At 49.2% G+C, this 57,671-nt stretch carries 54 protein-coding genes and 1 riboswitch (1 of these 55 running past the window's edge); of the genes, 25 read left to right on the top strand and 29 right to left on the bottom strand.

Annotation, left to right across the window (positions count from 1 at the left end; translation table 11 throughout):
* Positions 1-335: 335 nt before the first annotated feature.
* Both murI and btuB read right to left on the bottom strand, forming a co-directional pair.
* Positions 336-1,202, bottom strand: a complete 867-nt coding sequence (gene murI / locus A9B99_RS07085) for a glutamate racemase (RefSeq protein ID WP_064596100.1) — start codon at positions 1,200-1,202, stop codon at positions 336-338.
* Entirely contained in the window at positions 1,147-3,015 is a 1,869-nt protein-coding gene (btuB, locus tag A9B99_RS07090; protein WP_082917839.1) for a TonB-dependent vitamin B12 receptor BtuB, read from the bottom strand. The genes murI and btuB overlap by 56 nt, the downstream gene beginning before the upstream one ends.
* A 69-nt stretch (positions 3,016-3,084) precedes the next feature.
* A riboswitch (cobalamin riboswitch) is annotated at positions 3,085-3,288 on the bottom strand.
* A 115-nt stretch (positions 3,289-3,403) separates the two neighbouring features.
* Between btuB and trmA the strand changes: the two genes are divergently transcribed.
* On the top strand, positions 3,404-4,504 hold the full coding sequence (gene trmA, locus A9B99_RS07095; protein ID WP_064596103.1) for a tRNA (uridine(54)-C5)-methyltransferase TrmA: 1,101 nt from the start codon (positions 3,404-3,406) through the stop codon (positions 4,502-4,504).
* 63 nt (positions 4,505-4,567) lie between these two features.
* Here the strand turns inward: trmA and A9B99_RS07100 are convergent, their stop codons facing one another.
* Together A9B99_RS07100 and fabR are read right to left on the bottom strand one after the other, a co-directional pair.
* Positions 4,568-4,921: a YijD family membrane protein gene (locus tag A9B99_RS07100; RefSeq protein WP_064596105.1), complete on the bottom strand. Its 354-nt coding sequence runs from the start codon at positions 4,919-4,921 to the stop codon at positions 4,568-4,570.
* A 10-nt stretch (positions 4,922-4,931) separates the two neighbouring features.
* Entirely contained in the window at positions 4,932-5,570 is a 639-nt protein-coding gene (gene fabR / locus A9B99_RS07105) for an HTH-type transcriptional repressor FabR (RefSeq protein ID WP_064596107.1), read from the bottom strand.
* Positions 5,571-5,764: 194 nt separating this feature from the next.
* On the opposite strand from fabR, the gene sthA reads away from it, so the two are divergent.
* Positions 5,765-7,165 (top strand): Si-specific NAD(P)(+) transhydrogenase, encoded by a 1,401-nt coding sequence (gene sthA / locus A9B99_RS07110; protein ID WP_064596109.1) that lies wholly within the window; start codon positions 5,765-5,767, stop codon positions 7,163-7,165.
* On the opposite strand, the gene oxyR is transcribed toward sthA, so the two are convergent.
* The 5 genes from oxyR to argC form a co-directional block, all read right to left on the bottom strand.
* Positions 7,148-8,065 (bottom strand): DNA-binding transcriptional regulator OxyR, encoded by a 918-nt coding sequence (oxyR, locus tag A9B99_RS07115; RefSeq protein WP_064596111.1) that lies wholly within the window; start codon positions 8,063-8,065, stop codon positions 7,148-7,150. The two genes, sthA and oxyR, sit on opposite strands and share 18 nt — an antisense overlap.
* Positions 8,066-8,355: 290 nt before the next feature.
* The gene (gene argH / locus A9B99_RS07120; protein ID WP_064596113.1) at positions 8,356-9,729 is read right to left on the bottom strand and encodes an argininosuccinate lyase; all 1,374 of its coding nucleotides are present in this window, start codon (positions 9,727-9,729) and stop codon (positions 8,356-8,358) included.
* Positions 9,730-9,815: 86 nt separating this feature from the next.
* Entirely contained in the window at positions 9,816-11,033 is a 1,218-nt protein-coding gene (locus tag A9B99_RS07125; RefSeq protein WP_036115872.1) for an argininosuccinate synthase, read from the bottom strand.
* Between the two features lie 70 nt (positions 11,034-11,103).
* Positions 11,104-11,880 (bottom strand): acetylglutamate kinase, encoded by a 777-nt coding sequence (gene argB / locus A9B99_RS07130; RefSeq protein ID WP_074388776.1) that lies wholly within the window; start codon positions 11,878-11,880, stop codon positions 11,104-11,106.
* 14 nt (positions 11,881-11,894) lie between these two features.
* Entirely contained in the window at positions 11,895-12,899 is a 1,005-nt protein-coding gene (argC, locus tag A9B99_RS07135; RefSeq protein ID WP_064596116.1) for an N-acetyl-gamma-glutamyl-phosphate reductase, read from the bottom strand.
* Positions 12,900-13,090: 191 nt separating this feature from the next.
* On the opposite strand from argC, the gene argE reads away from it, so the two are divergent.
* From argE to A9B99_RS07150, 3 genes are all read left to right on the top strand, one after another.
* Positions 13,091-14,242 (top strand): acetylornithine deacetylase, encoded by a 1,152-nt coding sequence (argE, locus tag A9B99_RS07140; RefSeq protein WP_064596282.1) that lies wholly within the window; start codon positions 13,091-13,093, stop codon positions 14,240-14,242.
* Between the two features lie 302 nt (positions 14,243-14,544).
* Positions 14,545-17,196, top strand: a complete 2,652-nt coding sequence (gene ppc, locus A9B99_RS07145) for a phosphoenolpyruvate carboxylase (protein WP_064596117.1) — start codon at positions 14,545-14,547, stop codon at positions 17,194-17,196.
* Between the two features lie 176 nt (positions 17,197-17,372).
* A complete protein-coding gene (locus A9B99_RS07150; RefSeq protein WP_064596118.1) occupies positions 17,373-18,467 on the top strand; it encodes a glycerol dehydrogenase in 1,095 nt (364 codons plus the stop codon).
* Between the two features lie 56 nt (positions 18,468-18,523).
* On the opposite strand, the gene metF is transcribed toward A9B99_RS07150, so the two are convergent.
* The 3 genes from metF to metB form a co-directional block, all read right to left on the bottom strand.
* Positions 18,524-19,414 carry a methylenetetrahydrofolate reductase gene (gene metF / locus A9B99_RS07155; protein ID WP_064596120.1) on the bottom strand — a complete coding sequence of 297 codons (891 nt, stop codon included), beginning with the start codon at positions 19,412-19,414 and terminating at the stop codon, positions 18,524-18,526.
* A gap of 239 nt (positions 19,415-19,653) precedes the next feature.
* Positions 19,654-22,086, bottom strand: coding sequence for a bifunctional aspartate kinase/homoserine dehydrogenase II (locus A9B99_RS07160; protein WP_064596122.1), 2,433 nt, complete (start codon positions 22,084-22,086; stop codon positions 19,654-19,656).
* A gap of 2 nt (positions 22,087-22,088) precedes the next feature.
* Positions 22,089-23,249: a cystathionine gamma-synthase gene (gene metB / locus A9B99_RS07165; RefSeq protein WP_064596124.1), complete on the bottom strand. Its 1,161-nt coding sequence runs from the start codon at positions 23,247-23,249 to the stop codon at positions 22,089-22,091.
* 294 nt (positions 23,250-23,543) lie between these two features.
* Between metB and metJ the strand changes: the two genes are divergently transcribed.
* A complete protein-coding gene (gene metJ / locus A9B99_RS07170; protein ID WP_064596126.1) occupies positions 23,544-23,861 on the top strand; it encodes a met regulon transcriptional regulator MetJ in 318 nt (105 codons plus the stop codon).
* A 76-nt stretch (positions 23,862-23,937) separates the two neighbouring features.
* On the opposite strand, the gene rpmE is transcribed toward metJ, so the two are convergent.
* Entirely contained in the window at positions 23,938-24,150 is a 213-nt protein-coding gene (gene rpmE, locus A9B99_RS07175; RefSeq protein ID WP_036115851.1) for a 50S ribosomal protein L31, read from the bottom strand.
* A gap of 204 nt (positions 24,151-24,354) precedes the next feature.
* Here rpmE and priA point away from each other — a divergent pair, with 204 nt between their 5' ends.
* The 7 genes from priA (at position 24,355) to rraA (ending at position 32,502) form a co-directional block, all read left to right on the top strand.
* Positions 24,355-26,550, top strand: coding sequence for a primosomal protein N' (gene priA / locus A9B99_RS07180; RefSeq protein WP_064596284.1), 2,196 nt, complete (start codon positions 24,355-24,357; stop codon positions 26,548-26,550).
* Between the two features lie 150 nt (positions 26,551-26,700).
* A complete protein-coding gene (gene cytR / locus A9B99_RS07185; RefSeq protein ID WP_064596128.1) occupies positions 26,701-27,735 on the top strand; it encodes a DNA-binding transcriptional regulator CytR in 1,035 nt (344 codons plus the stop codon).
* 87 nt (positions 27,736-27,822) lie between these two features.
* A complete protein-coding gene (gene ftsN / locus A9B99_RS07190; RefSeq protein WP_064596129.1) occupies positions 27,823-28,800 on the top strand; it encodes a cell division protein FtsN in 978 nt (325 codons plus the stop codon).
* A 136-nt stretch (positions 28,801-28,936) separates the two neighbouring features.
* The gene (hslV, locus tag A9B99_RS07195; RefSeq protein ID WP_036115842.1) at positions 28,937-29,467 is read left to right on the top strand and encodes an ATP-dependent protease subunit HslV; all 531 of its coding nucleotides are present in this window, start codon (positions 28,937-28,939) and stop codon (positions 29,465-29,467) included.
* 9 nt (positions 29,468-29,476) lie between these two features.
* A complete protein-coding gene (gene hslU, locus A9B99_RS07200) occupies positions 29,477-30,808 on the top strand; it encodes an HslU--HslV peptidase ATPase subunit (protein ID WP_064596130.1) in 1,332 nt (443 codons plus the stop codon).
* 143 nt (positions 30,809-30,951) lie between these two features.
* The gene (menA, locus tag A9B99_RS07205; RefSeq protein ID WP_064596131.1) at positions 30,952-31,881 is read left to right on the top strand and encodes a 1,4-dihydroxy-2-naphthoate polyprenyltransferase; all 930 of its coding nucleotides are present in this window, start codon (positions 30,952-30,954) and stop codon (positions 31,879-31,881) included.
* 135 nt (positions 31,882-32,016) lie between these two features.
* A complete protein-coding gene (gene rraA, locus A9B99_RS07210; RefSeq protein WP_036115835.1) occupies positions 32,017-32,502 on the top strand; it encodes a ribonuclease E activity regulator RraA in 486 nt (161 codons plus the stop codon).
* A 56-nt stretch (positions 32,503-32,558) separates the two neighbouring features.
* Here the strand turns inward: rraA and zapB are convergent, their stop codons facing one another.
* Together zapB and A9B99_RS23800 are read right to left on the bottom strand one after the other, a co-directional pair.
* Positions 32,559-32,804, bottom strand: a complete 246-nt coding sequence (zapB, locus tag A9B99_RS07215; RefSeq protein ID WP_156519015.1) for a septal ring assembly protein ZapB — start codon at positions 32,802-32,804, stop codon at positions 32,559-32,561.
* Positions 32,805-32,877: 73 nt separating this feature from the next.
* The gene (locus A9B99_RS23800) at positions 32,878-33,114 is read right to left on the bottom strand and encodes a hypothetical protein (RefSeq protein WP_156519016.1); all 237 of its coding nucleotides are present in this window, start codon (positions 33,112-33,114) and stop codon (positions 32,878-32,880) included.
* Between the two features lie 130 nt (positions 33,115-33,244).
* On the opposite strand from A9B99_RS23800, the gene A9B99_RS07220 reads away from it, so the two are divergent.
* From A9B99_RS07220 to fpr, 4 genes are all read left to right on the top strand, one after another.
* Entirely contained in the window at positions 33,245-34,096 is an 852-nt protein-coding gene (locus A9B99_RS07220) for an MIP/aquaporin family protein (protein ID WP_064596132.1), read from the top strand.
* Between the two features lie 22 nt (positions 34,097-34,118).
* A complete protein-coding gene (glpK, locus tag A9B99_RS07225) occupies positions 34,119-35,633 on the top strand; it encodes a glycerol kinase GlpK (RefSeq protein ID WP_064596135.1) in 1,515 nt (504 codons plus the stop codon).
* Between the two features lie 138 nt (positions 35,634-35,771).
* Positions 35,772-36,782, top strand: coding sequence for a class II fructose-bisphosphatase (gene glpX / locus A9B99_RS07230; RefSeq protein ID WP_064596137.1), 1,011 nt, complete (start codon positions 35,772-35,774; stop codon positions 36,780-36,782).
* A gap of 93 nt (positions 36,783-36,875) precedes the next feature.
* Positions 36,876-37,622: a ferredoxin--NADP(+) reductase gene (fpr, locus tag A9B99_RS07235; RefSeq protein ID WP_064596139.1), complete on the top strand. Its 747-nt coding sequence runs from the start codon at positions 36,876-36,878 to the stop codon at positions 37,620-37,622.
* On the opposite strand, the gene A9B99_RS07240 is transcribed toward fpr, so the two are convergent.
* Positions 37,623-38,042: a DUF805 domain-containing protein gene (locus tag A9B99_RS07240; RefSeq protein WP_064596141.1), complete on the bottom strand. Its 420-nt coding sequence runs from the start codon at positions 38,040-38,042 to the stop codon at positions 37,623-37,625.
* A 114-nt stretch (positions 38,043-38,156) separates the two neighbouring features.
* On the opposite strand from A9B99_RS07240, the gene A9B99_RS07245 reads away from it, so the two are divergent.
* A complete protein-coding gene (locus A9B99_RS07245) occupies positions 38,157-38,756 on the top strand; it encodes a DUF1454 family protein (RefSeq protein WP_064596142.1) in 600 nt (199 codons plus the stop codon).
* Between the two features lie 102 nt (positions 38,757-38,858).
* Positions 38,859-39,626, top strand: coding sequence for a triose-phosphate isomerase (tpiA, locus tag A9B99_RS07250; RefSeq protein ID WP_064596143.1), 768 nt, complete (start codon positions 38,859-38,861; stop codon positions 39,624-39,626).
* A 63-nt stretch (positions 39,627-39,689) separates the two neighbouring features.
* Here the strand turns inward: tpiA and A9B99_RS07255 are convergent, their stop codons facing one another.
* From A9B99_RS07255 to cpxP, 5 genes are all read right to left on the bottom strand, one after another.
* Positions 39,690-40,475 (bottom strand): CDP-diacylglycerol diphosphatase, encoded by a 786-nt coding sequence (locus tag A9B99_RS07255; protein WP_064596287.1) that lies wholly within the window; start codon positions 40,473-40,475, stop codon positions 39,690-39,692.
* Between the two features lie 88 nt (positions 40,476-40,563).
* On the bottom strand, positions 40,564-41,553 hold the full coding sequence (locus A9B99_RS07260) for a sulfate ABC transporter substrate-binding protein (RefSeq protein WP_064596145.1): 990 nt from the start codon (positions 41,551-41,553) through the stop codon (positions 40,564-40,566).
* A gap of 149 nt (positions 41,554-41,702) precedes the next feature.
* Positions 41,703-42,665, bottom strand: coding sequence for a 6-phosphofructokinase (pfkA, locus tag A9B99_RS07265; protein ID WP_064596147.1), 963 nt, complete (start codon positions 42,663-42,665; stop codon positions 41,703-41,705).
* 186 nt (positions 42,666-42,851) lie between these two features.
* Complete coding sequence (gene fieF, locus A9B99_RS07270; protein WP_064596149.1) at positions 42,852-43,754, bottom strand: CDF family cation-efflux transporter FieF; 903 nt, start codon at positions 43,752-43,754, stop codon at positions 42,852-42,854.
* Positions 43,755-43,877: 123 nt separating this feature from the next.
* The gene (gene cpxP / locus A9B99_RS07275; RefSeq protein ID WP_064596151.1) at positions 43,878-44,381 is read right to left on the bottom strand and encodes a cell-envelope stress modulator CpxP; all 504 of its coding nucleotides are present in this window, start codon (positions 44,379-44,381) and stop codon (positions 43,878-43,880) included.
* Between the two features lie 150 nt (positions 44,382-44,531).
* Between cpxP and cpxR the strand changes: the two genes are divergently transcribed.
* From cpxR to trmL, 3 genes are all read left to right on the top strand, one after another.
* On the top strand, positions 44,532-45,230 hold the full coding sequence (cpxR, locus tag A9B99_RS07280; protein WP_036115795.1) for an envelope stress response regulator transcription factor CpxR: 699 nt from the start codon (positions 44,532-44,534) through the stop codon (positions 45,228-45,230).
* On the top strand, positions 45,227-46,603 hold the full coding sequence (cpxA, locus tag A9B99_RS07285; RefSeq protein ID WP_064596153.1) for an envelope stress sensor histidine kinase CpxA: 1,377 nt from the start codon (positions 45,227-45,229) through the stop codon (positions 46,601-46,603). Before cpxR ends, cpxA begins: the two co-directional genes overlap by 4 nt.
* A 73-nt stretch (positions 46,604-46,676) precedes the next feature.
* Positions 46,677-47,150, top strand: coding sequence for a tRNA (uridine(34)/cytosine(34)/5-carboxymethylaminomethyluridine(34)-2'-O)-methyltransferase TrmL (gene trmL, locus A9B99_RS07290; protein WP_064596155.1), 474 nt, complete (start codon positions 46,677-46,679; stop codon positions 47,148-47,150).
* On the opposite strand, the gene cysE is transcribed toward trmL, so the two are convergent.
* The 5 genes from cysE to A9B99_RS07315 form a co-directional block, all read right to left on the bottom strand.
* On the bottom strand, positions 47,147-47,968 hold the full coding sequence (gene cysE / locus A9B99_RS07295; protein ID WP_064596157.1) for a serine O-acetyltransferase: 822 nt from the start codon (positions 47,966-47,968) through the stop codon (positions 47,147-47,149). The genes trmL and cysE overlap by 4 nt on opposite strands.
* Positions 47,969-48,046: 78 nt before the next feature.
* A complete protein-coding gene (gene gpsA, locus A9B99_RS07300) occupies positions 48,047-49,063 on the bottom strand; it encodes an NAD(P)H-dependent glycerol-3-phosphate dehydrogenase (protein WP_156519017.1) in 1,017 nt (338 codons plus the stop codon).
* Positions 49,060-49,527: a protein-export chaperone SecB gene (gene secB / locus A9B99_RS07305; protein ID WP_036115781.1), complete on the bottom strand. Its 468-nt coding sequence runs from the start codon at positions 49,525-49,527 to the stop codon at positions 49,060-49,062. The genes gpsA and secB overlap by 4 nt, the downstream gene beginning before the upstream one ends.
* A gap of 52 nt (positions 49,528-49,579) precedes the next feature.
* Positions 49,580-49,831, bottom strand: a complete 252-nt coding sequence (gene grxC, locus A9B99_RS07310) for a glutaredoxin 3 (protein ID WP_064596160.1) — start codon at positions 49,829-49,831, stop codon at positions 49,580-49,582.
* A 20-nt stretch (positions 49,832-49,851) separates the two neighbouring features.
* Entirely contained in the window at positions 49,852-50,283 is a 432-nt protein-coding gene (locus tag A9B99_RS07315; protein WP_064596162.1) for a rhodanese-like domain-containing protein, read from the bottom strand.
* A gap of 246 nt (positions 50,284-50,529) precedes the next feature.
* On the opposite strand from A9B99_RS07315, the gene gpmM reads away from it, so the two are divergent.
* The 3 genes from gpmM to A9B99_RS07330 are packed head-to-tail and all read left to right on the top strand — an operon-like array spanning position 50,530 to position 54,327.
* On the top strand, positions 50,530-52,077 hold the full coding sequence (gene gpmM / locus A9B99_RS07320) for a 2,3-bisphosphoglycerate-independent phosphoglycerate mutase (RefSeq protein ID WP_064596163.1): 1,548 nt from the start codon (positions 50,530-50,532) through the stop codon (positions 52,075-52,077).
* A 9-nt stretch (positions 52,078-52,086) separates the two neighbouring features.
* On the top strand, positions 52,087-53,373 hold the full coding sequence (gene envC / locus A9B99_RS07325; RefSeq protein WP_064596164.1) for a murein hydrolase activator EnvC: 1,287 nt from the start codon (positions 52,087-52,089) through the stop codon (positions 53,371-53,373).
* Between the two features lie 3 nt (positions 53,374-53,376).
* Complete coding sequence (locus A9B99_RS07330; RefSeq protein ID WP_064596165.1) at positions 53,377-54,327, top strand: divergent polysaccharide deacetylase family protein; 951 nt, start codon at positions 53,377-53,379, stop codon at positions 54,325-54,327.
* 91 nt (positions 54,328-54,418) lie between these two features.
* On the opposite strand, the gene A9B99_RS07335 is transcribed toward A9B99_RS07330, so the two are convergent.
* The 3 genes from A9B99_RS07335 to kbl form a co-directional block, all read right to left on the bottom strand.
* The gene (locus A9B99_RS07335; protein WP_064596166.1) at positions 54,419-55,516 is read right to left on the bottom strand and encodes a glycosyltransferase family 9 protein; all 1,098 of its coding nucleotides are present in this window, start codon (positions 55,514-55,516) and stop codon (positions 54,419-54,421) included.
* 400 nt (positions 55,517-55,916) lie between these two features.
* A complete protein-coding gene (tdh, locus tag A9B99_RS07340) occupies positions 55,917-56,942 on the bottom strand; it encodes an L-threonine 3-dehydrogenase (RefSeq protein ID WP_064596167.1) in 1,026 nt (341 codons plus the stop codon).
* A 10-nt stretch (positions 56,943-56,952) separates the two neighbouring features.
* On the bottom strand, positions 56,953-57,671 hold the 3' portion of the coding sequence (kbl, locus tag A9B99_RS07345; RefSeq protein ID WP_064596169.1) for a glycine C-acetyltransferase. 478 nt of this gene lie beyond the right edge of the window; 719 of the gene's 1,197 nt are visible here — the last part of the coding sequence; its start codon lies beyond the right edge, outside the window; it ends in the stop codon at positions 56,953-56,955.

Genomic DNA, 57,671 nt, shown 5'->3' on the forward strand with positions numbered 1-57,671 from the left:
AAGAATTAAACTGTTTATTCGTAATGAATTAACTGTTAGTCACTCTTTAAGACTTGATAATTTTTAGCGTCTTGCGACGTTAAGATATCAGTGCTTATGAGTGCCCACACAGATTGTCTGATAAATTGTTAAAGAGCAGTGCCACCGTATTTCCGGGTGGCGCGGGCTGCGTATATTACGCTTTCCCGCTACAGAGTCAAGCATTTATTTTTACTTAACTTTGCCTGACAGGCCGGTTTGTTTGCCGTTGTGCCGTGTCAGTGGTGGCGCATTATAGGGACTAATCTCTCGCTGGCAAGCTCTGTTTTGCAAAAACTTTATCAACCGTTGTTTTTTTACTCAATTGGAGGCAAAAGCGGCAAAACCTCAAGCTTTTGGAACCCATAACGAGATAAAACGGGCATTAAACAGGCAGTTTCAGGCGTGAGTGCCATACAGTAGGCAATATTCTCATCCGTTGATTTTGCATCTGGCGCTTCATGCTCTAATAGCCAGGCGGTTCTTCTTGCTATTGCCGCACCAGAATCAATCAAACGCGTGCCTTCCGGTAATACCTGGGCCAGTTCTTCTTGTAATAAAGGGAAATGTGTACACCCGAGCACAACAGTGTCTGGCGGCTCAGCCATTTTTAACCACGGGCGCAAGATATGGCGCAGTTCATCAAGGGATACCGGTTGTCCATGTAATTTATGTTCAGCCAGTTCAACCAGTTCGGCAGACCCCAGCATTTCAATACGGCATTCATGAGCGAAACGGTCAATCAGTTCACGCGTATACGCCCGGCGGACTGTGCCACGAGTTGCCAGTAACCCCACAACCCCGTTTGCGGTCAGGCGCGCGGCTGGCTTAATAGCAGGAACCACCCCCACTACAGGGAAAGCGAATTTTTCACGTAATGCGGGCAGAGAAACAGTACTTGCGGTATTGCACGCAATAACAGTCAGGGCAAGCGGAGTGCGTTTCTGGACGGCAGTAACAATGCTGACGACACGCTCAACGACAAACTCTTCACTTTTTTCACCATAAGGAAAAGCAACGTTATCGAAAGCGTAGATGTAATGGAGATCCGGAAGAAGATGCCGGATCTCATCATAAACCGATAACCCACCGACTCCGGAATCAAAAACCAAAACGGAGGGTCTTGCATCAGAAGGTGTAGCTGCCAGACAAGTAGTACTCTCGTCCTGCAGTTTGGTAGCCATAAGCTGTCTCGTAATTTTTATCGAACAGGTTTGCTATTTTACCACGAACTGTCAGATGAGAGGTCACTGGATACGATGCAGCAATATCAACCGTGCTATAACTCGGCAAAATTTGTTGTGACGGATTGTAGTCGGACGAATTATTGTCATAACGTTTTCCATAGTACTGCCAGGACACATCCATACCGACATCAAACATCGTCCAGTCCAACTGGTATTTAGCCTGCCGTTTAGCACGACGAGCAAGAACCTCACCATTCTGGTCATTACGAGGGTCCATATACTGTAGCGTTACACGGTGGGTAAAAATGCCGGTATCAACACTGCCAGTCCATTCAATGCCTTTTATTGTTGCCGAATCAATATTGGCATAGGCACCGTCATAGGTTACCGGGTCAGTGTAATAGGTAATGAGGTTACGAATTTCTTCGCGATATGCTGACAAACGCCAGTCAACAGGCCCGCTTAACCCTTCCAGGCCAAACTCCCACTGGCGAGATTCTTCAGGCTTGAGGTCAGGGTTTGCAGCAATGCCAAAACGAGTGGAACCAAACTCTTGACCAAGCGAAGGCGCCAGGAACGCAGTACCATAAGAAACAGATGCACGATACCCATCAACGAATTCCCACCCTAATGCACTTTGCCAGGTGCTATGCCAGCCAAGCTGCTCATCATGATCGCTACGCCCGGATGCTTCAAGAGTAAAATCTCCAACTTGCTGCTGCCCGGTCAGGTAGATACCGGTGTTATCTCGCTTATAAGTGTCAGAAACTGTGGTATCTGAAGAACGCAGGCGCTGTTGTTGCCAGTCAACACCAGCACTCACTGAACCGTGCCCAACGACAATATTATTTCCCCATTGAATATTGCGTTGCTCAATTTGGTCCAAAGAGGTGCCATCGTTATAACGCCCATAAATACTGCTGTAATTGTAATCTTTTTCTTTCTGGTAGCTGGCAATAAGTTGCGAAGAGTATATCCCTGAGTTGAAGTGTATCCCTGCATCAAAAGAGCGGCTATAAAGCTGTTCTTCATCCGCACTGTATGCCGCACTATATGGCGCACTACCTAAATCGTAATCTGTGTTATTGCTATAGCCATAACCACGAATAAAACCATCAAGATTCTCGTTGAACTGGTGCTGTAAGCCGCCCCAGAAAGACTTACTACGCCAACCATCACGGTCATTATCATGAGACCAGGTTGAGCCAGGCTGCACATTAAAGCCTTTAGTACTCTGATATGAGCCGGCAAGTGTAGCAACTGTATTATCAAAACGTTGGCGCCAGGCACCATCATACTGCTGAAAGCCTTTTGACCCCGTCCCTACATTAATTTGAGATTTTGCATTGTCATCCTGGGTAATAATATTAATTACCCCGCCAATTGCACCAGAACCATAAACCGATGACCGTGGCCCACGTATATATTCAATACGTTGAACCAGAGATAGTGGAATTTGGTTGAAATCAACAGTATTGGAAATTCCTGGGCGAACTACCGGAACACCATCAATCAAGACCAGAACATGGCTGGCACTGGTTCCCCGAATAAACATAGAAGAAGTTTGCCCCATACCACCGTATTGAGCGATATCCACACCGGGTAAGCGACGCATCACATCATTTAGTGTTTTCGCCTGCCATTTATTAATTTCTTCTCTTGTAATGACTTCAGTCGGTGCCAGCACACTACTCACAGGTTGCTGAAAACGGCTGGCCGTTACAACCATAGTATTTGATTGATTGTCTTGCGACCAGGCAGAAAAAGCCGTGACAGAAGCGGCTGTCAGCAGCGAGAGTTTTTTTATCATCATTAAAATAAGCATCCGGAGATTCTTAAGGATGCCGCAGGCTCACTCTATAGCACGCGATGAGTGATCAATTGCGACGTGTATCCGGCAGGTCTTCGGGCTTAATGGTTTTTCCAGGATGAAAACTTCCCACCTGAATTCTGTTTAATGCAGAAAATAAGCAGTGTTTGCGATAAACGCTATCATCCAACCAACTATTACCGCTGCGCGTCAGCTCCAGATTTACACTGGATTCCCTTTTAACTCATGGAGGCCGGAAAATGCATGCTACATTCGCCCTATATAGATGTCCAGACTTCCGAAAATTGAATTTGATAATAACGAGGCTGGACAATACGCCACCATTCCCTACAATCCCCCGCGTAATTTCTTATTCAGGACAGCAGGTATGACCCCCGAACATCTCCCGACAGAACAGTATGACGCTCAACTGGCTGAAAAAGTGTCTCGCCTTAAAGCGATGATGGCCGCTTTTGCAGCGCCTGATGTAGAGGTGTTTCGTTCACCGGCCAGCCACTACCGCATGCGGGCCGAATTCCGGGTCTGGCATGAAGGTGATGATCTTTACCATATTATTTTCGACCAACAAACCCGCCAGCGCATTCGGGTAGACAGTTTTCCGGCAGCCAGCGAACTGATTAATGCACTGATGGTTGCCGTTCTGGATGCCGTGCGCGCTCAACCTGTGCTGCGCAAAAAGTTATTTCAACTGGACTACTTATCCACATTGAGTGGTCAGGCAGTTGTCTCTTTACTGTATCACCGTGCACTGGATGACGACTGGCGCGCGGCAGCAGCGCAACTGCGCGATACCCTGCGAGCACAAGGTTTCAATGTGCATCTGATTGGGCGCGCAACAAAAACAAAAATCACGCTCGACCAGGACTTTGTGGATGAAACGCTGCCTGTGGCCGGGCAACCAATGGTTTACCGCCAGGTGGAAAATAGTTTCACCCAGCCAAATGCCGCCATGAACATTCAAATGCTGGAATGGGCACTGAACGTGACTAAAGGCGCTACAGGGGATTTACTGGAGCTTTATTGCGGTAACGGGAATTTTTCACTGGCACTGGCACGTAACTTCGACCAGGTACTCGCAACCGAAATCGCTAAGCCGTCCGTAGCAGCGGCGCAATACAACATTGCGGCAAACCATATCGATAATGTACAAATTATCCGGATGTCTGCAGAAGAATTTACCCAGGCAATGCAAGGTATCCGGAAATTTAACCGACTGGAAGGCATTGATTTACAAAGCTATCACTGTAATACCATTTTTGTCGATCCGCCGCGTAGCGGATTAGATAATGAAACACTTAATATGGTGCAGGCTTACCCGCAGATTTTATATATTTCCTGCAACCCGGAAACCTTATGTAATAACCTGCAAACTCTTTCCAGAACACACCACCTTTCACGCCTGGCACTGTTTGATCAGTTCCCTTATACCCATCATATGGAATGTGGTGTATTGCTTAGCAAAAAATAAACGCTATCAGCACACCAATAAAAAAGGCGCATCTGCGCCTTTTTTATTATCTGTAACAACACATTAGTTGTCTTCGCGGCGAGCGCGGAGTTTGTAGAAAATCCAAAACAGCAGCACCACAGACAGCACTGATGGCAGGAAATTGGAACCAATTGATGGGTATTCAGCACGCACCACAGCACTGTATACCAGCACGCCCAGGATAAAACAGGCAGCGGCAATCCCCGGCAACCCTTCAGGCATTGTTCGGTTTTGGTAACGCTGATGCAGGCAATACACAGCCAGTACCAGAGATATTATGGGAAACAGGGAAAATGGTACAATTGAACTAAACAGCGCTGAACATGCGCCATTAATGGACAAACCGGCGATGAGCGCCAGTAGCAGAGTCGCTTTTTCTTGACCAGATTGTTTCATTGCTCGTCCTTCACTCTTCAGAATGTTGTGCCATCTTTTCTTGTTCGCGGCGATACCAGTAGTAGGCCCCTTTAGAAATCATACGCAACTGTAACACCAGCCGCTCTTCAAGTTGCCGCCGTTGTTCTATATCGACATCCAGAGCTTCAGCACCCGCACTGAACACAATCGTGACCATTGCTTCTGCCTGTGCCTCCGTAAATGACCGCGGCATACGATTTTCGAGTTCTAAATAATCCGCAAGTTCCGCAATAAAATGTTGGATCTCGCGTGCAACGGCTGCCCTGAACGCAGCCGAAGTTCCCGAACGTTCCCGGAGAAGAAGACGGAATGCATTGGGGTTGTTGCCGATAAACTCCATAAAGGTGGATACCGATGTCCGAATAACACTCCCACCACGTGCAATACGTTGCCTGGCCTGCCGCATCAACTGACGCAGCATAAGGCCACTCTCGTCAACCATCGTAAGGCCCAGTTCATCAACATCACGAAAATGCCGATAAAACGACGTAGGCGCAATACCAGCTTCACGCGCGACTTCACGTAAACTCAGGCTGGCAAAACTACGCTCAGCACTCAACTGGCTAAATGCAGCCTCGATTAACGAACGGCGAGTACGTTCTTTTTGTTGCGCTCTTACACCCATCATGGTCGCCTGAATCCTTCCACTCCTGTTGGCACTATACCAGAGAATCGAACCTGCTGACTTGCCCAGGATTGTGACTGATTGTTTATCTGGGCAATATTACGTCAGAATAAAATTCACCCAATCTATATTGGGTTATCTCCTCACAAATGTTACTATCATGTTGCTCTAACGTATAAAAACAGGTAAGCCTTACCATGCCACATTCCTACGATTATGACGTAATAGTAATTGGGTCCGGCCCCGGCGGCGAAGGCGCTGCAATGGGTCTGGTGAAACAAGGAGCCAGAGTCGCCGTCGTTGAGCGATATCATAATGTCGGCGGTGGATGTACCCACTGGGGAACTATTCCGTCGAAAGCGCTCCGTCACGCAGTCAGCCGTATTATCGAATTCAACCAAAACCCACTTTATAGCGACCACTCCCGACTTCTGCGCTCTTCCTTCGCCGATATTCTGAACCACACCGAGAGTGTTATTAGCCAACAAACCAGCATGCGCCAGGGCTTCTATGAACGTAACCACTGCGAGATTCACCAGGGCAATGCATCGTTTGTCGATGAGCATACACTTGAGCTCGAATATCATGACGGTACCATCGAGCAGATAACAGCAGAAAAATTTGTTATTGCCTGTGGTTCGCGGCCTTATCGCCCTCAGGATGTCGATTTTTCCCATCCACGAATCTACGACAGCGACTCCATCCTCAATCTTCACCATGAACCGAAGCATGTCATTATTTATGGTGCGGGTGTAATTGGTTGCGAGTATGCCTCAATTTTCCGGGGAATGAATGTCAAAGTTGACCTGATCAACACCCGTGACAGGTTGCTGGCGTTTCTCGATCAAGAGATGTCAGATTCGCTTTCTTATCACTTCTGGAATAGCGGCGTTGTTATTCGCCACAACGAAGAGTACGAACGAATTGAAGGTGTTGATGATGGTGTGATTGTCCACCTTAAATCCGGTAAGAAAGTCAAAGCCGATTGCCTGCTGTATGCCAACGGGCGCACGGGTAACACTGATTCACTGGCGATTGAAAATGTCGGGTTAGAAGCGGACAGCAGAGGATTGCTGAAGGTAAACAGTATGTACCAAACCGCACAGCCCCATATTTACGCAGTAGGGGATGTTATTGGCTACCCAAGCCTTGCATCCGCGGCCTATGATCAAGGACGTATTGCGGCTCAGGCCATTATTAAAGGCGAAGCATCCGCGCACCTGGTTGAAGATATTCCAACAGGCATTTATACCATTCCGGAAATCAGTTCGGTGGGTAAAACAGAACAACAGTTAACTGCAATGAAAGTGCCCTATGAAGTGGGCCGTGCACAGTTTAAACACCTGGCCCGGGCACAAATTGTCGGTATGAATGTTGGTACGCTGAAGATTCTCTTCCACCGCGAAACAAAAGAAATCCTGGGGATTCACTGTTTTGGAGAACGTGCTGCAGAGATTATTCATATCGGCCAGGCAATCATGGAACAGAAAGGTGGTGGTAACACGATTGAGTATTTCGTTAACACCACCTTTAACTACCCGACCATGGCAGAAGCCTACCGGGTAGCTGCGCTGAACGGCCTAAACCGCTTGTTTTAGCGCACTGTCGAAGTGACCAGCCATCTGTTTACGGATGGCTTCTGCCAGTTGCTCATAACGGCTGCGAAGCGGTGACCCGGGACGATATACCAGGCCAATGGTTCTGCGGGGTTCAGGTTTATAGCACGGCAGATAAACCACACCATCACGGCGTTTTTCGTGAGGTACCGCGAGGGCTGGCAGTAATGTAATACCGCTGCCAGCCGCAACCATATTACGCAGGGTTTCAAGGCTGGTAGCCCGGAAATGCGTGTCTTCATCGGCACCAGCTTCAAAACAGAACCCCATTGCCTGGTCACGCAGGCAATGCCCGTCCTCCAGCATCAGTAACTTCTCACCAGACAAATCGGACATGGGCACACGGTCACGATCCGCCCATGAATGCCCTTCATAAATGGCCAGCAACATCGGCTCATCAAACAATGGAACTTCAATAAAGGCTTCACTTTCCTTTACTAAAGCAAGGATAGCGCAATCCAGTTTTCCACTATCAAGCTGCGCAAGCAATTGATGGGTTTGGGCTTCATGCAGGTACATTTCCAGCTTTGGAAAAGCCTGGTGAAGCGCCGGAATAATGTGGGGCAGGAGATAAGGCCCTACTGTAGGAATCAGGCCGATATGCAATGGCCCTGACATTGTCTCTCCTTGCTGACTTGCCATTTCCTTGAGTACTTTCACTTCACGCAATACCGTACGTGCCTGGTCCACCAGCAATAAGCCTGCCTGAGTGAATAAGACTTTACGACTGGTACGCTCCAGCAACATCACACCCAGTTCATCTTCCAGCTTACGGATTTGTCCACTTAACGTAGGCTGGCTGACATGACAGGCATCGGCAGCACGACGAAAATGGCGGTGTTCGGCTAACGCGACTAGATATTCAAGATCACGAATATTCATTCATCTCCCTCCGGGGCCACGATAGCCCTTGGCGATAGATAGAATAGCAATCAGCGATTATCCCTATCAAGCATCTTTTGACATAATGCATCTCACAGCAGCAAAGCTCGTGAAATGACCCTCACTTATTGCTGCGACCAGAGATTCTCTCTGACATGAAAAAGCCAACGTGAACGTTTAGCGGACAGTAATGTCCGCTTTTTTTTGCCTGTTTAACACACCAGAGCTTTCCCTGGGCTGAGGTATAAAAAAGCCCGACCAAAGCCGGGCGCTAAAGGAGCAAACAAAGATTAAACTAAACGCTGCTTCGCTTCTGCTATTGCCTGCGTGACCTGTGCGGGAGAAACACCGCCTTTAGCAGCACGTTTATCCAGGCAAGATTGCAAAGATAAAATGGGGTAGACATCCTCACCAATACTGGTACTGAATTTTTGTAATTCCACCAGAGGTAAGGCTTCCAGCGCTTTGCCCTGACGAATGGCTTCAACCACCGCTTCACCTACAATGTGATGAGCTTCACGGAATGGCACACCTTTCGCAACCAGGTAATCAGCCAACTCAGTCGCATTCGCATAACCCTGCTCTGCTGCTTCCTGGCAACGCGGGCGTTTCACCTGAATGCCGTCCAGTACCAGCGCCGCCATATGCAGGCAATCCAGCCAGGTATCCAGTGCGTCAAACAGCCCTTCTTTATCTTCCTGCATGTCTTTGTTGTAGGCCAGCGGTAACCCCTTCAGGGTCATCATCATGCCGGTCAATGCACCCTGAACACGGCCACACTTGCCACGAATCAGCTCCAGTGCATCCGGGTTCTTTTTTTGCGGCATCAACGAAGAACCGGAAGTAACACGGTCAGACAGTTCAACAAAACCGGCTTCGCCAGTATTAAAGAAGATAAGGTCTTCCGCGAAGCGCGACAAATGCACCATCCCAATAGATGCGTCAGACAGCAACTCCAGCACATGGTCACGGTCGGAGACACTGTCGAGACTATTGCGTGTCGCACTGGCAAAGCCGAGCCACCCGGCCAGTTGTTCGCGGTCAATCTCATAAGCAGTACCAGCCAGAGCACCACATCCCAGCGGGCTGACGTCAAGGCGCTTTAATGCATCCTGCAGGCGGCTTTCATCACGCGCCAGCATTTCGACATAAGCCAGGCACCAGTGAGCGAACGTAACAGGTTGTGCACGTTGCAAATGGGTATAGCCCGGCATAACGGCATCCTGATTAGCTTCAGCTGTTGCTACCAGCGCTTTTTGCAGCTCACGGCTGGCACTGAGCAGATAAGTAATCTGGGATTTACACCAGAGTTTTAAATCAGTTGCGACCTGGTCATTACGGCTACGCCCAGTGTGAAGTTTTTTACCCAGCTGGCCCACTTTCTCGATAAGTTTGCCTTCCACCCAGCTGTGAATATCTTCAGCGTCACTGGTCAAAATGGCTTCCGGCGATGCCTGAACTTCTTCCAGCAGAACATTGAGTGCGGCTTCCAGTTGCAGTTGTTCATCTGCAGTCAGTACACCAACAGTGACCAACGCTTTAGACCAGGCGACAGAACCCACAATATCCTGCTCAGCCAGCCGATAATCAAAGCGTAATGAGTCGTTAAACTGCTTAAACCGTTGATCCGCTGCCTGAGTAAAACGCCCGCCCCAAAGTGCCATAATCCGCTCCGTAATACATGAATCCTGTTTAAAAAAGGCCCCCATATTGCCCGTGTCTACGCAACATGGGGGATAAAACTAAAAACTTATTTCTTCTGTTCGTTCAGCGCACGAATACGTGAAGACAGGGAGAACAACCGAATGAAGCCGCCAGCATGGCTGTGGTCGTAAACTTCATCTTCACCGAAAGTCGCGAACTCTTCGCTGTACAGGCTGTTAGGTGATTTTTTCTGAATAGCAGTGACCCGGCCTTTATACAGCTCCAGTACCACTTCACCATTCACTTCACCTGCCAGGGATTCTGCAGCTGCCTGCAAAGACTGGCGCAGCGGTGCAAACCAACGGCCGTCATAAACCACGTAGGACATTTCCAGGCCAACCTGTTCACGCCATTTGAAGCTGTCACGGTCCAGTACCAGCTGCTCAACAGCACGCAATGCAGCCATCATAATGGTGCCCCCTGGGGTTTCGTAGCAACCACGAGATTTAATACCCACCAGGCGGTTTTCCACGATATCAACACGGCCAACGCCATGTTTGGAACCCAGAACATTCAGTGCTTCCAGGCATTTGAACGGGCTCATTGCTTCACCGTTCACAGCAACCACTTTACCGTGCTCAACAGTAATGGTGACTTGCTCAGCGGCATCCGGCGCTTCTTTCGGGTCAACAGTCCATACCCAGCAATCTTTATTCGGTGCATTCCACGGGCTTTCCAGCACACCGCCTTCAGTAGAGATATGCCAGGCGTTTTCATCACGGCTGTAAATTTTTTCCAGAGAAGCGGTTGTCGGGATGTCGCGCTCTTTCAGGTATGCCAGCAATGCTTCACGGGAACGCAGATCCCATTCACGCCATGGAGCAATGACCTTGAGACCAGGAGCCAAGGCAGCCCATGCAGACTCAAAACGAACCTGGTCATTACCTTTACCAGTTGCGCCGTGAGCCAGTGCATCCGCACCCACTTTTTTCGCCACATCAACCAGCGCCTTAGCGATCAGCGGACGAGCCATGGAAGTACCCAGCAAGTAGCTGCCTTCGTACAGTGCACCGGTTTGCAGTACCGGATAAACATAATCACGAATAAATTCTTCACGCAGATCCACAACGTGGCATTCAATCGCTCCGGAACGCAGCGCTTTTTGTTCAACCCCTTTCAGATCATCACGATCCTGCCCAATATCCACTACGCAGGCGACAACTTCGCAGCCCTGATAGTTTTCTTTCAGCCAGGGAATGATAGCGGAGGTATCCAGACCACCGGAGTAGGCGAGAACAACTTTTTTGATGCCGTGATTTTGCATTTTCTTTTCCTTCAAGAGCGCATTAGGCCTGACCCTGCAGACCATATGGAGTCGTTAAACGTGTAGTGCGTTACGCAATGATACGGGTACCAATCGCAACACCATTGAATAGCGAGGGCAATTGCTCCGCATGGCGCCATGAGGCGATATCTACCGGGCGTCCAAGTGTACGCGCAGCATCCAGTGCAGCATTAACTTTCACAATCATCCCATCGGTAATGATGCCCTGAGCAATCAGTTGCTCCGCTTTTTCAGCTGTCATTTCAGCAATACGCTGGCCTTTACCATCCAGGATACCACTCACATCTGACAACAGGATTAAATCAGCACCCAGAGTTGCAGCCAGAGCCGTGGCAGCCTGGTCTGCGTTCACATTCATCAGCAGGCCATCTTCTGTTATGCCAATAGAACTGACCACCGGGAGGAACCCACCGGCTAATAGTGAGTTCAGCAAACGGTCAGAGCCCGGTTTTGCCAGGCCAACATGGCCCAGGGATGCGTCCAACTGAGTGACGGTCACACTACCACCATCCGCAAGGCACAGCCCTACAGCATCAATATGGTGTTTCTGAGCCCAGGCGAGCAATGTTTTATTTGCCGTACCGGCCAGTGCCCCAGTGATAATGTCTATCTGATCTGCCGGGGTAACCCGCAAGCCATTTTTTTTCTGCACGGGCAGAGCCAGTTTCTTCATTAATTCATCAACCAGGCAGCCACCACCATGGACGATAACCAGAGGGCGCTGGTGGGACTCGCGGTACGTAACCAGTGCAGCAAACAGGCGTTCCAGTGCTTCTTCACTATCCAGCAGAACACCGCCTAACTTAATAATTAATGGATTCATCATCTCACCTGATTGCTTTAAATAAGAGCCTGAGTCTCTGTAAAACCAAACCGAATATTTGCGCACTGCATCGCCTGAGCAGCTGCGCCTTTGAGCAGGTTATCTTCCGTGGCGACAACAATCAGATGCTGCCCCTGTACGGCAAAACCGATATCACAGAATGGTAAACCAACAACATTTTTCAGTGCAGGCACACCTTTCTCATAAAGCCGAACCAACGGCTTATCACCATAAGCCTGTTGGTACACCGCCGCAATTTGCTGCTGAGTAACCCCATCCTGCAAACGGCAGGTGATGGTTTCCAGGATACCGCGTGGGAAGTTCCCCAGATGCGGGGTGAAAATAATATCCGCGCCAAGATGCGATGCGATTTCAGGCTGGTGCCGGTGGGTGAACACACCGTACGGCTGCAGGCTGACTTCGCAGAAACTGTTAGACAGTGACGCTTTACGCCCTGCACCACTCACTCCACTGGTGGCATTGATAACCGGCCACTGAGTGAGATCCAGCAGACCATTATCAATCAACGGTTTCAGCGCCAGTTGTGCGGCTGTTGGGTAACATCCCGGAACAGCAATTAAATCAGCCTGCTTAATTTTGTCTGCCTGCCACTCAGCAAGGCCATAAACAGCGCTGTCGAGCAAATCTGGATGCTGGTGAGTAAAACCGTAATACTGGGTATAGAACTCAGCATTATTAACCCGGTATGCCCCGGATAAATCAAACACCACACAACCCGCAGCAAGAAACTGCGGAGCCAGGTCATGGCTGACTTCATGGGCCGTGGCGAGGAAAACGACATCAACACCTTGCGTAAATTCGCTAATATCAGACATAGGCTGAAGCGGCAAATCCACAATCCCTTTCAGTTGAGGGTGAAGACTTGAAAGTAACTTTCCTGCATCTGAACTTTGCGCAGACACTGTCAATGCGGTTATGTTCATATGAGGATGGCGATTCACATAGGAAGCAAGCTCTGCGCCGGTATAACCGCTGGCACCTACAATCAGCGTATTCAACATTGGGGTTGTATACCTTCTTTCCGTCATTTTTAACCTGGCTTCGGCCTCTGCCGGAACCGCGTATTACTGGTTTACTCTTTGCCCTGTAACAGCAGAGCAAGAAAAGATTCATTTCTGAGCAATGTTAATGTATTTTTATTCATTAATTTTGCATGATTATCTATACTATTGTGACCCAGGACATGTCAACAGTGAAGATGAAATTACCGCCTTTTATCGAGATATATCGAGCGTTGATAGCAACGCCATCTATCAGTGCAACCGAAAGTTCACTGGATCAAAGTAATGCTTCTTTAATCAATTTGCTTGCAGGCTGGTTTGGCGACCTGGGGTTTCAGGTTGAAGTCCAGCCAGTCCCTGGTACACGTAATAAGTTTAATATGCTTGCCCGTATCGGCCAGGGTGCTGGCGGGTTGTTGCTTGCCGGGCATACCGACACCGTGCCATTTGACGACGGCCGCTGGACTCGCGACCCGTTTTCATTAACTGAACACGACAATAAACTTTACGGGCTGGGCACGGCAGATATGAAAGGTTTCTTTGCCTTCATTCTTGATGCACTGCGTGATATCGACGTCACCCGCCTGACCAAACCGCTCTACATTTTGGCAACCGCCGATGAAGAGACCTCCATGGCCGGTGCTCGCTATTTTGCAGAAAATACACAAATCCGCCCGGACTGCGCCATCATTGGCGAGCCTACCTCATTGCAACCGGTGCGCGCGCACAAAGGGCATATGTCCAGCGCCATCCGGATCACCGGGCAATCAGGGCATTCCAGCGATCCCGCCAGGGGCATTAACGCCATCGAGCTGATGCACGATGCAATTGGTCATATCATGGCGTTGCGCGACGACCTGAAATCCCGTTTCCACCATGGTGCGTTCACCATTCCATATCCAACACTCAACCTGGGCCATATTCACGGCGGTGATGCATCCAACCGCATTTGTGCCTGCTGTGAATTACATATGGATATTCGCCCATTACCCGGCATGACACTGGATGATTTAAATGGCTTGCTGCAAGAGGCCTTATCGCCTGTAAGCAACCAGTGGCCTGGCCGCCTGGATATTTCCGAGTTACATCCACCAATTCCCGGTTATGAATGCCCGGTGAACCATGAACTTGTCGCAGTGGTGGAAAAACTGCTCAATACACCAACAGAAGTCGTTAACTACTGTACAGAAGCACCGTTTATCCAAACCTTGTGTCCAACGCTGGTACTTGGCCCTGGCTCTATTAACCAGGCGCACCAACCTGACGAATACCTGGAAACCCGGTTTATCAAACCCACACAAGAACTGATAACCCAGGTTATCCATCATTTTTGTTGGCATTAAATCAGTGGTAAGACCAATTCACTCTTTTGTATCAGGCAAAAGAGTGAATTAGTAATATTTAACATTTTCGCGCGAAAATAATCGGTATTTCCGCGTGAAAGTGCTGGAAATCAGTGTAATTCCATAAGAATTACTTATCGGGGGCCAGCAATATTAAATTTCATAAATTCACCAAATTTACGTGTTTGCTGAAGCGATTTCGCAGCAATTGACGAATGGAAACTAACGTGGCTTTATAAAAGGCGGTGTTTAACCCGCCAGGGTGAAAATCAATTGCATTTAGATGGGGTGTCTGGGGTCATATGAACGAACAATATTCCGCTTTGCGAAGTAATGTCAGTATGCTCGGCAAATTGCTCGGGGATACCATTAAGGATGTTTTGGGAGAACACATTCTTGATCGTGTAGAAACAATCCGTAAATTGTCGAAGTCTTCCCGCGCTGGCAACGACGCAAATCGGCAGGAGTTACTGAATACTTTACAGAACCTGTCTAAAGATGAACTACTTCCTGTAGCACGCGCCTTTAGTCAGTTTCTGAATCTTGCCAACACAGCAGAGCAATTTCACAGCATTTCAGCCAATGGTGAATCAGCGAATAGCCCTGAAATTATTGCAAAAACAATTAAAAAGTTAAAAGCACAACCCAATTTAACTGAAGCTGCGATAAAAGAATCATTAGAATCTCTGTCACTGGAATTAGTGTTAACCGCGCACCCGACAGAAATTACTCGCCGGACACTTATTCATAAAATGGTGGAAGTGAATAATTGTCTTAAACAACTGGATCACAGTGATATTCCGGAATATGAACGTAATCAGATAATGCGCCGTCTGCGCCAGCTGATTGCCCAGTCATGGCATACCGATGAAATTCGTAAACACCGCCCGTCCCCGGTTGATGAAGCTAAATGGGGCTTTGCTGTTGTTGAAAACAGCCTGTGGGATGGTGTACCTGGCTATTTGCGTGAACTGAATGAACAGTTGGAAGAGCATCTTAACTACAAGTTACCTGTTGATTTCGTTCCGGTACGCTTCACTTCGTGGATGGGTGGCGACCGCGATGGCAACCCAAACGTTACCGCCGATATTACTCGCCATGTTTTATTACTCAGCCGCTGGAAAGCCACTGACCTGTTTCTGAAAGACATACAGGTGCTTATCTCTGAACTTTCAATGGCAGATGCCACACCTGAACTGCTTAAACTGGCCGGTGATGAACATAGTGAAGAACCTTATCGCCATATCCTTAAAGGGTTACGCAGCCAGTTAATGGCTACCCAGACCTGGCTGGAAGCCCGGCTGAAAGGGCAGAAATTGCCACGCCCACAAGGTTTGCTCACGCAAAACGAACAATTGTGGGATCCATTATATGCCTGCTACCAGTCACTGCACGCTTGTGGCATGGGTATTATTGCTAATGGTGAGTTGCTGGATACACTGCGCCGCATCAAATGCTTCGGTGTTCCACTGGTTCGTATCGACATTCGCCAGGAAAGTACCCGCCATTCAGATGCCATGGGTGAAATCACTCGCTATCTGGGTCTTGGCGACTATGAAAGCTGGTCTGAAGCCGACAAACAGGCATTCTTAATTCGCGAACTGAATTCCAAACGCCCGTTACTGCCTCGCCAGTGGCAACCAAGCGACGACACGCGCGAAGTGCTGGAAACCTGCAAAGTCATTGCCGAAGCGCCGCGTGGTTCTATCGCCGCTTATGTTATTTCCATGGCGAAAACGCCGTCTGATGTCCTGGCCGTACACTTACTGTTGAAAGAAGCGGGTATCGAATTTGCTCTGCCAGTCGCACCGCTGTTTGAAACACTGGATGACCTGAATAATGCCAACGATGTGATGACTCAGTTACTGAACATTGACTGGTATCGCGGGTTTATTCAGGGCAAACAAATGGTAATGATCGGCTATTCCGATTCTGCCAAAGATGCCGGTGTAATGGCCGCTTCGTGGGCACAATATCAGGCACAGGATGCCCTGATTAAAACTTGTGAAAAAGCAGGCATTGCATTGACACTGTTCCATGGACGTGGTGGTTCCATTGGCCGTGGTGGCGCACCAGCCCATGCGGCTTTGCTGTCTCAACCGCCAGGCAGCCTGAAAGGTGGTCTGCGTGTTACCGAACAGGGCGAAATGATTCGCTTCAAATATGGTGTGCCTGAAGTCACTATCAGTAGCCTGTCGCTCTATACCGGGGCAATTCTGGAAGCCAACCTGTTGCCGCCGCCAGAACCGAAAGCCAGCTGGCGCAACATTATGGACGAATTGTCCGTACTTTCCTGCAATATGTACCGGGGTTATGTGCGCGAGAACAAAGACTTTGTTCCGTATTTCCGCTCCGCAACACCTGAGCTTGAACTGGGTAAATTGCCGCTGGGTTCCCGCCCGGCAAAACGTCGCCCTAATGGTGGTGTGGAATCCCTGCGCGCCATTCCGTGGATTTTTGCCTGGACACAAAACCGTTTAATGCTACCAGCATGGTTAGGAGCAGGTGCTGCACTACAGAAAATTGTGGATGATGGTAAACAGGACCAGTTAGAAAGCATGTGCCGCGACTGGCCATTCTTCTCCACACGCCTTGGCATGCTGGAGATGGTCTTTGCAAAAACCGATTTATGGCTGGCCGAATACTATGACCAGCGTCTGGTGAAACCAGAGCTCTGGCCTCTGGGCCAGGAACTGCGCAAACAACTGGAAGCTGACATCAAACTGGTGCTGGCTATTGCCAATGATTCCCATCTGATGGCCGACTTGCCATGGATTGCGGAGTCTATCACTCTGCGTAATATCTACACCGACCCACTGAATGTTCTGCAGGCTGAGTTGCTGCACCGCTCACGCCAGGCCGAGGCCGAGGGCAGTGAACCTGACCCGCGAATCGAACAGGCACTGATGGTGACAATTGCCGGGGTTGCGGCCGGGATGCGTAATACAGGTTAACCGGTTTAATACATAACTGTTCAGACTCGCGCTGGCGGGTAACACAGAAACCCGGAAGCATGCTTCCGGGTTTATTATTCCGCAATTTACCGCCTTCAGCGCAATATTTTCCTGTTTCTGCCGCAGTAAACTGCCCATTAGCGCACTCCCATTGCACTTACCGTTGGAGGATTATCATGGACAGTATTACGGCATCACCCGGTAAATATATTCAGGGCCAGCATATTCTCAGCCGTGCCGGGCAATACCTGAAACCACTTGGGCAGCACTTTTTAGTGCTCGCAGACAGCTTTGTCGCCGATCTGGTGGAAGAGATGCTGCGCCGTACCTGTGAAGAGCATCAAATTGATGTGGAGTTCGCACTCTTTGGTGGCGAGTGTTCACAACCCGAAATTGACCAACTTTGTATACTGGCGCAACGAGCGGAATGCGATGCAATACTGGGGATTGGTGGCGGGAAAACGCTTGATACAGCAAAAGCCGTAGCTTGCCTGATGAAAAGCCCAATGGTCATTGCGCCAACAGTAGCATCCAGTGATGCCCCATGCAGTGCGCTGTCTGTTATTTACTGTGAGGATGGTTCTCTCGACCGTTACCTGCCATTACCTCATAACCCGGACCTGGTATTGGTAGATAGTGCAATTATTGCCGGAGCGCCACCACGGTTACTGGCCGCAGGTATTGGTGATGCCTTATCCACCTGGTTTGAAGCCCGTGCCTGTGCAAAAAGTGGCGCAGTGACCAGTGCAGGAGGCTTACCTGGCAGAGCTGCGCTGGCACTGGCTGAACTCTGCTACCGCACGCTCCTTGAATCAGGTGTCACTGCTGTCTCAGACGCACAACAACATAACGTCACCGCAGCGCTGGAACGTGTTATTGAAGCCAATATTTACCTGAGTGGTATTGGGTTTGAGAGTGGCGGTCTGGCAGCAGCACATGCTGTCCATAACGGGCTAACAACCCTGCCGGATACGCAAAAAACACTGCATGGCGAAAAAGTCGCGTTTGGTACACGGGTGCAGTTAATACTCGAAGATGCCCCACAGGAAGAACAGGTAGCAGTACTGAATCTGTGTCACAAATCAGGTTTACCCGTCACGCTGAGTGAATTAGGTATTACACAAGGGGTTGAGGAAAAAGTCCGCCAGGTAGCACAGGCCAGTTGCCAGCCAGAAAGCCCAATGCACAACATGCCGGGCAAAATAACACCACAACAGGTGTTCGACGCCATCTTGCTGGCAGATGAACTTGGCCGCATGGCATCATCATAACCCGGCGTTTTCTCCAGCCAGGGAGTTACACACCACCTGGCTGATACAAGAGCAAATTAACCCGCCGGGCGCACACCCAGTGTATGACAAATGGCATAACTCATTTCAGCCCGGTTAAGGGTGTAGAAATGGAAATCTTTCACCCCTTCCCGGCTTAAAATTTTCACCATATCCATCGCAATGCTGGCACCCACCAGCTTACGGGTTTCTGGATCATCATCCAGCCCGTCAAACATCGTCGCCATCCATTGAGGTACGCGTACATTAGTCATTGTGGCGAATTTCTGCAGTTGCTTGTAGTTACTGACGGGTAAAATGCCCGGCACAATTTCAACATCAATGCCAGCAGCGGCACAGCGGTCGCGAAAACGCAGGTAATTTTCCACATCAAAGAAAAATTGGGTAATTGCCCGATTAGCGCCCGCGTCAATTTTCCGTTTCAGGTTAATTAAATCAGCCTGAGCACTCTTTGCTTCCGGATGCACTTCCGGATATGCGGCAACAGAAATATCAAAATCCGCGACATCTTTCAGTAACGCGACCAGGTCAGCTGCGTACATATCCGGTTTCCCGCTACCTGGCGGCAGATCACCACGCAGCGCGACAATATGGCGAATCCCGTTATCCCAGTAATCCTGAGCAATGGATTTGAGTTCGTCGCGGGTGGCATCAATACAGGTTAAATGCGGCGCAGCCACCAGCCCGGTACGTTCTTTAATATCTTTAATGATGCTGTGAGTACGGTCACGCTCACCAGAGTTAGCACCGTAAGTAACAGAAACAAATTTAGGGCGCAGGCTGCTCAGCCGATCGATAGAGTTCCAGAGCGTTTGCTCCATTTCACTGGTTCGCGGCGGGAAAAACTCAAACGAGACATTAATATGCCCCTGAACCTCAGCCAGGCTCTGATTCAAAGCATCTCGCTGGTTGGCGTGAAAGAAACTCATACCTTACCTCATCACTCTTATCGCTGTTCTGTTATTTTTTACATCTATACGTTTAGACGTCCAGATGTAAAAATGAAGGAAAAGCCTCGCCCCGTCAACTGAAAAATTCTTGAGTAACAGGAATAATTATCAGCCAACGTGAAAAAATTTCATGGATAAGTGATGATTTTTATACGCAGAAGGTGATGGCATACCGCCTTCAGGCCATCAGGCCCGAATAGCGGTATGAATAGCAGGATTTAAAGCAATTTTGCCAGGCGATTGATATCCGACTGAATGGCGCCAGCGGTAACATCCCTCCCGGCACCGGGCCCGCGAATCACCAGGGGATTATCCCGATACCAGCGGCTTTCAATAGCAAATACATTGTCACAGGGCAACAGAGAAGCTAACGGATGTTCCTGTCGTACCGCTTCCACACCAACCCGGGCTTTACCATTGGCATCAAAACGGGCTACATAACGCAATACCAGCCCCATCTCCTGCGCAGCTTCCAGGCGTTGCAACATTTGCTCATTCAGTGCATCACCATTTTCGAAGAAATAGTCGACAGAACCAGACTCACAACCAACCGGAACCAGTGATTCGACCCGCACCTGTTCAGGTTCGATGTCGTACCCGGCTTCACGCGCCAAAATCACCAATTTGCGCATGACATCCTGCCCCGACAGATCTACCCGCGGATCAGGCTCAGTCAGCCCCTGCTGCCAGGCCTGATCCACCAGATCGGTGAAAGGCACTGTGCCGTCAAATTGCAAAAACAACCAGGAGAGTGTGCCGGAGAAAATTCCACTGATCGCAAGGATCGAGTCACCACTGTCTCGCAAGTCCCGAACCGTATGGTTTACGGGTAAACCCGCACCCACAGTTGCGTTGTATAACCAGTGACGCCCTGTTTTCGCAAACGCATCGCGAATCAGGCGAAATTTATCGCTGGAACTGGCTCCTGCCAGTTTATTCGCACTAATGACGTGGAAACCGTGGCTGGCAAAATCCAGATACTGATCAGCCAGTTGTTCACTGGCTGTTACATCCAGCACCACCAGGTCATCGTACGGGTGTGCCCGCATCCATAAGAAAAGCGCTTCTTCATCCAGCTCTACAGCTTCATCATTGAAGAAAGCCAGTGCCCGGCTGGCATCAAGCCCATCATAGCTTAACAAGCTGCGGCGGCTGTCCACCACGCCAGCCAGAATAAATTCAAACCCTGTCCGGGCAGATAATGATTCCTGCTCACGGGCAAATAACTCAAGCCAGCGAGAACCAATGTTGCCTTTTCCGAACAGCACCAGACCAATGCGCTTCTCGGCGCGGAACAAAGACTGGTGCAGCCCCTGAATCAGGTGTTCAGTTGGCCCGCTGCGGAGTACAGCAACCAGGCTGATGCCTTCATCCGATTGCCAGATAAACTCGACTGGCTGGTCTTTTAACTGCTGCCAGAAGCGGTGGCTGTGCAGAGGATTACGGCACACCCCAGCCCCTACCATCGCAACCAAAGCCAGCCCTTCACGCAGTACCAGCTCGCCTTGCGGCGCAATATCCTGTAATTGCTGCCAGGCACTGTTCACCACTTCCGAGGTATAGCACAGTTGCAACAGATGGCGGTCAGGATGCACACCAATAGCAAGAGGGCGAAGTTGAGCGCGTTTCAGCACCGTATCCACCTCTTTTTGCGCCTGGCGGAAATCTTGTTCCGGCGCCAACTGGAGTTCAATCAAACACACATCGTCGTGACTGGTCACAATACGTGCCCCAGTCCCCGAGGCTAATACTCGTTCAATACGCGTTGAGCCTTGCTCCGGGTTATAGCTACAACGCAACTGCAGGTCGATATCGCTGCCGGATACAGGCTGGAGTGTACGGGTATGCAGCACTGGCGCGGCAAGGCGAGCCAGTTCACTGGCTTCATCCAGGCGCAATAACGGCAGCAGGCAGGCATCACTCACCTTACGTGGATCCGCGCTATAAACGCCAGCCACGTCACTCCAGATAGTGACACGGGAAACCCCTGCCAGCGCACCAATTTGCGTCGCAGAATAGTCAGAGCCATTACGGCCCAGCAATACCGTTTCTCCGGCGTTGTTACGGCAAATAAAGCCGGTTACTACAATACGCTTGCCTGGATGCTGAACCAGGAGTTGTTGTAACAACGGATAAGACAGGCCTTCATTTACCTGAGGCTGTGCCGCACGTTCTGCCCGCATAAAATCGCGGGCGTCCAGCCAGGCGGCTTCCATCCCTTGCAACCTGAGGACCTCAGACATCAACCGGGCCGACCACACTTCACCATGACCGACAACCTCGGCATAAATGGCATCGGTGATTGTGCTGTCCAGCAATACAGCAAGACGCTCCAGATCATGAATAAAATCGGCAATCAGTACGTCGGCAATTTCGGCGGGCAGTAGCCCGCTAATCAGCTCGGTCTGATAACGACGTAGTGCTTGCTGCACCTGGTGAGCAGAGAGCCGGTCAGTCTGACTCAGTTTCAGCCAACTAATCAGCTGGTTGGTTGTGCTGCCGGCGGCAGATACCACCACTAAATCGCCAGGACAGGAATACTCTTCCAAAATTGTGGCCACCCGCAAGTAGCACTTCACATCGGCAAGACTGCTCCCGCCAAACTTATGTAACTGGCGGCCTGCGCCCCCTGCTGGTGCAGTAACACTCATACTTACCCCTCAGATGCAGCCCGGAATCCATTTTCCAGGTCAGCAATTAGATCGTCACCATCTTCTATTCCGGTTGAGATACGTAGCAACGTCTCAGAAATACCGGCCGCCGCACGCGCTTCAGCTGACATCCCGGCGTGGGTCATCGTCGCGGCATGGGAAATTAAGCTTTCAACCCCACCCAAAGATTCCGCCAGTGTAAAGAGAGAGAGGCCTTTGAGGAAGCGGCGTAATGTTTGTTCGTCACCATCCAGTTCAAAACTGAGCATCGCTCCAAATCCTTTTTGCTGGCGTACAGCAATATCATGCCCTGGATTTTCAGGAAGTGATGGGTGATAAAGGCGCTTAACCAGGGGCTGTTTTTTCAGATAGTCCACAATGGCAAGTGCATTGCGTTGTGCAAGTTCAACACGCGGAGCCAGAGTACGAATCCCACGTAATAGCAAGTAGCTGTCAAAAGCGCTTCCCGTTACCCCAATATTGTTTGCCCACCAGGCAAGCTCTGTCGCCATCTCAGCATCTTTGGCAATCACGGCTCCTGCCACAACATCAGAATGCCCGTTAAGGTATTTGGTACAGGAATGAACCACCAGGTCCGCGCCCAAAGCCAGTGGATTTTGCAACGCCGGGCTCAGGAAAGTGTTATCAACAACAGTGATTGCACCGACAGCTTTTGCCGCCTGGCAAATTTTTGCGATATCCACAACACGCAATAAAGGGTTGCTCGGGCTTTCTATCAGCACCAGTTTAGGCTTCTGTGACAGAGCCGATTCCAGCGCCGCTTCATCATTCTGGTCAACAAACTGTACGCGGTAGCAACCACGTTTGGCCATGCTGTCGAATAACCGATAGCTGCCGCCATAACAATCATGAGGCGCAACTAACAAATCACCAGGGTTCAGGAAAATAGCTGTTAGCAAATGAATGGCCGACATGCCAGTATTTGTCATTACTGCACCCGCACCACCTTCCAGTTCAGCCAGCGTACGCTGGACGACATCGCGCGTTGGGTTACCACGGCGAGAATAGTCATGCTCGCGTGGTAAATTGAAATCAGTGAAGTTATAAGTCGTGGAGAGATGAATCGGCGGCACAACACAACCGTACTGTTCATCATTGTTTAATCCGCTACGTACAGCAATTGTGGCTTGTTTGCGTGTCATGGTGAGTATCCCTGGCTGACACCTGAACCGGCAGGCGCGTAATACAGTAATCAGAAGACAGCCAACAGAGTAAACAGAGTTAACATAGACGTCAATACATCTGGACATCTAAACTTCTTTGCGTATAGATTGAGCAGAGCGCCAATAACCGTTAAACTTATACGCTTAAGATCTGGCACACAGCAACGCTGTCTAAAAACGTGCGAATCTGTGTACGGTAAAAATTTACTTTAATGGTCAGTTCCCGCAAGGGGTTGGGCCTTTTTTAATGACTGAGAGGACTAAAGGTATCTCATGGCTGAATGGAGCGGCGAATATATCAGCCCATACGCTGAGCACGGTAAGAAGAGTGAACAAGTAAAGAAAATTACGGTTTCCATTCCTCTGAAAGTGTTAAAGATCCTCACTGACGAACGTACTCGTCGCCAGGTAAATAACCTGCGCCACGCAACGAACAGTGAATTGCTGTGTGAAGCATTTCTCCACGCATTTACCGGGCAGCCGTTACCAGACGACAACGACCTGCGTAAAGAGCGAAGTGATGAAATTCCGGAACATGCAAAAGTAATTATGCGTGAGCTGGGGATAGACCCGGATACATGGGAATATTAATCCGGTGCAGCGTTATCATCAGATAACAGATGCAAAAAAGGCGCCTTTCGGCGCCTTTTTCGTGACAAGCAAAATATTACTTGCTGCCCGGAATACTGAAACGTTTGTTGAAACGTTCAACACGACCGCCGGTATCAACAACACGTTGTTTACCAGTGAAGAACGGGTGGCATTTACCACATACGTCCAGGTTCAGGTCGTGACCCACGGTAGAATGGGTTTTGATGACATTACCGCAAGAACAAGTTGCAGTAATTTCTACATAATTCGGGTGAATATCTTTTTTCATGGAAAACCTCAGGTCTAAGGCCGCGTCGCTCTTCCAGCCCTAACGCCAGACACCACGCGAAGTTGATAGTAATGGTTTTGAGTGCGAAATTGCACATCAAAGGCGGCGAATCATACAGAAATTAACCAGAGTATGCAAACTGATCCGCACACAACCGCGGTCACAGTGTACACTAGACTGCCTTTTTTTGCTTTGGAAGCGCTGATGCCCGTTGCCCACGTTGCTTTGCCCGTTCCACTAAACCGCACTTTTGACTATGCCATACCTGAAAATATGGTACTGGTAGCTGGCTGTCGTGTCACCGTGCCTTTCGGAACGCAAAAACGTACCGGTATTGTGGTCAGTATTGATGATACCAGTGAGCTTCCTCTGGCAGACCTGAAGACTGTGCAGGAAGCACTGGACAGCACACCGCTATACTCAGCATCTTTATGGCGTTTACTCCTGTGGGCTGCAAACTACTATCATCACCCGATTGGCGAAGTGCTGTTTCATGCCCTGCCCATCCCATTACGCCAGGGTAAACCAGCTCTGTTGTCACCTCAAAGTTACTGGTTTGCTACCGAACAAGGCATGGCAACTGACCTGAATGGGTTAAAACGTGCACCAAAGCAACAGCAGGCGCTGGCGGCTCTTCACCAGGGCCCGGTGCTACGCCAGCAGACTACTGAACTTGACCTGAACGACTCGGCTCTCCAGTCACTGCGCCGTAAAGGGCTGTGCGACATTCGCCAGGAAGAGCAAGCAAGTTCTCCGTGGCAAAATATGTTCACGCTCGCTCAGGACCGCCTGAGGTTGAATACCGAGCAGGCGATGGCGGTTGGGGCAATTCACGGTGACGATGACCATTTTACAGCCTGGTTATTGGCGGGTATTACCGGCTCCGGGAAAACAGAAGTCTACCTGAGCGTGCTGGAAAACGTGCTGGCACGAGGTAAACAGGCGCTGGTACTGGTGCCAGAGATTGGGCTGACACCACAAACCATCGCCCGTTTTCGCGAGCGCTTTAAGGCTCCGGTCGATGTGCTGCATTCAGGGCTGAATGACAGTGAGCGCTTAGCCACCTGGATCAAAGCCAGCCGGGGTGATACCGCGATTGTTATTGGTACGCGGTCAGCGTTGTTTACCCCATTTCGTAACCTGGGCGTTATCGTTATCGATGAAGAGCATGACAGCTCCTATAAACAGCAGGAAGGTTGGCGTTACCACGCCCGTGATCTTGCCGTGTGGCGGGCTCACAGTGAAGACATTCCCATTGTGCTTGGATCTGCCACTCCATCGCTGGAAACGCTGTATAACGTCCAGCAACGCAAGTATCGCCAACTTAAACTGACCCGAAGGGCAGGAAATGCTCGCCCGGCAATGCAACACGTTCTGGATCTGAAAGGGCAGTCACTTCAGGCTGGTTTATCTCCGGCACTGATTAACCGCATGCGCCAACACCTTGAAGCGGATAATCAGGTGATTTTATTTCTGAACCGCCGTGGATATGCCCCCGCTTTACTGTGCCATGATTGTGGCTGGATTGCTGAATGCCAGCGGTGTGATCACTATTACACCATTCATCAACGTCAGCGGCACCTGCGCTGCCACCATTGTGACAGCCAGCGTCCTATTCCTCACCAATGCCCGGGGTGTGGTTCAACCCACCTGGTACCCGTCGGCACTGGCACAGAACAACTGGAAGAAAGCCTTGCTCCGTTTTTTCCTTCCGTGCCTGTTTCCCGTATTGACCGCGATACAACCAGCCGTAAAGGCGCCCTGGAAAAACACCTTGAGGCGGTTCACCGTGGAGGTAAGAGGATCCTGATTGGTACCCAAATGCTGGCTAAAGGGCACCACTTTCCCGATGTCACCCTGGTCGCCTTACTGGATGTCGATGGTGCATTATTCTCAGCTGATTTCCGTGCCGCAGAGCGCTTCGCTCAGCTCTACACTCAGGTATCAGGGCGAGCCGGGCGGGCTGGCAAGCAAGGCGAAGTTATTTTACAAACTCACCATCCCGAACACCCTTTACTACAAATTTTGCTCGCAAAAGGTTATGACGCATTTGCCAGCCAGGCGCTGGCTGAGCGGCAAAAAGTCATGTTGCCCCCCTGGAGCAGCCATGTGCTTATTCGCGCTGAAGACCACAACAACCAGCTTGCTCCAGTCTTTTTGCAGCAATTGCGCAACCTGCTTCAGGCAAGCCCGGCGGCAGACCAACAACTGTGGTTACTCGGCCCGGTTCCGGCTCTGCAACCCAAACGTGGTGGCCGATTCCGTTGGCAGCTCTTGCTGCAACATCCTTCACGCGCTCGTCTTCAACAAGTGTTGGCCACTGCACTGGTTCTGGTTAACACACTGCCCGGGGCGAAAAAAGTAAAATGGATGCTGGACGTCGATCCGATCGAAGGCTAATTCGCCAGAAGAATGCGAGGAAGCTCCGAAAAGCAATACAGATCACACTTCAAATGAAAGAGTTGTAACAACTTGCTGCGATTATCTGATAAAAATGTGAACAGCATCAGATAAAATGCATCATTTGCGGTTTCGGACGAGGAGAGCACGTTGAAGGCAAACAAAAAAGTCGTGGCACCCACGATGAAAGATGTGGCAGAAAAAGCAGAAGTGTCTACAGCAACAGTCTCTCGCGCATTAATGAACCCCGAGAAAGTTTCGCAGGCAACACGCAATCGGGTTGAGCAGGCTGCTATTGAGCTGGGCTATCTGCCACATGCTCTGAACCGCAGTGCCAAACGCAACGACTCCCGCACACTTCTGGTCATTGTGCCGGATATTTGCGATCCCTTTTTCAGTGAAATTCTGCGCGGTATCGAAACCACTGCGGCACAGCATGGCTACCTGGTGTTAATTGGCGACTGTGCTCACCAAAACCAGCAAGAAAAGAACTTTATTGACCTCATCATCAGTAAACAAATCGACGGCATGTTACTGCTTGGCTCCCAACTACCTTTCGATGCCAGCCGCGAAGAGCAGCGCAACCTGCCGCCAATGGTGATGGCGAACGAATTCGCACCTGAGCTGGAACTACCAACAGTTCACATCGACAACCTGACTGCGGCTTTTAATGCCGTCGCCTGGTTGCTGCAGCAAGGCCATACCCATATTGCCTGTATTGCCGGCCCCGAAGAAATGCCTCTCTCACACTATCGTTTGCAAGGGTATATTCAGGCTCTTAGGCGCAATGGCATTACAGTAGACTCAAACTATATTGTACGCGGCGATTTTAGCTATGAAGCCGGGGCAAGTGCGCTTGAGCAATTGCAGCGCCTGCCTGTTCCGCCCACCGCCATATTTTGCCACAGTGATGTCATGGCGCTGGGTGCGCTTTCATGGGCAAAACGCCACGGCCTGCGCGTACCGCAAGACCTGTCTATTATGGGATTCGACGATATTGCATTATCACGCTTTTGCGACCCGCCACTCACCACCATGGCGCAGCCCCGCTTCAAAATTGGCGAGGAAGCGATGTTGCTGCTTCTGGAACAGTTGAATGGGAACACCATCAGCCCGGGATCCCGTTTGCTTGACTGCGACCTGATCATCAGGGAATCGACTGGCCCGGCAAAAGCAGGGATTTAACGCTTTCGGAATCCTTAATCTGGTCAAACTCCCGCCCCTTAAGTAACATGGCGGACTGATAAATACTATATTCACAGCGAAACGATAGTGGCACAACGAGATTACGTACGTCGTGGGCAATCGACGCCAGCACGGCGGAAAAAAGGAAATTCCCGCAAAAAGCAGACTCAGGGGTCTGCGCTCTCTCCAGTGATGGTTGCCGTTGCGGCGGCTGTTCTGGTGGCTTTTGTTGGCGGGCTTTACTTTATTACCCATCATAAAAAAGAAGAAAGTGAGGCGCGAAGCGGGCAAAGCATTCCCGGCAATGGTCTGCCGCCGAAGCCCGAAGAGCGGTGGCGCTATATTAAAGAGTTGGAAAATCGCCAGCCAGGCATACGTACGCCTACAGAACCCTCTTCAGGAGGGGAAATCAAAAATGCTGATCAACTAACCAACGAGCAACGCCAGTTACTGGAACAAATGCAGGCAGATATGCGCCAGCAACCCACACAACTGAGTGAAGTGCCCTGGAATGAACAAACCCCAGAACAACGCCAGCAAACATTGCAACGTCAACGTCAGGCCGCCGCAGTACAACAACAGGCACAGCCTTCGGGTACATCATCCCGCTCGTCGAATACTCAGTCTCAGCCTTCAACAACGCGTAATACACAAACTTATTCGCGCTCTTCTCCTGTGCGGGCCCCCACATCAGCCTCACCTTATGAAGACCTGATGCAAACGCCTGCGCATACATCCCAAAGAGAACAGACGCGAAGTACCACTGCAACCCGAACAGAACAGCCTGCGCCTGTCACACAGGTACAGGAACCGGCCAAAACTGCAGAGAAAAAAGATGAACGGCGCTGGATGATACAATGTGGCTCATTCCGCGGAGCGGATCAGGCCGAAACTGTGCGCGCACAGTTAGCATTTGAAGGTTTTTCTTCACATATTACCGTGAATAACGGCTGGAACCGGGTGGTCATTGGCCCGTTGAAAGGGAAAGAGAATGCAGACTCTACTATCAGCAGGTTGAAGGTTTCCGGTCACGCAAACTGCATCCGTATCGCATCCGGGGGTTGAAACCCCCAATTTTCCCCCCATCTATAATTTCATTCTCTTCCGGGCGTGTTTTGGTGAGCTGTAGTACAGGCCGTGAATAGTACAGGCAAACCGGGCCCGGAGTACCCTCATTCAGCTATCCACAAGGGGTCTGCTCGTGACAACAATAGTAAGTGTACGCCGCAATGGCCATGTAGTAATCGGTGGCGATGGTCAGGCCACGCTGGGCAATACCGTAATGAAAGGTAATGTCAAAAAAGTACGTCGCCTCTACAATGACAAAGTGATTGCGGGATTTGCTGGCGGAACAGCAGATGCCTTTACCTTGTTTGAACTGTTCGAACGAAAACTGGAAATGCACCAGGGGCACCTGGTTAAAGCCGCAGTTGAACTGGCGAAAGACTGGCGTACCGACCGTATGCTGCGTCGGCTGGAAGCACTACTGGCTGTAGCCGATGAAAATGCCTCACTCATCATTAGTGGCAATGGCGACGTTATCCAGCCCGAAAATGACCTGATTGCGATTGGCTCTGGTGGCCCTTATGCTCAGGCTGCGGCTCGTGCATTACTGGAAAACACAGAGTTAGGCGCACGCGATATTGTCGAAAAAGCGTTGGGTATTGCAGGTGATATCTGTATTTATACCAACAGTTTCCAGACCATCGAAGAATTACCGTCAAAAGTTTAAGGACTGCCCATGTCTGAAATGACCCCACGCGAAATTGTCAGCGAACTCGACAAACACATTATTGGTCAGGACGCAGCAAAGCGTTCTGTCGCTATTGCGCTGCGTAACCGCTGGCGCCGTATGCAGCTTGATGAAGAGCTACGCCATGAAGTGACACCAAAAAATATCCTGATGATCGGGCCAACTGGTGTCGGTAAAACAGAAATAGCCCGTAGGCTGGCAAAACTGGCTAATGCGCCGTTCATCAAAGTGGAAGCGACCAAATTCACCGAAGTGGGCTATGTTGGTAAGGAAGTGGATTCTATTATCCGCGATCTGACCGATGCTGCCGTGAAAATGGTTCGCATGCAGTCTATTGAAAAAAACCGCTATCGTGCAGAAGAAATGGCAGAAGAGCGGATTCTGGATGCTTTGATCCCACCAGCAAAAAATAACTGGGGCCAGGCAGAAGCCTCCCAGGAGCCTTCTGCTGCGCGTCAGGCGTTTCGTAAAAAACTGCGTGAAGGCCAACTGGATGATAAAGAAATAGAAATCAACCTTGCGGCTGCACCAATGGGTGTCGAAATCATGGCTCCGCCAGGTATGGAAGAAATGACCAGCCAGCTTCAGTCTATGTTCCAAAATCTGGGTGGGCAGAAACAGAAGCCGCGTAAGCTGAAAATCAAAGATGCTATGAAGCTTCTGGTGGAAGAAGAAGCTGCAAAACTGGTTAATCCGGAAGAACTGAAACAAGATGCGATTGATGCCGTTGAACAGCATGGCATCGTGTTTATCGATGAGATCGATAAAATTTGTAAACGTGGTAATACTTCTGGCCCGGATGTCTCCCGCGAAGGCGTGCAACGCGATTTGTTGCCTCTGGTTGAAGGCTGTACGGTATCCACGAAGCATGGGATGGTGAAAACAGACCATATTCTGTTTATTGCTTCTGGTGCATTCCAGGTTGCCAGCCCATCAGACCTTATCCCTGAACTGCAAGGCCGCTTGCCTATCCGCGTAGAGTTACAGGCACTAACCACTGAGGATTTTGAGCGGATCCTGACAGAACCGAACGCGTCCGTCACTGTACAGTACAAAGCACTGATGGCAACTGAAGGGGTTAATATAGCCTTCACAGACGATGGCATTCGCCGTATTGCTCAGGCTGCATGGCAGGTCAATGAAACAACTGAAAACATTGGTGCCCGCCGTTTGCACACGGTGCTGGAACGTCTGATGGAAGACATTTCGTTTGATGCCAGTGAGATCGGTGGCGAAACCATCACTATTGATGCCGCCTATGTCAGCAAGCACCTTGACGAACTGGTAGCAGACGAAGACCTGAGCCGGTTTATTTTGTAGTTGCCACCCCACTGGTATCACGACACCAATGGGTAACACGCTTTCAGGTTAGGCCATGTACCGTGTACAATTCGATTCCGAGCCTAATCCTGTTCATTTCCATGGGGGCATCGTGCCCCCATTTTTATTGCTGGCGATAAAACATGACTGATGCCCAACCTGTGAGTGTTGCCCGCGCGTGGTTTGAAAGCCTGCGCCCTCGTACACTACCCCTGGCGTTTATTTCTATTGTTGTGGGGAGCGTTCTGGCCTGGTGGCAACATACCTTTAATCCGCTTGTTGCCGCACTGGCTTTGTTAACCGCCGGGCTATTACAAATTCTTTCAAATTTAGCCAATGATTATGGTGATGCACTTAAAGGCAGTGATAAACCAGACCGTATAGGGCCATTGCGTGGTATGCAAAAAGGCCTGATCAGTGTGGCTCAAATGAAAGTCGCCCTGATTATCACCGTTACACTAACTTGTCTGGCTGGCCTGGCGCTGGTGCTGGTCGCCTGCCATACCTTGTCTGATTTGTTTGGTTTTCTCTTGCTCGGCGTCCTGGCTATTGTTGCGGCGATTACCTATACCGTTGGCAACAAACCTTATGGTTATATGGGTCTTGGTGACATATCAGTACTGATTTTCTTTGGCTGGCTAAGTGTTGTTGGCGCATGGTATTTACAAACCCATCAACTGGCATTCTCTATCTTCATTCCTGCGACTGCAACTGGGCTGTTAGCAACAGCAGTATTGAATATCAATAACCTGCGTGATTTAGACAGCGACAGAGAGAATGGTAAAAACACACTCGCGGTACGCCTTGGGCCGTATAATGCCCGCCGCTACCATGTCATATTGCTTATGGGTGCTCTGTTATGTTTTGCCCTGTTTAATTTACTTTGGCTGAAGCAAATGTGGGGATGGTTGTTTGTGCTCTCAGTTCCACTACTGGTGCGCCAGTGCCGTTATATTCTGCGCGAAACCAACCCGGTAGCAATACGCCCAATGCTTGAAAAAACAGTGAAAGCGGCCTTACTGACCAATATCTTGTTTGTTGCAGGTATCATCATCAGCCAATGGGGCGGATAACTGACCCACATCAACGCATCCTGCAGTTTTTTAATGACAATACGCAACAGGCTGAAAATTACTCATTACAGCAGGACATCGCCAGACATTAAGCGATATACTGAAAACTACCAGCGGCAACTAAGTGTTAATCCTATGAAATACGATACTTCAGAGTTGTGCGATATCTACCACGAAGATGTTAATGTCGTCGAACCGTTATTTTCTAACTTCGGTGGGCGTCACTCCTTTGGTGGACAGGTCATCACAGTAAAATGTTTCGAGGACAACGGGTTGCTGTATGAGCTTCTCGAAGAAAATGGCCGTGGGAGAATCCTGGTCGTGGATGGCGGTGGCTCAGTTCGTCGTGCACTTCTCGACGCCGACCTGGCTCGCCTTGCTATGCAAAACGAATGGGAAGGCATTGTTATTTACGGTGCCGTACGCCAGGTAGATGATCTGGAAGAAATGGATATCGGTATTCAGGCTATTGCCGCCATTCCTGTGGGTGCTGCGGGAGAAGGTACAGGCGAGAGTGATATTCGGGTCAACTTTGGTGGTGTGACGTTCTTTTCAGGCGACCACCTCTACGCAGATAACACTGGCATTATTCTTTCTGAAGAACCCCTGGATATTGAATAGACGTACTATTGGGCGCAGCAGACATTACTGCGCCCAAAAGGCCTCGCCAGGAGAAATTAAACTTCTTCCATTTTTCCCAACAGTGCCTGTAAACGCTCTTGCCAGACACCCAGTTGCTCTTTCAGTTGGTTATTTTCCTGTTCCAGCGCTCCGCGATTTTCCTGTGCAAGCTGTACTTCCTGCGCCAGGTTGTTGTTCTTTTCTTTCAGCTCTTCGATTTCCATCTGCAACAGCGTGATGGTATCAATAGCCTGTTGTACTTTGGCTTCCAGTTTTTCAAACACTTCAAATGACATTGTCATACCTCTCCTGAATTACAAAGGCGCTGATGGATGACTATCCTGTCCCGCTTCGGCGACGCCTTAATGATATACGTTACATCACGCAAGACTTCGATTGTAAGAAGCCTGACAGCCCCTGTCCAGCGACATACCCGGCTGTTTGCGGATTGCAACACTTTTCAGCATTTGCTGAACTTCCCACGCAGCCCATCAGCCAAATTGTTAATACATCCGTTAAAAGATTGAGATATTTCTTATCACGCCCAATGATTATCCGGCCCAACAATCCGGCCCGCATGGCGCGAAAACGCTCATTTTCTTGACGGCGCACACAAAAATCACTTTCGATATTTCTCGTTTTTGCTCGTTAACGATAAATTAACAGTATGTCTACACGACATGGCGGGTTATTGGCTTACCCGTACAAACAATAATCATTAATTTACCTTCAGGACCCGATTATGAGTCAAACTTCAACCTTAAAAGGTCAGTGCATCGCCGAATTTCTTGGTACCGGGTTGTTGATTTTCTTCGGTGTTGGCTGTGTTGCCGCTTTAGTTGTCGCAGGCGCAACATTTGGCCAGTGGGAAATCAGTATCATCTGGGGTTTGGGGGTGGCTATGGCCATCTATCTGACCGCAGGCGTATCCGGCGCACACCTTAACCCGGCAGTCACTCTTGCATTGTGGCTGTTTGCGAACTTCGAAGGGCGAAAAGTTGTGCCCTTTATCTGCTCACAGTTTCTCGGCGCCTTCTGCGCCGCAGCTCTGGTTTACGGGCTTTATTACAACCTGTTTATTGATTACGAACTCACTCACCATATTGTCCGGGGGACACCAGAAAGCCTGAAACTGGCAGGCATTTTCTCTACTTACCCGAATCCCCATATCAACTTCTACCAGGCTTTTGCTGTTGAGATGGTCATTACCGCCATTCTCATGGGCGTAATTATGGCCCTGACTGATGATGGTAATGGGATCCCTCGTGGCCCGCTGGCACCACTGTTAATTGGCCTGCTCATTGCTGTTATTGGTGCATCGATGGGGCCATTAACCGGCTTTGCGATGAACCCGGCACGCGACCTTGGTCCGAAAACATTCGCCTGGCTGGCAGGTTGGGGAGACATCGCCTTCACTGGAGGACGTAACATTCCTTACTTCCTTGTTCCGGCTTTTGGCCCCGTAACTGGCGCCATTCTGGGCGCATTTGGCTACAAGAAGTTAATCGCTCATCATTTACCTGGCAATAAACCTGTTGTAGAAACATCAAATCCATCATCGCCTGCGGTGGCACAACAAAAAGCCTCGCTGTAATTCGACTTAAGGACACACATTTATGACCACAGAGAAAAAATACATCGTCGCACTGGACCAGGGCACCACCAGTTCCCGGGCCGTGGTACTGGATCACGATGCTAACATCGTCAGTGTCTCCCAACGCGAGTTTCAGCAAATCTACCCCAAAGCGGGTTGGGTGGAACACGATCCCATGGAGATCTGGGCATCACAAAGTTCCACACTTGTGGAAGTGCTTGCCAAAGCAGACATTCGTTCAGACCAGGTAGCAGCTATCGGAATTACCAACCAGCGCGAAACGGCCATTGTCTGGGAGCGCGAAACCGGTAAACCTATTTACAATGCCATTGTCTGGCAGTGCCGTCGTACCGCTGAAATTTGCGAACAACTTAAGCGCGATGGCATGGAAGAATACGTGCGTAACACAACAGGACTGGTCATCGACCCCTATTTTTCGGGTACCAAAGTTAAATGGATTCTCGACCACGTTGAAGGTTCGCGGGAACGCGCACGTCGTGGGGAATTGTTATTCGGTACCGTTGATACATGGCTTATCTGGAAAATGACTCAGGGTCGGGTACATGTCACCGATTATACCAACGCCTCCCGTACCATGCTGTTCAACATCCATACTCTGGAGTGGGATGACCGCATGCTGGAAGCACTGGATATACCTCGGGAAATGCTGCCGCAAGTACGTAAATCGTCTGAAGTCTATGGCCAAACCAACATTGGGGGGAAAGGCGGGACACGTATTCCTATTGCCGGGATCGCAGGTGACCAGCAGGCAGCCCTGTTTGGGCAGTTATGCGTAAAAGAGGGGATGGCGAAAAACACTTATGGCACCGGCTGTTTTATGCTGATGAACACAGGCAATCAGGCCGTCACCTCCAGCCATGGGTTGCTCACCACCATCGCATGTGGCCCCACTGGCGAAGTGAATTACGCGCTGGAAGGGGCGGTATTTATGGGTGGTGCATCTATTCAGTGGTTGCGGGATGAAATGAAACTCATCAGTGATGCCACCGACTCTGAATACTTTGCCACCAAAGTCAAAGACACCAATGGCGTCTATGTCGTGCCAGCATTTACCGGGCTCGGAGCTCCTTACTGGGACCCTTATGCACGCGGTGCAATCTTCGGTTTGACTCGCGGTGTAAACGCCAACCACATCATTCGGGCTACCCTTGAGTCTATCGCCTACCAGACGCGCGACGTACTTGAAGCCATGCAGGCCGATGCCGGTGTACGGCTCCACGCTCTGCGAGTTGATGGCGGCGCTGTTGCTAACAACTTCCTGATGCAATTCCAGTCAGATATTTTGGGTACCCCGGTTGAGCGCCCTGAGGTCCGGGAAGTCACTGCTCTGGGTGCCGCATACCTGGCGGGCCTGGCTGTGGGTTACTGGCAAAATCTGGATGAGCTGAATGAAAAAGCGGTTATTGAGAAAGAGTTCCGCCCAGGTATTGAAACTACCGAACGGAATTACCGCTATGCAGGCTGGAAAAAAGCGGTTAAACGCGCCCTTGCCTGGGAAGAACACGAAGAGATGTAACTGACTGATAAACTACTTAAAAGCCACAGTCTATGTGGCTTTTTCATTTTTACCATCACCCTGCCAGCATAGGGGACTTACCCTGTGCTTTCCCCACTGTGCTACACTCCGTCGCAATTCTTACGTTGTGGATTTGCTATGAAACGAGAACTTGCTATCGAATTTTCCCGTGTAACTGAAGCCGCTGCACTTGCTGGCTATAAGTGGCTTGGCCGGGGAGATAAAAATGCCGCAGACGGTGCGGCCGTGAATGCCATGCGCATCATGCTCAATCAGGTTGATATTGACGGGCAAATTGTTATTGGCGAAGGGGAAATTGATGAAGCCCCGATGCTGTATATCGGTGAAAAAGTGGGGACCGGCAAAGGCGACGCAGTTGATATTGCTGTTGACCCCATTGAAGGCACCAGAATGACTGCAATGGGCCAGGCTAATGCGCTGGCTGTGCTGGCTGTTGGCGATAAAGACTGTTTTCTGAATGCACCCGATATGTATATGGAAAAGCTGATAGTGGGCCCGGATGCCAAAGGTGCTATCGACCTCAACCTGTCACTCAGCGAAAACTTGCGCAATATCGCTTACGCTATGGCAAAACCATTGAGTGAACTCACCGTCACTATCCTGGCAAAACCCCGCCATGAGAAAGCCATCGAGGAAATGCAAAAGCTGGGCGTGCGCGTTTTCGCCATTCCTGATGGTGATGTAGCAGCCTCAATTCTGACTTGCATGCCTGATAGCGAAGTGGATGTCCTGTATGGCATTGGCGGTGCGCCAGAAGGTGTGGTGTCTGCGGCTGTTATTCGGGCTCTGGATGGTGATATGCAGGGTCGGTTAGTTGCCCGTCATCATGTTAAAGGCGATACCCCTGAAAACCGCTCTCTCGGCGAAAAAGAATTACAACGTTGCCAGGAAATGGGTATTGAAGCCGGCAAAGTGCTGGTACTCAGTGAAATGGCCAAAAGCGATAATGTGATTTTCTCGGCAACCGGCATTACCAAAGGTGATTTACTCGATGGTATTTCCCGCAAAGGGAATATGGCCACAACAGAAACCCTGCTAATTCGCGGTAAATCACGTACGATTCGCCGTATCAAATCCATTCACTACCTCGATCGCAAGGATTCGGGTGTGCAGGTGTATATTGTGTAACCGTTTGTCTTCTTGAGCTTTCCAGCCCTTTTGGGCTGGAAATGTTGTGCAGACCTGGCGAAGATTAATTAAACATCATCACAGGAGTGCTTTATGGCTGACTGGGTTACCGGCAACGTTATCAATATCAATCACTGGACAGAGACACTGTTCAGTCTGACACTCAACGCCCCTGTCGCTCCTTTCACCGCCGGGCAATTTGCCAAACTAAGCCTGGAAATTGACGGTGAACGTGTCCAGCGAGCGTATTCTTACGTCAATGCACCAGCTAACCCAAATCTTGAGTTTTATCTGGTGACAGTTCCGGGCGGCAAACTGAGCCCACACCTGAGTGCCCTCAAACCTGGTGACCCGATACAAGTTACCGCATCGGCTGCGGGCTTTTTTGTGCTGGATGAAGTTCCGGATTGCCAAACGCTCTGGATGCTGGCGACAGGTACGGCTATCGGGCCTTATTTATCCATACTTCAGCAAGGTGATGACCTCGAACGCTTCGAACATATCGTCCTGGTTCATGCCGTACGCCATGCTGCCGACTTAAGTTACCTGCCATTAATGCTTTCGCTTCAGCAACAACTGAATGACAAGCTGCGCATTCAAACCGTAGTCAGCCGGGAGACCACCACGGGAGCACTCACCGGGCGGATACCTGCATTGATAGAAAGTGGAGCATTAGAAGCGGCGACCGGGCTGGCTCTGGATCCCACCACCAGCCATGTGATGTTGTGTGGCAACCCAGACATGGTAAGAGACACGCAGACACTACTTAAAGAAACCCGCGGTATGACAAAACACTTACGCCGCCGCCCGGGGCACATGACGGCGGAACATTATTGGTAATTAACGGTATTTAACTTCCTGCGTTGCCTGACCGTATTTATTTTCTCCCTGGGTGCCTAAAAACGCGCCCAGGTCGAGGAGCATCATCACCATAATCAGAGTAGGTATAAAGCGCCCTACCGCCCAGACCCAGATACCTCCCAGCATACTCCAGTTCCCCGCCAGCAACATCCAGGCAAGAATCATTAAAAATGCCCAGGCTCCCGATTTGCCACGGTCATGCAACCGTTTAACTACAACGGCTGAAGTCGGCCACAGCAGGCAAACCAGAATAAATGCAGCAGTTTGTGTGCTGAGCATTTGATTACCGGCAAGCGTAAACAACAGCGACATAGCTACTGCCCACGCAACAATCCAGACCCAGAAATCACGGCGGCCAATACGCCCCCGAAAAGAAAACAACCAAAGCTGTATGGTCATAAACGTACCCTGTTTATCATAATGCGGATAGTTTACCCTGGCTGGAGCTGTTTTTGACAAGCGCACAGGATATCGTTTTAATCGTTTCACCAATCTCAGGGGGAGTGAGAATGAATGAAATACTTGTTAACCGCGCTTGCAGCACTCACATTATTGACTTGTGCAGCCTATGGCAAAGCGGAGCAAGGAGAACCCAAAGCGCCTGTCGCTGCGTACCTGCTACCCGGTGCACCGGTATTCAATATCTCGATTTCCGATTTCCGTGAACGTTTCAATCACGATAATCCCACATTACAACTCAATGAATTTCGTGCCATTGAGGTCAACGACCCCAAGGTTTTATTACTGCGAGCTGCAACAAAAATTAATGAAAATCTCTATGCATCAGCAGCACTTGAGAGGGCGACACTCAAAATCAAAAGCATCCAGATAACCTGGTTACCGATTCAGGGGCCAGAACAGGCAAACGCGCGGGCAAAAGCTCTGGCCTGGATGAAAGCGTTAATCAATCATTTCAACCCTAATTATTCGGCACAACAAAGTGCAAATCTGCTCACCAAATTGTTGTCTGCCGGAAAAAACAAAAGTTATTACGCTCAAACGGAAGGGGCGTTACGCTATGTTGTGGCAGATGACGGTGAAAAAGGGCTAACTTTTGCTGTTGAACCGGTTAAGCTGGTGCTATCTGAAGCGCTTGAAAACAGCAATCAATGATAAAAAGCAAAGCCTTTAGAGCTGTGAATCTCTATACTATGTTACAGACCCGCTGCCTGCCATGGCAGCACTATTTTTATTTCTTACCACCTGGAGAATAAGATGCGACATCCCTTAGTGATGGGTAACTGGAAACTCAACGGCAGCACACACATGGTTCACGAGCTGGTGACTAACCTGCGTAAGGAATTATCCGGTGTTGTGGGTTGTGGTGTTGCGATTGCCCCTCCGATGATGTACCTCGACCTGGCAAAACAGACTGCAGCTGGCAGCCACATTCACCTGGGCGCACAAAACGTTGATCTGAACCTGTCTGGCGCATTCACTGGCGAAACGTCCGCTGCAATGCTGAAAGATGTGGGTGCAAAATATATTATTATTGGTCACTCCGAACGCCGCACCTACCACGCTGAATCCGATGAACTTATCGCGAAAAAATTTGCTGTCCTGAAAGAACAAGGTCTGATCCCGGTTCTTTGCATTGGTGAGACTGAAGCAGAAAACGAAGCAGGTAAAACAGAAGAAGTTTGTGCCCGCCAGATTGATGCCGTTCTGAATACTCTTGGTGCTCAGGCTTTTGAAGGTGCAGTTATCGCTTATGAACCCGTGTGGGCAATTGGCACTGGTAAATCTGCCACTCCGGCACAGGCTCAGGCTGTTCACAAATTCATTCGTGATCACATTGCAAAAGCTGATGCAGCAATTGCTGAACAAGTTATCATCCAGTACGGCGGCTCCGTTAATGCGGGCAACGCAGCTGAACTGTTTGGCCAGCCGGATATCGACGGTGCGTTGGTTGGTGGTGCTTCACTGAAAGCAGATGCCTTCGCTACTATCGTTAAAGCAGCAGCAGAAGCGAAAAATGCCTGATAAGCATTAATCGCCCTGCGGTTAAAAGGCCCTGCAGGAGAGCACTTACGTTGTAGTGCCTGCTCAGGGCTTTTGTGTTTCTGGTGTGGTCAAAATTGCGCAGGTATGATCCTGTAACACTTCTGCCGATGCCGGGTTGCCGTGCAATAAGTCACGCTCCGTTGCCAACGCCAGTAATTTCCCACTTTTCAGTGCCACCAGCGCCAGGCTGAAATGCCCCATCTGTTTTGCTGCCCCACCAACCTGCTGTGCAAAGTTAATAAACAAACTTTGGTTTTTCAGTTCCTCTGGGGTTAATGTTCGTGCCAGCCACTCTTCACCAGCCAGATTATCCGGGAATGGCTGCCATTGAGCCCCAACAGCATACTGAAACTTGTCAATGGTTTGGCGAATATCGTTGCGCAGGCAGGAGATATGAATATGTAGCTGGTTCTGTGTTCTGCCAGTTGGTGAATTTATTGCCAACGAAATCGCAGTATCCGGTACAGGCGCCCCTCGTTTTTCTGCCATTACACCGCGTTCATGCCAGGCGTCCCAGAAAAAATTCGGCGTTGTGGGGGAAAGCAGTTCAGGGCTCTCAATGCCCGTTATACGCTCAACCGGCATTAACAAAAATTGCAGAGGACCATTGAGATCCTTCAATAGCACATACCCTTGTTGCAGGTTTACTTCTTTACAAGGTGCTGGATTATGATTCTTCTGCTCACCCGGTACACATTTTTCACTGACAATGCGCCACAGGGCCCCGGCCTTCCACTCTCGTTCATGCCAGTACCAACCTCCCGCCGCACCAGCTACAACTAACACTGCGAAAAATAACCCTAAATACTTTTTGCGATGACGGACCATCATTGTGCTCCTGAACGTAAAAAAACGATGACCTGACAGCCATCGTCCTGTTTTTCAACTCAAATCACAATGACAGTTTTGTTAACAATCACCGCTGACTGATTTGGTCAAATGTACCGCCGCTGGCAAAGTGTATTTTCTGTGCCTGTGCCCAGCCACCAAATTTTTCATCAATAGTGAAAAGCTTCAACTCAGGAAACTGTGCCCTGAACTGTTTAGCAACTTCCGGGTCACGCGGACGATAAAAGTTACGAGCGACAATCTCCTGCCCTTCATGAGAGTAGAGATGCTGCAAATATGCCTGAGCGATATCTCGTGTGCCTTTTTTATCCACTACCTTATCGACCACTGAAACAGTTGGTTCGGCCAGAATCGATTCACTCGGCGTCACTATTTCAAACTGCCCGTGTCCCAGAGTCTTCTCCGCCAGCAGTGCTTCGTTCTCCCAGGCAATCAACACATCGCCAATTCCCCGTTCAACAAAGGTGTTCGTTGCACCACGCGCTCCGGAATCAAGCACTTCAACATTATGATATAACGCTTTAACAAAAGCCTGAGCCTTCTCCTGAGAACCATTGTTGTTATCCAGCGCATAGCCCCAGGCAGCCAGGTAATTCCAGCGTGCACCACCAGAGCTTTTCGGATTCGGGGTAATCACCGAGATGCCAGGTTTAACCAGATCATTCCAGTCATGAATATTTTTCGGGTTGCCTTTACGTACCAGGAAAACAATGGTTGAAGTATAAGGTGCTGAATTATCTGGTAACCGTTTGATCCAGTCTTTAGCAATGCGCCCACGCGCAGCAATCGCGTCAATATCCCCTGCCAGAGCCAGCGTCGCCACATCAGCATCAATTCCATTAATAATTGACGTTGCCTGTTTACCTGAGCCGCCATGAGACTGACGAATAATCACATTGTCGCCCGTTTTTGCTTTCCACCAGGCACTGAACGCTTTGTTATATTGCTCATAGAGCTCACGCGTGGGGTCATAAGACACATTTAATAATTGGATGTCTTTAGCCATAACACTGGCAGATGCCAGCAGCAAAACCGCTCCAGGAAGCCATTTTTTCATCACGGGTTCTCTTATCAGGTCGAATGGTGTCAGCCTGCCAGAAAATTTCTCGCTAATTAAAGAATTAAAAAAAATTGGCTATAACTATAAGGAATAATTGAAGGGATAAAAAAGCCGGAAAACATCTCCGGCTTGTAGCAGGCAGGCTGTCAGTACAATTTCTTCGCGCAGTTCAGCCAGTCGCCTTTGAATGGACGTTTCATGTTCTCAATAGCATCGATAATATCGTGGTGTACCAGTTTTTCATTCTGAGTACCCACACAACGGCCACCATACCCCTGCAACAGTAGTTCAATTGCATAAGCGCCCATACGAGAAGCCAGAATACGGTCGTAAGGAACCGGAGAACCACCACGTTGAATATGCCCCAGCACAGTCGAACGCGTTTCACGACCAGTTTCAGTTTCAATGTATTTGGATAATTCATTCACATCGCAAATGTGCTCAGTAATTGCAACAATTGCGTGTTTTTTGCCTTTGGCAATACCAGCCTTAATTTCGGCAACCAGATCTTCGCGGTTAAATTCTACTTCCGGCAGTACGATAAACTCACACCCACCAGCAATGGCTGCAGCCAAAGTCAGATCACCACAATAACGGCCCATTACTTCAACAATTGAGATACGCTGGTGAGATGATGAAGTATCTCGCAGGCGGTCAATCGCTTCAACAACGGTACTCAAAGCTGTGAAGTAACCGATAGTGTAATCCGTTCCAGCTACATCGTTATCAATAGTTCCAGGCAGACCAATGCATGGGAAGCCCATTTCAGTCAGGCGTTTTGCCCCCATATAGGAACCATCCCCACCGATCACGACCAGTGCATCAATGCCACGTTTTTTCATGTTTTCGATTGCGACACTGCGAACATGCTCTTCACGGAACTCAGGGAAGCGAGCGGACCCCAGGAATGTCCCGCCACGGTTAATCATATCGGACACACTATAACGGTCCAGGTTAATCATACGGTCTTCATACAAACCCAGATAGCCATCATAAATCCCACAAACTTCCAGACCTTCTGTCAATGCGGCACGCACAACTCCACGAATCGCTGCGTTCATGCCCGGTGCGTCACCACCGCTTGTCAAAACACCGATTTTTTTAATCATGACTACCTCTGAACTTTGAATGCAAAATGAATACTGTTGCCAGAACCGCCTGCGGATAAACTGGGGGTTACAACACTTACCGCAATAGTATATCAACCGGTTCTTGCTGAATTGATTCAGGTCAGGCCAAATGATGGTTATTTATACTGAAAATGGCGACCTGGCTCACTTTTTTACACCTCTCCATTAACGCTCGAAATGTCCCTGTAATTCCTGCGGTACTACCGAACAAGGATCCTGATGAATAATGACATCTGCACCATGAAAATGGTCACGAATTGCCTGCTCCACCGCTTCAGCAATACGGTGCGATTCAACCAATGGTAAATCGTCATCCATTTCCAGATGCAATTGAATAAAACGAGTCGGCCCTGACTGCCTTGTCCGCAGATCATGGGTCCCTTTCACTTCAGGCCATTGACCAGCGATGCGAATAATTTCCTGATGGTCACTTTCCGGTAGGGCCCGGTCCAGCAAGGACTGAACTGCTTCGTACCCCATACGTAAAGCGTTATATAAAATATAAATGCCAATACCTAAAGCGAAGAGTGAATCCGCGCGGTGCCATCCATACCATGACAGACCCAGCGCAACCAGGATGGCTCCATTCATCATAACATCAGACTCATAATGAAGCATGTCTGCCCTGACAGCCTGGCTACCCGTTTTACGAACCACCCAGCGCTGGAATGTCACCAAAATGATAGTACTGATTAATGCCAGAACAGTGACAATCACACCTACACCAGCATCACGCATCGGTTCTGGTTGTGCAATATGTTGAATTGCCGAGAGAAATAAAAATAATGCCGAACCCGAAATAAACATGCTCTGCGCGAGTGCCGCCAGAGACTCGGCTTTACCATGGCCAAAAGTATGTTCATCATCCGCTGGTTGAAGGGAATAGCGAACGACCAACAAGTTGGTTAAAGATGCTGCAATATCGACCAGTGAATCGACTAAAGATGCCAGAATACTCATTGATCCTGTTAACCACCAGGCAACTATTTTAATGCATAACAATATGCAAGCAGTTGTCGTTGCAGCTAAAGCTGCACCTCTGACAAGACGACCATAATTTTGATTCATAACACCTCCAGAAAACCTGGGTGCCAGTATAATCAATTTGAGTATATTTAAAGGCAAAAAAAAGCCCCGCCGGTTGGCGGGGTAAGACAGGGATGGTGTCTATGGCAAGGAAAACAGGGTTCATCACTGGTTACTACGATTACTGCTATAAAACTCTTCAGAAGACACATTCTGTAACTCTGCAATTTCTCGCAAAACGTTCATTCGTTTGCTGTGCTTCTTCTGCAAAAGCGCTTTCTGTTCAGACGTTAACAGGTTGTACATTTGGTGCTGTACTCTGGCCATTTCGACCTGGCGATCCACCTGTTCTTGTGCCATTTTTTCTGCCTGAGCACGAACAGCACTTTCATCAAACCGATTTTCTGTGACCAGTTTATGCATGGTCTCAATTTCATTCAGGTTTACAGGCGGTAAACTGTATCTCGCCCTTTGCATTAAATCTCGCATCTGCTGTCGCTGTTGTTCGGTTAAACTAATACCATCGAACATGTGACTTTCAATATTGAAACGTGATGCGTTATTCGTTTGCTGGTGCCAGTTATCTGCAAAAAATGTTTCATCGGCGTGGCTGTTGCAGCTGATAAAAACAAGCGCTGATGCCAAAGAAACTGCGATAACTTTGCACATTACATGCTCCTGAATCCTTATGCTCCGTGAGTCGACGTTATGCAGTCTACGATTAACGCTGCAAACATGCGTCAGGGGGTGTAAAACAACGTAAAGTCATGGATTAGCCGTGCTGGATGACGTAATTTCTGCCTCGGAGGTATTTAAATAATGAATAAGATACTGTTAGTTGACGATGACCGAGAGCTTACATCCCTGTTAAAGGAATTGCTCGACATGGAAGGTTTTAATGTATTGGTAGCTCATGATGGGGATCAGGCTCTCAGCCTCCTCGATGACAGCATCGATCTTTTGTTGCTTGATATCATGATGCCCAAGAAAAATGGCATTGATACGCTGAAAGAACTTCGGCAAACATACCAAACTCCAGTCATCATGCTGACAGCGCGCGGTAGCGAGCTGGATCGTGTTCTGGGGCTGGAACTGGGAGCTGATGATTACCTGCCTAAACCCTTTAATGACCGGGAACTGGTTGCCCGTATTCGCGCAATTTTACGCCGCTCGCACTGGAGTGAGCAGCAACAAAGCAACGACAACGGCACACCAACACTGGAAGTTGATTCTCTGAGCCTGAACCCAGGGCGCCAGGAAGCCAGCTTCGATGGGCAAACACTGGAACTGACCGGTACAGAATTTACATTACTGTATTTGTTGGCCCAACACCTTGGACAGGTTGTCTCCCGCGAACATTTAAGCCAGGAAGTGTTAGGTAAGCGGTTGACGCCTTTTGACCGGGCAATTGATATGCATATATCCAACTTGCGCCGTAAATTGCCCGAACGTAAAGATGGGCATCCGTGGTTCAAAACATTACGTGGGCGTGGGTATCTGATGGTGTCCGCTTCATGATAGGCAGCCTTACCGCCCGTATATTTGCTATCTTCTGGCTTACGCTCGCTTTGGTGCTGATGCTGGTGTTGATGTTACCCAAACTCGACTCCCGGCAAATGACCGAGCTGCTCCAAAGTGAGCAACGCCAGGGCATGATGATAGAACAACATGTTGAAGCGGAACTGGCTAATGACCCACCGAACGATTTAATGTGGTGGCGGCGTCTGTTTCGGGCAATAGATAAATGGGCGCCACCAGGTCAACGCTTATTGCTGGTCACCAGTGAAGGGCGGGTTATTGGTGCCCAACGCAATGAAATGCAAATTATCCGTAACTTTATCGGTCAGTCGGATAACGCAGCACACCCACAAAAGAAAAAATATGGTCGGGTTGAGCTGGTCGGCCCCTTTGCTGTTCGTGATGGCGAAGACATGTATCAGCTTTACTTAATTCGCCCGGCAAGCAGCTCTCAGTCGGATTTTATTAATTTATTGTTCGACAGACCATTGCTGTTGCTCATTGTCACAATGTTAGTCAGTTCTCCACTTTTGCTATGGCTGGCATGGAGCCTGGCACGTCCGGCGCGCCGGCTTAAACTGGCCGCAGATGAAGTGGCTCATGGGGATCTTCGCCAACACCCTGAGCTCGAATCAGGCCCACAGGAGTTTCTGGCAGCCGGTTCAAGTTTCAACAAAATGGTCACTGCTCTCGAAAGGGTCATGACCTCACAGCAGAGGCTGCTGTCTGATATTTCCCATGAACTGCGTACACCATTGACCCGCCTTCAACTGGGTACCGCGTTGTTGCGGCGACGTGCTGGCGAAAGTAAAGAGCTGGAACGTATTGAAATGGAAGCACAGCGCCTGGACAGCATGATTAATGACCTGCTGGTCATGTCGCGTAATCAGCAAAAAAATGCGCTGGTTAGTGAAACGATGAAGGCCAACCAAATCTGGAGCGAAGTGCTGGACAATGCGGCATTTGAAGCGGAGCAGATGGGCAAATCACTGGAAGTCACCTATCCACCCGGCCCATGGTTGCTTTATGGCAACCCTAATGCGCTGGAAAGTGCGCTGGAAAATATTGTTCGCAATGCGCTGCGTTATTCGCATACCCATATTGCAGTAAATTTCTCGGTTGATAACCAGGGGATTACTGTTACGGTGGATGACGATGGCCCAGGCGTCAGCCCGGAAGATCGGGAACATATTTTCAGGCCATTTTATCGCACAGATGAAGCCCGGGACCGGGAATCTGGTGGTACAGGGTTGGGGCTGGCCATTGTCGATAGCGCCATTCAGCAGCACAGAGGCTGGGTCAAAGCCGATGACAGCCCATTAGGCGGATTACGCTTAGTATTGTGGTTACCGCTTTATCATCGTACAAACTGAGGCCTTCACGGCCTCTCGTTTTACTGCACGGTTAAATTTGCTATTCTTGCGCCCCTGACCAGGGGGTTGTTGTATGTTGAATATCGTTTTGTTTGAGCCCGAGATCCCACCGAATACCGGGAATATTATTCGCCTGTGTGCCAATACAGGTTTCCGTCTGCATATCATTGAACCCATGGGTTTTACATGGGATGACAAGCGACTGCGCAGAGCCGGGCTGGATTACCATGAGTTTACGGCGGTTATACGTCATCACGACTACCCGGCTTTCCTTGAAAAAGAACAACCGGGCCGGCTATTCGCACTCACCACAAAAGGTACCCCAGCGCACAGCGCAGTGGCATATCAGCAAGGTGATTATTTGATGTTTGGCCCGGAAACACGCGGCCTGCCAGCATCAATTCTCGATACATTTCCTGCTGAACAGAAAATTCGTATCCCTATGGTAGCTGACAGCCGGAGTATGAACCTGTCTAATTCTGTTGCTGTCGTGGTATATGAGGCCTGGCGCCAACTGGGCTACGATGGCGCAGCACCACGCAGTTAAATACCATCGCCATCTTCGAAGCCGTGATTCAGGGCATTAAAGAGCTGGTCCATATCCATTGATGGCTTCTCGCTGTCGGGTTTACCGACTACACGAGCCGGCACTCCTGCTGCTGTGGTATGTGCAGCCACGGGCTGTAACACAACGGAACCAGCTCCAATTTTGGCTCCCCGGCCCACTTCAATGTTGCCGAGAATTTTTGCTCCCGCACCAATCATGACACCTTCGCGAATTTTCGGATGGCGATCACCACTGGTTTTACCTGTCCCGCCCAACGTCACCGACTGGAGAATAGACACATCATCCTCCACCACAGCCGTTTCACCGATCACGATACCTGTCGCGTGATCCAGCATGATCCCTCGGCCTATGCGGGCAGCGGGATGGATATCAACCTGAAAAGTTACTGAGACCTGGTTTTGCAGAAAAATCGCCAGAGCTTGCCGCCCCTGCCCCCACAACCAGTGACCAATACGATAAGCCTGCAACGCATGGAACCCTTTCAGATATAACAATGGCGTTGAATACTTATCTACTGCCGGGTCGCGCGTGCGCACAGCCTGAATATCGCAGGCCGCAGAAGCTATCATTTCAGGATCAGCAGAATAGGCTTCTTCCACTACTTCACGGATGGCAATCGCTGGCATAATAGCTGAAGCAAGCTTATTCGCCAGCATATAACTGAGCGCACTACCCAAATTTTCGTGTTTAAGTAATGTCGCATGATAGAAACTCGCCAGCATCGGCTCACAATCGGCCAATGCCCGGGCTTCGGCTTTAATGTTCTTCCAAACCAGGTCAAGTTCTTCACACGGCATTGTTTTCTCCAGACAGAAATAAGAAACCGGCGACATATGCATATGCCACCGGTTTTAATCATAAACACGCGTTCCGTGTCAGTGACTGCTTTCATCCTTGCGCGCACGACCAAGTAGTGTCAGCGCGGCGTCCCGGGCATCTTTATTACAGTATAATACCTGATAAATTTGCTCAGTTATTGGCATTTCTACACCATAACGTTGCGCCAGAGCCCGCACCTCTTTGGTATTTCGATACCCTTCGACAACCTGACCAATTTGATCCTGAGCAGACTGCACATCCGCGCCCTGCCCCAGCATCATACCGAAGCGCCGGTTACGAGACTGGTTGTCGGTACAAGTCAGGACTAAATCACCTAACCCGGCCATTCCCATGAAAGTTGTTGGGTCTGCACCCAGAGCAGACCCCAAACGCGACATCTCTGCCAGCCCACGGGTAATCAACGCAGTTCTGGCATTAGCGCCGAAACCAATCCCATCAGACATCCCGGCACCAATAGCAATCACGTTCTTCACCGCGCCACCCAACTGCACGCCGATAAAATCCGGGTTGCTATACACGCGGAAGCTTTTCCCGCAATGCAGCAGATGCTGCAGGTCAGCCGCAAACTTGTCATCTGTGGCCGCCAGCGCAATGGCCGTTGGCAAGCCAGCCGCCAGTTCTTTAGCAAATGTTGGGCCTGACAATACCGCCAGAGGGATAGTGTCACCCAGCTCATCTCTTGCAACATCCTGCAGCAAACGCCCGGTCTCTGCTTCAAGACCTTTTGTGGCCCAAACAACCCGGGCATCGGGGCGCAGCAGTGGCTTAAGCTGACGCAGAACATCACCAAAAACATGACTTGGCACTACAACCAGAACATTACGGCTGGCAGCCAGTGCCTTTGCCAGAGAGCTTTCCGGATGGAGAGTATCAGGGAATGCAACGTCAGGAAGGAATGCGGCATTGCATCGCTCTGCCGCAAGTGTGGCGATATGGGCGGGATCATGCCCCCATAAAACCACATGGTGGCCATTACGTGCGACGGTAATGGCCAGTGCTGTGCCATAAGAGCCGGCACCAATCACGGTCATGGAGGCATTCATTGTCATCAGGCGTCCTGATGTTCTTCCGTACCTTCACCTGACTGCTGCTGCAGGTAATTCATAAACAGCGCGTCAAAGTTTACCGGAGCCAGGTTCAACTGAGGGAATGTACCACGAGAAACCAGGCTGGTAATGCATTCGCGAGCATACGGGAACAGAATGTTAGGGCAATAAGCCCCCAGGCAATGCGCCAGTTGTGTACCTTCAATACCACCGACAGTAAAAATACCGCCCTGCTGAACTTCACACAGGAAAGCGGTTTCTTCTTCTACTGTAGCCGTCACAGTAACACGCAAAACCACTTCGTACACATCATCAGCTAACTGGCTGGAGGCAGTATCCAGATCGAGTTTTACTTCTGGTTGCCAGTCTTTCTGGAAAATGTGCGGTGCATGAGGCGCTTCGAAAGAAATATCCTTGGTGTAAACGCGCTGAATCTGAAAAGACATTTCAGTATTATTTTGTTCTGACATGTGTCAACCCTTAACGTTTTGTCCTTAATATCATTAATGGACAGCTAAAAAATTAGTTTAACAGGGGATCAAGTCCACCACGAGCGTCCAGCGCATACAAGTCATCACAGCCGCCAATGTGCTGTTCATCAATAAAAATCTGCGGAACTGTACGGCGCCCACTACGCTCCATCATCTGGGTACGTAACCCATCATCTCTGTCAATAATGATTTCGTTGAAAGAGACACCTTTACTTTTCAGCAGCGCTTTAGCACGTGAGCAGTAAGGACAGGTTGTTGTGGTATAGATCTCAATATTAGCCATCACAACTCCTCATTTACCGGTTATTTACCGCGCACCAGAGGCAAATTCTCACCACTCCAGCCCGCGACACCTTCTTTCAATACGGTCACTTGTTCGAAACCCGCTTTACTCAGTGCGCCAGCCAGTTCCTGCGAAGACATACCGTTGGCATCAACTACAATGATGGGTTTGTTTTTATGTTTTTCAAGCTCGCCCACATTGCCAGCTTTGATTTCGTTAGGCAGCACATTGATTGCATTGGCAATATGCCCTTTACGGAAATCATCACGCTGGCGCACGTCCACGACCACCGCATCTTCTTTGTTAATCAACCGTGTTGCTTCACCACGTGAAATCACTTTCACTTTAGAGGCAAGGCCTTTGAAAGTAGTAACCAGCACAGCCAGTAATAAGCCAACCCAGGCGATACTCAGCACCGGATGACGGCTAACAAATTGCATAATCTCTTGCATGGGGGGTTGTAACTCCCGAATCAGTGAAAAAACCAGGAAAGGAGTATACCTGCGCGTTGTTCTAAATACAGCCAAAGAGCATCAGGTTATGCATTTTCTGCTGCAAGTGGTGAAAAAAAACATCAACCCTCCGGAGATATGTGAGCTGGCTCCACGCTTTCTTTGATCTTCCGGGGCTATTTACTGAGGCCAACTGTAGTAAAATTACGCAAAAGAATTGTGTCTTTTACGTAAGAGGTTGTTGCAATGTCGGTTTCTAAAAAACCTATGGTTCTGGTTATTCTTGATGGTTATGGCTACCGCGAAGATAAACAGGATAATGCCATTCTGAATGCTAAAACCCCGGTAATGGATAGTTTGTGGGCACAACGTCCACACACTTTGATTGACGCCTCCGGTCTTGAAGTTGGCCTGCCTGACCGCCAAATGGGTAACTCCGAAGTCGGTCACGTTAATCTGGGCGCTGGTCGTATCGTTTACCAGGATTTAACGCGTCTTGATGTTGAAATCAAAGAACGTACTTTCTTTGCAAATCCAGTATTAACTGCCGCTGTTGATAAAGCTGTTGCGGCAAATAAAGCCGTCCACATTATGGGCCTGATGTCTCCTGGCGGTGTGCACAGCCATGAAGACCACATCATGGCCATGGTGGAACTGGCAGCTGAACGTGGTGCAACAGCCATTTATCTGCATGCATTCCTTGATGGCCGCGACACCCCACCACGTAGTGCTGAAGCGACACTGAAACGTTTTGAAGATAAGTTCGCGACTTTGGGCAAAGGCCGCATTGCGTCTCTGATTGGGCGTTATTACGCCATGGACCGCGATAATCGCTGGGATCGCGTTGAACTGGCTTATGACCTGATGACACAAGCTCAGGGCGAATTTCAGGCAGACAGCGCAGTTGCCGGCTTACAGGCGGCTTATGCTCGTGATGAAAATGATGAGTTTGTTAAACCGACAGTTATTCGTGCAGCAGGCGAAGCCGATGCAGCAATGCAGGATGGCGATACCTTAGTTTTCATGAATTTCCGTGCAGATCGTGCTCGTCAAATTACCCGCGCATTCGTCAATTCTGACTTTGATGGTTTCTCCCGTAAAAAAGTGGTGAACTTCAGCGAATTCGTCATGCTGACAGAATATGCAGCGGACATTAAAACCGCCTGTGCATACCCACCAGCCTCACTGGCTAATACCTTTGGCGAGTGGATGGCGAAAAACAATAAAACTCAGTTACGTATTTCTGAAACCGAAAAATATGCTCATGTCACTTTCTTCTTTAACGGTGGTGTAGAAGAACCGTTCCCGGGGGAAGATCGCGTACTGGTGAATTCTCCGAAAGTTGCGACTTACGACCTGCAACCTGAAATGAGTTCAGCAGAACTTACCAGCAAGCTGGTCGCTGCAATTACCAGCGGGAAATACGACACCATAATCTGTAACTACCCTAATGGCGATATGGTAGGGCACACAGGCGTCTTTGAAGCCGCTGTGACTGCAGTCGAAACGCTGGACAAGTGTGTTGAGCAAGTAGTTAAGGCCGTAGAATCTGTTGATGGTCAATTACTTATCACCGCAGACCATGGTAATGCCGAACAAATGCGTGACCCGTCTACAGGCCAGGCACATACTGCCCATACCAACCTGCCTGTACCACTGATTTATGTTGGCAATAACGCTACAAAAGCCGTGAATGGCGGAAAATTGTCTGATATCGCTCCCACCATGCTAAGCCTGATGGGTATGGAAATCCCACAAGAGATGACTGGCAAGCCGCTGTTCATCGTGGAATAATCGCTCCCCATGAGGGGAAAAGCGATTTTTTCAATAACCTGTGTCTCATTGAAGCCTCACCGCTCAGCTTTGAAACACATCTTTTACGCCAGCGTGATAAGCGCTGGCGTATTGTTGCGTCCGTTATCTGCACTGGCAGATGACAAGCAACAGCTCCAGTCTATCCAGCAAGATATTGCCGCGAAAGAGCGTGCTGTGCGCCAGCAAATGCAACAGCGTGCAGAGCTACTGGCTCAACTAAAAAAACAAGAGCAGGCCATTGCGGTTGCCAGTAAAAAACTGCATGAGACGCAATCGACACTCGCCGCACTGGATAAGCAAATCACAGAAATGAGCGCCTCAATCGCCCGTCTCGAAAAACAAAAAGCAATGCAGGAACGTAACCTGGCGGCACAGCTGGATGCGGCTTTTCGCCAGGGGAAACATTCAGGTCTGGAAATGTTACTCGATGGAGAACAGGGTCAGCGGAATGAACGCCTGCAAGCTTATTTTGGCTATCTGAATCAGGCACGACAGGAAACTATTGAGCAATTAAAACAAACCCGCGCCGAAGTCGCTGTACAACGTAGCCAATTAGAAGATAAGCAAACTGAACAACAAACTCTGCTCTATGAGCAGAAAGCACAACAAGAAAAGCTGGAAGCCGCACGAGATGAACGGCAAAAAACCCTGCGGAGCCTGGAAGGATCTATCCAGGCAGGCCAGCAACAACTTAACGAAATGCGCCAGAACGAAGCTCGCCTGCGTAACAGCATCGCCCGGGCGGCAGCCGCCGCAAAAGCCCGGGCAGATAAAGAAGCCCGGGAAGCGCAGAAAATTCGCGATCGTGAACAAAGTGCAGCCAAAAAAGGTACCACATACAAACCGACACCCAGCGAACGGGAATTAATGGCAAGAACCGGTGGTTTAGGGACTCCGCGTGGCCAGGCATACTGGCCGGTGCGTGGGCCAATACTTCATCGGTATGGCGAACAACTGCAAGGTGAGTTACGGTGGAAGGGCATTGTCATTGGTGCCAGTGAAGGTACCGAGGTCAAAGCTATCGCGGATGGAAGGGTCATCCTTGCTGACTGGCTTCAGGGTTATGGCCTTGTTGTCGTTGTCGACCACGGGAAAGGTGATATGAGCCTGTACGGATACAACCAAAGTGCGCTGGTCAGTGTTGGCGCACAAGTCCGGGCAGGGCAACCAATCGCACTGGTGGGCAGCAGTGGAGGCCAGGGTCGCCCTTCTCTCTATTTCGAAATTCGCCGCCAGGGTCAGGCGGTCAATCCACAACCGTGGTTGGGAAGATAAGTTTTGCTTCAGTTTCGTCAACTCGCGCTTGCCGCATCTACACTGCTACTTTGCAGTACCTCCGTTATGGCTGGTCGCCTCGCTATCGTTATTGATGACTTTGGCTACCGCCCACATACAGAAAACCAGGTTATTGCATTACCCGCCCCCATATCTGTCGCGGTATTACCCAATGCACCCCATGCCAGGGAAATGGCCACTAAAGCTCACGATGCCGGGCATGAAGTGCTGATACATTTGCCCATGGCGCCTATCAGCAAACAGCCTTTAGAGGTTGATACGCTGCGACCGGAAATGAGCAGTGCAGAAATTGACCGTATTGTACGCGATGCCGTCAACAAGGTGCCTTATGCCGTTGGGCTTAATAACCATATGGGCAGCGCAATGACCTCAAGCCTGTTTGGCATGCAAAAAGTGATGCAGGCGCTGAACAGCTATAATCTCTATTTTTTGGATAGCATGACCATTGGCAACAGCCAGTCAATGCGCGCGGCGATCGGCACACATGTCAGGGTCATTAAGCGCAATGTGTTTCTTGATGATACGCAGAATGAAGCAGATATTCGTTACCAGTTTAACCGCGCAATAAAGCTGGCACGCCATAATGGCTATGCCATAGCGATTGGTCACCCACACCCAACCACCGTCAAAGTACTGCAGCAAATGGTCTATAACTTGCCACCGGATATTACGTTAGTCAGGCCGAGTAGCCTGCTTAATGAGCCGCAGGTGGACCATTCCACACCACCAGGCCCGGAAAAACAGCTACCACGTAATCCTTTCCGTGGATCCCAGTTGTGTAAAGCGAAAAAACCATTAGCACCAGTCACCCCTGTACGGTTTTTTGAAGTACTACAAGACAGCATCAGCCAAAGTACTTTGTTTAATTATTTCCGTCACCAGTGGCAGGGGTGGATTCCTGTTCAAAAGAACAATAATATTGCGAAAAAATAAGAATGATAATGTCGGCCATTATTTATCCTAATTGCCGACATTCACCTATTGTACAATTCATAAATGATATAAACCCTCAATTATTTGGAGGTCAATCACCGTCACATGCTAATGCATTGATTGTTTCACTGCATACCAAATCAAGATCAAGCTTATGAACTTTCTTATCAAAAATAAGTTGCTTTGCGTTCCTGCTCAAGGGAGAGAATATTGTATTCCCCTCATATTCCTTATTATGATCCAGCAGCATAGAAAAATACACAGCAATAAGTTTCTTATCAAAAGCACAGGCTATATGTACAATAGCAGTATCAACTGAAACAACTAGATCAGCTTTTTTAATGAGTGCAATTGCATCCCATAAAGAATTAAATATGCATATTGATACATTATCTTTCTTGATGTGTTTATTAAGTGGTTCAATTTTTCTCCCCTCACCAATAATAAAAACATGCACTCCACGTTGGCTGGCTACCTTCTCTACCAGAACACTTAATTCTTCAAGGTTAAAACTACGCTCATCAACGCTCGCAAATGGGTTTATCACTACTAAATTTTTATCTTTAAAATCATCAAGATAAGAGGATAAAAATAATTCATTTTCTAATGGCACAGATAAACGATACGACAATTCTTCTACACCAGCCCCCATAAAATCAAGGATTTCACGCTGAGCACTGGTGATATGAAATTTTTGCCTGACAGGAATTATGAGGTTATACGGTTTGCGGATCCACCCACCAACAGAAATTGCATATTTATATTTGATGTTTTTTAAAATAGCAACATTAAAAACCTCTTTTCTCTTCATCCATGAATACAGGCTCACAATCAGGTCGGTTTCGATTCTGCCCATATCATTTATTTTATTTAAATCGACTACATAAACCTCATCAATATATTCAATTCTTTCGAAAAGAGGGCGATTTCTTTCTTCCACAATAACTTGAACAATATACCCGGCAGATTTTAACTGATGCCATAGCCCTGTGTGACAGACTGCATCTCCAATTCCCAGGTCGACAAACGGAAACAATACACGATTTACAGAGTGGAAATTTATACTCTGCATGTATTTATCGTCTATTAAGCGAGCCATTGTATAAAGTTTAACTTTTCGCTTAAACTCTTTTGTTTTATAATTCCTTTCCCTGTTAAGCTTTTTTAAAAAACCAATTAATTTCATCATAGTAAATTTCAATTATATCGCTTTTACGCTAGTATAGCGTCAAAAAGCTGAAAAGATAGCTTATATAGATAACAATGAAATATCTCTATACTATATCTCTTCGCCATCAAATCAATAACCTGCATTTTCAGCCATCACTTTTGTAAAAAATCTGTTTGCTCCAGGAAGAAACAAAAATTTACCGGGCGGTAATTTATCATTTTCGAATATCTCTAATCCATCAAAAATGCTTGTTTATGCACCAAAACTACAGAGTAAACCAATGGCGAACAAAGAAAAGGGTGAGAGGGATAGCAATGCAGGGAAGTAAATAATCCACAGATTCACAAAGAAGCAGCAGGTACTCTCGCTTTCGGGAATACCTGCCAGTACAACAAAAGGGGTAATGGCTAAAACGACATCAATCCCAGTTCAGCACAACTTTACCAGACTGACCGGAGCGCATAGCGTCAAACCCTTTCTGGAAATCATCGATACTAAACTGGTGGGTAATAATGGGGGACAAATCCAGCCCGGACTGAATCAGCGCCGCCATTTTATACCATGTTTCAAACATCTCGCGTCCGTAGATACCCTTAATAAACAGCCCCTTAAAAATTACCTTACTCCAGTCTATCGCCATCTCTGCCGGCGGAATACCTAACATGGCTACTCGCCCGCCATGGTTCATGGTCTCCAGCATTGAACGAAAGGCTGGCGGTGCGCCAGACATCTCCAGGCCCACATCAAAACCTTCGGTCATCCCTAACTCAGCCATGACACTTGCGAGGTTTTCATTAGCAACATTAACAGCCCGAGTAACGCCCATCTTACGAGCTAAATCCAGGCGATATTCATTCACATCAGTGATAACGACATTACGGGCGCCAACATGCTTCGCAACTGCTGCAGCCATAATGCCAATTGGGCCGGCACCAGAAACCAGCACATCTTCACCAACCAGGTCGAAAGATAAGGCTGTGTGCACTGCATTACCGAAAGGGTCAAAAATTGCTGCGAGTTCATCAGAAATATTGTCCGGGATCTTAAACGCATTGAATGCCGGAATAACCAGATACTCGGCAAAACACCCTGGGCGGTTAACACCCACCCCTATGGTATTACGGCATAAATGAGTGCGCCCGGCACGGCAGTTACGGCAATAACCACAAGTAATGTGCCCTTCACCAGAAACTCTGTCACCCGGTTTAAAACCCTTTACTTCTTGCCCCACTTTAACAACTTCACCCACATATTCGTGCCCGACCACCATCGGTACCGGGATAGTCTTTTGCGACCAGTCATCCCAGTTATAAATGTGTACATCGGTACCACAAATCGCGGTTTTCCGGATTTTAATCAGGAGATCGTTGTGCCCCATTTCAGGTTCAGGCACATCGGTCATCCAGATCCCTTCTTCTGCCTTCAATTTTGATAATGCTTTCATCACACAACCCTCAGGCTATAACACCCAGTTGTTTGCCAATCCGAATAAAGGCATCAACCGCACGCTCAATTTGTGCTGTTGTATGTGCCGCAGACATTTGAGTACGAATACGCGCCTGGCCTTTTGGTACTACCGGATAGAAAAAGCCAGTTACATAAATGCCCTCTTTCTGTAGTTCACGGGCAAAGTTCTGAGCAATAACTGCGTCACCCAGCATAACTGGAATAATGGCATGGTCGGCTCCAGCCAGGGTAAACCCAGCCGCAGTCATTTTTTCCCGGAATAAACGGGCATTGGCCCACAGTTGCGCACGCAGATCACCACCGTCTTCAAGCATTTCCAGCACCTTAATGGAGGCTGCAACAATAGACGGAGCAAGTGAGTTAGAGAATAAGTAAGGACGGGAACGCTGGCGTAACCACTCAACCACTTCTTTACGCGCTGCGGTGTAACCGCCAGAAGCACCACCAAGCGCTTTACCCAGCGTACCGGTAATGATATCCACACGCCCCATGACGTCACAATATTCGTGGGTGCCACGCCCATTGTCACCGACAAAACCCACAGCATGAGAGTCGTCAACCATTACCAATGCATCATACTGATCGGCGAGGTCACAAATACCTTTCAAATTAGCTATGACCCCATCCATTGAGAACACGCCATCAGTGGCAATCAGTATATGACGGGCACCGCCATCACGAGCCTGTTTCAGGCAGTTTTCCAGCT

The sequence above is a fragment of the Mangrovibacter phragmitis genome (assembly GCF_001655675.1).
Classification (GTDB): domain Bacteria; phylum Pseudomonadota; class Gammaproteobacteria; order Enterobacterales; family Enterobacteriaceae; genus Mangrovibacter; species Mangrovibacter phragmitis.

Bases quoted from the DNA above. Each gene is read 5' to 3' on its own strand.
- rraA (WP_036115835.1), top strand. From the start codon at position 32,017: ATGAAATACGATACTTCAGAGTTGTGCGATATCTACCACGAAGATGTT.
- grxC (WP_064596160.1), bottom strand. From the start codon at position 49,831: ATGGCTAATATTGAGATCTATACCACAACAACCTGTCCTTACTGCTCA.
- envC (WP_064596164.1), top strand. From the start codon at position 52,087: ATGAGGGGAAAAGCGATTTTTTCAATAACCTGTGTCTCATTGAAGCCT.
- cpxR (WP_036115795.1), top strand. From the start codon at position 44,532: ATGAATAAGATACTGTTAGTTGACGATGACCGAGAGCTTACATCCCTG.
- argC (WP_064596116.1), bottom strand. From the start codon at position 12,899: ATGTTGAATACGCTGATTGTAGGTGCCAGCGGTTATACCGGCGCAGAG.
- rpmE (WP_036115851.1), bottom strand. From the start codon at position 24,150: ATGAAAAAAGATATTCACCCGAATTATGTAGAAATTACTGCAACTTGT.
- A9B99_RS07245 (WP_064596142.1), top strand. From the start codon at position 38,157: ATGAAATACTTGTTAACCGCGCTTGCAGCACTCACATTATTGACTTGT.
- cpxP (WP_064596151.1), bottom strand. From the start codon at position 44,381: ATGTGCAAAGTTATCGCAGTTTCTTTGGCATCAGCGCTTGTTTTTATC.
- A9B99_RS07125 (WP_036115872.1), bottom strand. From the start codon at position 11,033: ATGCAAAATCACGGCATCAAAAAAGTTGTTCTCGCCTACTCCGGTGGT.
- glpK (WP_064596135.1), top strand. From the start codon at position 34,119: ATGACCACAGAGAAAAAATACATCGTCGCACTGGACCAGGGCACCACC.
- A9B99_RS07220 (WP_064596132.1), top strand. From the start codon at position 33,245: ATGAGTCAAACTTCAACCTTAAAAGGTCAGTGCATCGCCGAATTTCTT.
- A9B99_RS07100 (WP_064596105.1), bottom strand. From the start codon at position 4,921: ATGAAACAATCTGGTCAAGAAAAAGCGACTCTGCTACTGGCGCTCATC.
- cysE (WP_064596157.1), bottom strand. From the start codon at position 47,968: ATGCCGTGTGAAGAACTTGACCTGGTTTGGAAGAACATTAAAGCCGAA.
- menA (WP_064596131.1), top strand. From the start codon at position 30,952: ATGACTGATGCCCAACCTGTGAGTGTTGCCCGCGCGTGGTTTGAAAGC.
- A9B99_RS07315 (WP_064596162.1), bottom strand. From the start codon at position 50,283: ATGCAAGAGATTATGCAATTTGTTAGCCGTCATCCGGTGCTGAGTATC.
- oxyR (WP_064596111.1), bottom strand. From the start codon at position 8,065: ATGAATATTCGTGATCTTGAATATCTAGTCGCGTTAGCCGAACACCGC.
- A9B99_RS07150 (WP_064596118.1), top strand. From the start codon at position 17,373: ATGGACAGTATTACGGCATCACCCGGTAAATATATTCAGGGCCAGCAT.
- fpr (WP_064596139.1), top strand. From the start codon at position 36,876: ATGGCTGACTGGGTTACCGGCAACGTTATCAATATCAATCACTGGACA.
- ppc (WP_064596117.1), top strand. From the start codon at position 14,545: ATGAACGAACAATATTCCGCTTTGCGAAGTAATGTCAGTATGCTCGGC.
- priA (WP_064596284.1), top strand. From the start codon at position 24,355: ATGCCCGTTGCCCACGTTGCTTTGCCCGTTCCACTAAACCGCACTTTT.
- murI (WP_064596100.1), bottom strand. From the start codon at position 1,202: ATGGCTACCAAACTGCAGGACGAGAGTACTACTTGTCTGGCAGCTACA.
- A9B99_RS07335 (WP_064596166.1), bottom strand. From the start codon at position 55,516: ATGATGAAATTAATTGGTTTTTTAAAAAAGCTTAACAGGGAAAGGAAT.
- cpxA (WP_064596153.1), top strand. From the start codon at position 45,227: ATGATAGGCAGCCTTACCGCCCGTATATTTGCTATCTTCTGGCTTACG.
- trmL (WP_064596155.1), top strand. From the start codon at position 46,677: ATGTTGAATATCGTTTTGTTTGAGCCCGAGATCCCACCGAATACCGGG.
- fabR (WP_064596107.1), bottom strand. From the start codon at position 5,570: ATGATGGGTGTAAGAGCGCAACAAAAAGAACGTACTCGCCGTTCGTTA.
- metB (WP_064596124.1), bottom strand. From the start codon at position 23,249: ATGACACGCAAACAAGCCACAATTGCTGTACGTAGCGGATTAAACAAT.
- argB (WP_074388776.1), bottom strand. From the start codon at position 11,880: ATGATGAATCCATTAATTATTAAGTTAGGCGGTGTTCTGCTGGATAGT.
- A9B99_RS07240 (WP_064596141.1), bottom strand. From the start codon at position 38,042: ATGACCATACAGCTTTGGTTGTTTTCTTTTCGGGGGCGTATTGGCCGC.
- secB (WP_036115781.1), bottom strand. From the start codon at position 49,527: ATGTCAGAACAAAATAATACTGAAATGTCTTTTCAGATTCAGCGCGTT.
- pfkA (WP_064596147.1), bottom strand. From the start codon at position 42,665: ATGATTAAAAAAATCGGTGTTTTGACAAGCGGTGGTGACGCACCGGGC.
- metJ (WP_064596126.1), top strand. From the start codon at position 23,544: ATGGCTGAATGGAGCGGCGAATATATCAGCCCATACGCTGAGCACGGT.
- argH (WP_064596113.1), bottom strand. From the start codon at position 9,729: ATGGCACTTTGGGGCGGGCGTTTTACTCAGGCAGCGGATCAACGGTTT.
- A9B99_RS07255 (WP_064596287.1), bottom strand. From the start codon at position 40,475: ATGGTCCGTCATCGCAAAAAGTATTTAGGGTTATTTTTCGCAGTGTTA.
- A9B99_RS07260 (WP_064596145.1), bottom strand. From the start codon at position 41,553: ATGAAAAAATGGCTTCCTGGAGCGGTTTTGCTGCTGGCATCTGCCAGT.
- metF (WP_064596120.1), bottom strand. From the start codon at position 19,414: ATGAGTTTCTTTCACGCCAACCAGCGAGATGCTTTGAATCAGAGCCTG.
- glpX (WP_064596137.1), top strand. From the start codon at position 35,772: ATGAAACGAGAACTTGCTATCGAATTTTCCCGTGTAACTGAAGCCGCT.
- tdh (WP_064596167.1), bottom strand. From the start codon at position 56,942: ATGAAAGCATTATCAAAATTGAAGGCAGAAGAAGGGATCTGGATGACC.
- hslU (WP_064596130.1), top strand. From the start codon at position 29,477: ATGTCTGAAATGACCCCACGCGAAATTGTCAGCGAACTCGACAAACAC.
- gpmM (WP_064596163.1), top strand. From the start codon at position 50,530: ATGTCGGTTTCTAAAAAACCTATGGTTCTGGTTATTCTTGATGGTTAT.
- btuB (WP_082917839.1), bottom strand. From the start codon at position 3,015: ATGATAAAAAAACTCTCGCTGCTGACAGCCGCTTCTGTCACGGCTTTT.
- fieF (WP_064596149.1), bottom strand. From the start codon at position 43,754: ATGAATCAAAATTATGGTCGTCTTGTCAGAGGTGCAGCTTTAGCTGCA.
- zapB (WP_156519015.1), bottom strand. From the start codon at position 32,804: ATGACAATGTCATTTGAAGTGTTTGAAAAACTGGAAGCCAAAGTACAA.
- sthA (WP_064596109.1), top strand. From the start codon at position 5,765: ATGCCACATTCCTACGATTATGACGTAATAGTAATTGGGTCCGGCCCC.
- tpiA (WP_064596143.1), top strand. From the start codon at position 38,859: ATGCGACATCCCTTAGTGATGGGTAACTGGAAACTCAACGGCAGCACA.
- A9B99_RS07160 (WP_064596122.1), bottom strand. From the start codon at position 22,086: ATGAGTGTTACTGCACCAGCAGGGGGCGCAGGCCGCCAGTTACATAAG.
- trmA (WP_064596103.1), top strand. From the start codon at position 3,404: ATGACCCCCGAACATCTCCCGACAGAACAGTATGACGCTCAACTGGCT.